Origin of the sequence: Atlanticothrix silvestris CENA357 (genome assembly GCF_016056295.1) — a bacterium.
Lineage (GTDB): Bacteria > Cyanobacteriota > Cyanobacteriia > Cyanobacteriales > Nostocaceae > Atlanticothrix > Atlanticothrix silvestris.
In genome coordinates, this window is record NZ_JAECZB010000096.1 from 145,456 (window position 1) to 195,055 (window position 49,600).

Below are 49,600 nucleotides of genomic sequence, written 5' to 3' on the forward strand. Positions count from 1 at the left end.
TTTAGGGCAATATGAAGAAGCGATCGCATCTTACGATAATGTTCTGAGAATTAAACCCGACTTATATGAAGCATGGTACAACCGGGGTGGGGCGTTGGGGGATTTAGGGCAATATGAAGAAGCGATCGCATCTTACGATAATGTTCTGAGAATTAAATCCGACTTATATGAAGCATGGTACAACCGGGGTGTGGCGTTGAAGAATTTAGCGCGATTTGAACAAGCGATCGCATCTTACGATAATGCTTTGAGAATTAAACCCGACTTGCATCAAGCTTGGATTAACCGGGGTATTGCAGTGGATAATGTAACTGGAGAGAGGACAGATTTCATTTTCACATCTACCTTACCTAATGCAGCAGCACCCAACCTTGCTTTAATATTGAACAATCCCGATTTAAACAAACGTGGCTACGAGGGAGAATTAGCAAGCTACGAGGAAGGGTTAAAGCATTGTCACCAAGACACCCACTCAGAAGGTTGGGGAGAATTACATAGGGCAATAGGAAATGCTCATTACTTCCAAGGGCGAGGAAATTATAACGCCCACTATTATTGGCGTAAAGCTGTTAACTGTTACAACGAAGCACTAAAAACTCTCACAGCAAGAGATTTTCCTGAGTTACATTTGGAAGTTTTGCAAGACTTAATTCGTGTCCAATTGGATTTGGGCGAAACACCTACAGCCACAGAACTCCAACGACTTGCTACAGATTTGTTGCGGCGCTTATTAAATGAACCAAATCGCTCCGATAAAAATAAAAAGCAACTAGCTTTAAAATTTGCCTGGATTCAGCAGTTAACTGTTGATTTGTCTGTGCAGTCTGGAGATTTGCTGCAAGCGATTGAATTAGCAGAACAAGGTAAAAATACTTGCTTGCGTTGGCTTTTAGATGGGTGGAGTGATGAGGTTTCTTCTGTCAGTTATTCAGAAATACAACAACTGCTAAATCCTTCAGCTGCTATTGTTTATTGGCATCTCAGTTCTTACGCCCTACACACTTTCATCATCAAACATAACGCGCGATCGCCATTTGTTTTAGGAAAAACCGAGTTTCTAACTCAGGCGCAACGCTTACGCGATTTTGAAGACTGGGTGAAAAATTGGAATGAAAAATATGCCGGCGATCGCAAGGGTAAAGATAAGCAAGGTGAAAAAGATAGAACATGGCGCGATAATTTACCAGAAATGCTTCGCAACCTGAGTACTATTCTCGATATTACCGCTATTGTTTCTGCGATCGCTGATGTTACACAGCTGATTCTGATTCCTCACCGCGACTTGCATCGCTTCCCTCTCCATGCACTATTTCCACCTCAATTCACCATCACTTATTTACCCAGTGCCAAAATTGGCTTGATCCCTGTTGAAAAAAGGGAGTATAAGCAGCAAAATTTACTGAGTGTAGAACATCCCAATAGTAAAGGTTATCCCTCATTGGAGTTCGCCCAAATCGAATCGGAAGCCATCAGCCAATTGTTCCCTAACTCTACCCGCCAGCATTCTGAACAAGCTACAAAAGCAGCAATAATAACTGCTTTACCCCAAGGTTACAGCGTTTTTCACTTTACAGGGCATGGTGCATATAATTTTCAAAATCCGGTGTTGTCTTACTTGGCGTTAGCGGGTGAGGAAAAGTTAACTCTTGCTGATATTCATAATTTAAATTTACAAAGCTACCAACTCGTAACTCTGGCGGCTTGCGAAACCGCAATTACAGGTAATCACACCATTACCGCAGAATACGTAGGGCTTGTCAGTGGCTTTATGGGTTGTGGTGTGGCTAATGTTGTCAGCACCCTGTGGACTGTAAAATCAGCCGCTAGCGCTTTGGTAATGATTCAGTTTTACCAATTGCTGCAACAAGGTAAACCAAAAACGGTAGCTTTGGCTGAGGCTACCCAATGGTTGCGAAATGTCACAAATGCAGAACTTGCAGAATGGTATGCAGTGCAAATTGCCAAACTGCCTGAGAATGAAGGACTAGTTCGCCGTTTTTTGTCGCGCTATTTAGACAACATTAAGAATACATCTGAACCTAACAATAAACCCTATAATCACCCTTACTTCTGGGCAGCTTATACTATTACTGGAAATTCATCATGAAACCAATAGAAGCCTCGGAACTAAAAGCTTTTATTTTAGCACTTTACCAACTTGACTCACCTTTACCAGATACTCTACAAGCACAGCTAAATACAATTAACCTACCTGGAGATATTAATAAACTATATGACATAGCCAAAAGTTATTTGCCCCTAGCAACTTCATATAAAAATGTTTGGCAATCTTTAAACGCAATTAGCAAAGAGCGTAGTAAAGGCCCTTTACCTGCTAAAATTAATCAAGCTGCCGAACAGCAAACTACAGAAATTAATAACATTCTTGTTGCTATTGATATACAACTAGATGACCAAAGCTTAAGTGAAATTGCTCAACCCATTTTTAAGGCCTCTGATTCTGTAGCTGTCGCTAAAGATAAATGGGCAATAATTATTCGCTCTCTACAAATGCCATGAATCAACAGTATCATCTTATCTATCCAACTGTTGATTTATTTGTCTATGACCTACAACAAAGTTTAGGACAAACAGATGAGCAAATTCATCAAAATCGTCATAACTTTTGGCGAAAAATTCAACCAGATTTAAATCAAGATTACGACAAATTTAAAGATGATGATTTACTAAAACAACTCGCTACCTTAGAAAATGCAGAAGCAGATTATGTCGAATTACTTGTACCAGATAAACTAGAATGCTTTCCACCAGATCTAGAAGGTTATTACCGCGCTCTACAATTGGGTGATACCTACGCGCTACAAGTGGATTGCTCTGTTAAAAATGATGATATCAGTAAACCTATTAGCCGATTTCAAGATATTAAAAAAAAGATAGATTCTCGTATCCATTACCAACAAGGAAAAATCGGTCAAACTTGGTTTGTTTGGGGACAGTTACCAGAAATTTATAATTTAGCAGAAATTAAAGCGATCGCCAAACAATGCTATCTGCAAATTAATCCTGATTATCAAGGCGAAATAAATTTGCAAAGTCAAGGCAATTTTTTAGGCGCAACTGCATTTGATGTATGGGAACAGCCGAAGAACTGGACAGATGAACGTAGTTTTCAAAATAGTTTTCATCTGTTAATATGTTTATTCCCAACACAGCGATCCCAAAAGGATATTACAGAAAGTATTGCTAATGTATATTTTGATTTAATCCGTTTGTTCTGTTATCGCCACAAAATTATTTGGGCTTACCACCAAAGCCGCAAATTAAAAAATCAACTCAAGACAGATTTTCACCAAGTCCAAAAAACAGTTATAAAAATCAGCGATTTGGGACAACAGATAAATCAAGGCAAACCAAATCTTGAAGAATTACAAAAAACCCTAACTAATACTCTCACAATTCTATCGTGCTATGCGATTGATTTAAGCTATCTCGATGCTCAAGGACGTACAATCAAAGTTAATCTGAATAATTACAAAAAGCGGCTAGAAAAGATTTACACAGAGAACAACACAAGCCAACTAAAATTTCTCCAACAATTCAGCGAATTTAGTGCTGAAAAATATCTCCAACAAATAGAAACAGATTACGCCAACCTTAGCCCAGGCTTAACCTTACTGCAAAATTTAATTAGTACCATTCAAGGTACAATTGATATATACCAAACCAAAAGCGATCGCAATCTAGAAAACTTCATTGGTAGCGCAGGTATCGGATTAGCAACCAGCCAAATAGCATCTTCAGTTTTGGTTGACCAATTTCCACCAAGTAACAAAACACCATTTTTTCTCACAACAGCCTTTGGTTGGAGCATTATTTCTGGAGTGCTTACCAGTATAATAGCCTGGATATTATTTACCAAAATTCGCCGTTCTTAACTCTACTTTTCTGCGTCCTCCGTGTCTCTGCGGTTCGATATTCATAACTATGTCTACCCAACGTACAATCCAAAGCATATACACCGATGGCGCTTGCACGGGTAATCCTGGCCCTGGAGGTTGGGGTGTTGTTGTTTACTTCAACGATGGCTCAATTCACGAAATGGGTGATGCATCCTCCCACACCACTAATAATAAAATGGAGATGCAAGCGGCGATCGCAGCTTTGCAATTCCTCCATGCATCTGCACAAACTCAACCCATAACTCTGCATACCGATAGTGAATACCTGATCAACTGCATCACTAAGTGGGTAAAAGGCTGGAAAAAAAAAGGCTGGAAAAAAGCTGATGGAAAACCTGTTCAGAATCAAGACCTTCTGGAAATTCTCGATGAACTTAATACCCATCAAGTAAATTGGCAACACGTCCGGGGACATTCTGGTAACATAGGTAACGAACGTTGTGATGTGATTGCTCGCTCCTTTGCCAGCGGTAAAATCCCGTCTCTACAACAACTATCACCTGCAAGTCTTTACAAATCTTTATCTTCTGACAGCGAATTAAATGTAGCAAAAATATCTGAATCTCACGCCAATTCTACAATAATTAACAAAACTATACAAGAAAACAGTACTTCTGCATCATATATAACCGTTATGGAACCATCTACCGCACATACTGCGGCTATAACTGAAGAACAAGCGCCTGAAATGAGGGTCGAACAACTCCGCAACTTGGTTGAAACTCTGCATATTGCTGACGAAATTGCTGAAAAAGGCTATTTAATAACTAGTTCTGAGCTAGCAGACTTGATGGATGTCCACGCCAGCGCTGTTACCAGTCGAGGAGACCAGTGGCGTTGGCGGAACTGGATTGTGTCACGAGTCAGGCGCGAAGGTAATCAAATTCTCTGGGAATTAGAACGGGGCGATCGCTTAGACGGTGAAAATGAAGAGTAACAGTTTACTCACAATTACAGCACATTGCATATAAATGAGGTACAAACTTTAAGGACAAAGCCATATACCAAGAGACTTTCAACCCTATTCCTCATTCCCTGTTGTATATTTTCGTCCCCGCCACTCCCTCGGTGTATGGAACGCAGATAAGAAAATTCGCAGCACTGCTATGGGATCAGCTAAAGGGGAAAGCCAAAATAACCAACCACCTTTAGCGCTTTTGCGATCATAAGAATGAGCGATCGCCAACAGCATAGCAAAGCGAATCATCAATAGGAATAGATTCAGCCCCAGTAAAAAAAGCAGGGGAAGCAGGGGAAGCAGGGGAAGAAGAGATAAACAACTGAGTATAATTAGAAGGGGCAGCCCTTGAACTGCTGAGAGTAGCCATAAATCTCCCCAAACTTGAGCAGATGGCGAAGCATCTTTAAGATCTAGACTGCGCCCCCATTCCTTCCAAGTTTCCATCGCTCCCTCATACATCCGCACCTTCAGTACTTTTGCACCATCTACAAAGCCCACCTTAAACCCCTGGGCTGCAATATACCGCGCTAAAGTAACATCATCGCAAAAAGAACTCTTGGCGCTGGCGTAACCGCCCACAGCAGCTAAAACAGAGCGACGGCATAAAAAACACTGCCCATTTGCCATTACTCGTTCTGGCTGTTCTGATTCAATACCAGCAGGGTCAAATCGGTAAAGCAAGGTCATCAACAACGCTGGTTGTAACCAGCATTCTCCTGGATACTTGAGAACGAATTGAGGTGATAGGGAAACCAAATCATACCCTTGCGTCTGGGCAGTTTTAACCAAACTTGCAACTAATCCTGGATGCGGTTGGGTATCAGCGTCCATTCCTAGAAACCACTGACTTGTCTCACAGGTATGTAAAAAGCCGCTATGCAGTGCCCAAGGACGACCTACCCAACCAGAAGGTAAGGGGTCATCTGTCATCAGCCGAAAGCGAGGATCTTTTTGCTGTGCAGCTTTTACTAAGTCGGGCGTGCTATCTTGAGAATTACTATCTACAACAATAATTTCCCGAACTTCATAACTTTGCTTGCTCAAACCAACTAATAGAGGACTAATGCGAAGAGCCTCGTTGAGCGTGGGTACAACAACACTCACACTACCCAAAAGCTCTGGTGTTGGCTGTTGGGGTTGAATAGGCGGATGCCGTCTTGGCCCTTTGATTAGGCGCGAGAGTAGAATTGCCGTTGCTGGTAATTGAATAAGTAGCAATAGAAGAGATATGGCGCTTTCTACTGTTGAAGCATTGTCCACGATAAAAATACTTTGCAATTGCTGGATATGAGAAAGCAGAGGAGTAGAGGAGACAACTGACAACTTGACTCCTATCTCCTACCCTTTATTTCAAAGCAACTTTAACGCTTGCTATTGATACTTCTTGTGCTGCTGGTTCGACATTAATTTGCCCAGAAGGAGTTGAACTTTTCAACCAAAACGCCACAGCCGGAGCTACACCTAGCAACAAGCCAAGTAATACGGGAATGGAAAATCCAGCCGCCAAACTCATAACTGTAGCAAAACCAAAGTTGCTTAAATAAACTGCTAAAGGTACATTGAGCTGCGATCGCTCTAACTTAATCGGGTTATTTTTCCACAATAATGCTGCCACAGTCATAAACACCGAACCGGTACCTAACCAGCCTACAAAGTTTTGGTAGGGCATTCCAAAGAAAGCACCCGGTTGTTTCCAATACCAGAAAGGCAAGGAGGTTTGGCTCATGGCAGGATCAAGGACAAAATCCCAAGAAGTGAGCAGTAAAGCACCAAAACCAATCGCAGCTATGTGACGCAACAAGGTAGGTTTTTTATCTACTTCTAAACCAGTACGCGCCAACAAATAAGAAACACATCCCACATAAAACCATGACAAGGGAATCGTAAATGGTACTAAACCGGCAATCTTATAGCCCAAGCCACTCAGATAGCTATAGTGACCAAAAGGAAACCCTGTACTGGTTCCTAGTAGTTCACTGGTTAAAGATATCATTACTGCGGGCAGCATAAACGCTAAAATGCGACCCAAACCCAATATCCGTAAGCCATACAAAAAGACAGCTGCTGTACCCAAAATCATATACGCTACACCACCGCCAGCCAGACTCCACTGCATAGCAGTCTGTCCAACCTGGGATAAATGCAAAATTACATCAGCATTAGGTACAACTAGTAGTATCCCTACCAATCCAAATACCATTGACACAATATGACCAGTCAGGCATACACGCTCAGCGATAACAATTTGTCTCATGATAATTCCTTAACAAGATGTGACACGTGGCTACTCGGCTGCTAATAGTTTACAAATGTTTACGAAAATTTTTAATAGTTTGTGCCGTAATTCTCTGCAAAGTGGGTTGACTTTCTTGGCAAGAGCATAACAGCCTATTGATTGAATCTAGAGAAAATAGGATGATAAGTTTATAGTCTAAGCCATTGCAGTCAAAATCTATTCACCTGAATTTGACTTTGTTGTAATTTGTGTTAAGCGTATTCTTTGCTGTAGGCATCGCGCTTGCATCCAAAGGTGGAAAAGCTTCCACTCTATACTGATATAGCTGAAGGCAAACAAGCATAACAACCTAAGCAACCACTCAAACAAAGCAGAGCCTTTGTTGTTGCTAAATCCTGTTAAGTAATGGATTGAACCGCTAATGGCGATACCAACTCATGTCAATCTTCAAAAGGCTTCCCTGGATTTCTCTAGCCCTAGTACTGCTTAGCTATAGTACTTTGGGTTGGGTATTATCTGAAGCACAAGCCCCTTTGTTTGTGTGGCTAGTGGTTGTGCTTGCTGTATTGCTTTTAGTAGGAAGCTTAACTGCTCCTTTGTCGTTGGTCACTCAATACTCTGTTCTTTTATTTCGCTCCAATATCAGATCTTTTGCCGTCGCCGTTTTCGCGGCATTCTTATTTTTTTTGATGCTGGCTTGGTTCCGCGTATTTCTAGATACTTTGCTGATCATTTCTGCGGCTATATTAGCGAGAATTGACTTTCAAGGAGCTAAGTTTAGCGAAGGGCAAGCCTTTTTGATAACTTCTATCACTTCATTGACGGGTGTTGGTTTAGGTGCAGTTATACAAACAATATTTGCACAACGAATATGGTGGTAGTTGAGGGTGGGAAATACCCACCTTCACACTCTAGCTAGCTACAGCCTCAACTGTGGCTGCAACTGGGTAAACACTAACTTTTTTGCGGGTTTTGCCTTTTCTCTCAAACGTGACTACGCCATCGACTAAGGCAAATAAAGTGTCATCACTACCAATACCGACATTGTTGCCTGGGTGAAATTTGGTGCCCCGCTGACGCACGAGGATGTTTCCCGCACGCACAACTTCACTACCAAAGCGTTTCACACCCAAACGTTGGGCATTAGAATCACGCCCGTTGCGTGTACTACCTGTTCCTTTCTTGTGAGCCATAATTGCCTCTTATGTTTATTTCTTCTATTATTCAGCACTATCTTCCACAGGGGAATCTTCAACGGCGGGAACTTCAGCACTTGCAGTTTCTTGGGCAGCCAGTACCGTACCGTTAAGGGTAATGGAATTAATCATAAGTCTGGTGATTTCCTGGCGATGCCCACGTTTTTTACGGGTTTTCTTTTTCGGCTTCATTTTGTATACCAGGACTTTGCGACCTCTAAGGTTTCGCAGTACTGTCCCTTCTACTGTCGCTCCTGATACTAGCGGCTGTCCAATGGTGACTTCGCCGTCGTGCTGTACTAGTAATACTGAGTCTATTGTAACTTTGTCATCTGCTTCGGCAGAGAGCAGTTCAATATCATAAAAGCGGCCTGGCTCGACTCGTACTTGTTTGCCGCCAGTTTCAATAATTGCGTAAGTCATGGAATTGTCCTTGAAGTTGCCGTACAGGTAGCTGGCTTTGATCTCAATATTTAAAGAGATGCGATTTATCTTGTTTTAAAAAATCGCTGTTGCTAGCTTTTGTGATTATGTCTACCTGATCCGAGCAGGAATTAGACAGACAATCTAAAATTGTATTTGATTATCTAGTCTTAAGTCAAGCTAAAAATTCAGGCATTACCTTCATAACTCATATTTAGCAACACTGATTTGCGAAATATTGATAATTGTTTGTGTGGTTAATGGTGACACAGAACAGCAATAATAAGTCTGAGTAATGGGTTTCTTTACTCAGATTTTTCCTTGTAAAAAGTCAAGGTGAGTTAAACATATTATCTGAATATGCACTAGTCTGCCAAGCTGATATTTTTCAGTACAACACTTTGTTTTGAGGCGGCGCGTGCTGTTACCGTTGCTCAGTTGGGCGTGAGTTACTATAAATACAATACAAATAACCTCAAATAAACGCTCTAAGGGCACAAATTGAGATATCATCCCTCAAAAGATAGAGTTTAGAGGCTAAACCCTGTTGTAAAATAGACATATAAGGATTTCGGGGGGCCATTTACTGGTCATAAACGCCTATAGAGACTATCTTTGGAAATCTCCAAGGTTTAAAGTCCAGCCAGCTGAAACAACTACAGCGGCTGTACCACCAGCGCATACCGGGCGATCGCATCACCACGCCTGAGTTTTCCCAGCGTCTGGCAGCAATTAGCACAGAACTCAATCAGCCTGTGTGCGCCTACCTCAACCGTCGCGGACAAGTGATTCGTGTGGGGGTAGGCACACCGCGTCAAACACAAATCCCGCCACTGGAACTGCCCCGTTATGGTGCAGAACGACTCAGCGGTATTCGTTGCATCGCTACCAATCTCAAGCCAGAACCGCCTAATGAGTCGGCGCTGACAGCTATGGCGTTGCAACGCTTAGATGCTCTAGTAGTCATGAATATTACTGGAACGGGATTTACACGCCGGGGAGGTGGCGCTGCTGGGTATGTCAAAGAAGCTTATTTAGCTCACCTGACACCCCAAGAGTCTCGTGCTTTGATGACTAGTCCTGCTGCCTTTAAATTAGGGGAAAATCAAATTCAAACTCCTAGCTGGAATATATCACCGCCTCTGAGTTTGGACATGCTGGCACAGCAAGACTTTCTCGACTTAGTAGAAGGACTAGAAGAGGAATTCCAGCGGGAATTCATCGCCCAGGAAGTAGATGCTGATCACGATCGCGTGTTAATTGTGGGAGTAATGACTAATGAGTTGACTCCCCAAAGATTCCAAGACACCCTACTAGAATTGGCAAGCTTGGTAGACACTGCTGGCGGAGATGTATTACAGACAGTACAACAAAAGCGATCGCGCATTCATCCTCAGACAGTAGTTGGCGAAGGTAAAGTACAAGAAGTTGCCCTAACTGCTCAAACCTTGGGAGTTAATCTCGTCGTCTTTGACCGCGACCTTTCACCTTCACAAGTCCGCAACTTAGAATCACAAATTGGTATCCGGGTAGTTGACCGCACCGAAGTGATTTTGGATATCTTTGCCCAACGCGCTCAATCTCGTGCTGGTAAATTACAAGTAGAACTAGCACAGTTAGAGTACATGCAGCCACGACTGACTGGTAGAGGTCGAACCATGTCCCGACTAGGTGGTGGTATTGGGACACGCGGCCCTGGTGAAACTAAACTAGAAACAGAACGCCGTGCCATTCAGCAACGGATTTCGCGATTGCAAAAAGAAGTCAACCAATTGCAGGCGCATCGTTCACGGTTACGCCAACGACGGCAACATCAAGAAGTTCCTTCAATTGCTTTAGTCGGTTACACTAATGCTGGTAAGTCCACATTGTTAAATGCTCTTACTAATGCTGAAGTTTATACAGCCGACCAGTTATTTGCCACTCTTGACCCAACGACAAGGCGGTTAGTGATTCCAGGTGTCGAAACTGGTGAACCGCAAGAGATTCTAATTACAGATACAGTAGGGTTCATACATGAACTACCTGCATCGTTGATGGATGCCTTCCGCGCCACTTTGGAGGAAGTCACCGAAGCTGATGCTCTACTACATTTAGTGGATTTGTCTCACCCTGCTTGGTTAAGTCATATTCGCTCAGTGAGGGAAATTTTAGCGCAAATGCCAGTTACCCCTGGGCCAGCGTTGGTTGCTTTTAACAAAATTGATGAAGCAGATAGCGAGACACTAGCTTTAGCTCGCGAGGAATTTCCCCTAGCGGTATTTATTTCTGCCAGCGAGCGTCTAGGATTAGAAACCCTACGTCAGCGCCTTACCCAGCTAATTCAATATGCGGTTGACTCTCCTTAAATACTGAGAATTACAAACCACGTCTCTTGTAGGCATGGTTTCATACCGCTTTCAATAAATGTTTAAATGAAGCTAACAATGCCGTAGTCAATTAAACTACGGCATTAATTATTGCAGATAAAAATATCTCTATAGCAGTCCGTTTTGATTTATGAAATTAGTTGTGTAAACAGACAATAACGAGGTTATTTATAACCTACATTTCGCACCCGGAACTAAGTAGAACGGCGTGAAAAATTCAATGTTTGTAGTGAGTTAGCGCGGTCTTCTCCCAAAGGGAGAGGCTAGCGCCAAGGGGGTTTCCACGCCACTTGCTTTATGCCGGCGGCACTTCCTTCAAGTCGGCATAGCCGCCCAACGGAGTGCCTTGGGAACCCGTCCACCGCAGTGGCTCCCCATGAGCGACTAACGAACCCGTAGGGTAAGGACTTTAGTCCTAAGAAACCTAGCCTTCAACTTGAGTGGCTTTTACTTTCTTATCTTTAACCCGAACTCAGGTTAATTAAGCGGACATGATATAAAACTTGATTTTTTATACCATTTACTTTGGAATCATGTGTCGTTAAGTTCTCACTTCTGACTTGTCTCAGTTAAAATCCAATACTACTCAGTCTTATCAGACGCGATAAATCGCGTCTCTATATAAGCTTTTTGGCTCAAGTGAACGGTATTGAGTTAAAACCAACCTTCTTGTTCTAACGTTTCAATCAACTGCAAGCCACGAGGATCACCTACACCTAATAATGAAGCTTTAGCATCTTCCCGTACTCCCAAATCTTGGTCTTCAGCGAAGGCTTGAATTAGAGCATCGATCGCTGTGGCATAAATGATATTGGAAGGTAGTTCCCGGCATAGCTGCCCAATTGTCCAAGCGCAGTTACTCCGCACTGCTGCGATTGGATCTTGGACTAAGGCTTCAATTAATGATGGCATTGCCCCTATCACAGCTTCATAGCCCACGTCTGCCATCTGTGCTAAGGCACTAGCAGACCATAAACGCACGGCAGAAATATCAGTTCTCAGAGCGTTTGCTAAGGGTGCTAGAGAACGGCGATCATGGCAATTCCCTAAAGCCCAAACAACACCTTTACGCACATAACCATTCCAGTCTTTGTTCAGTTGAGTAATCAAAGGTTCTACTGCCTCAGAACTGGGATTACGTCCGATGCCGTAGGCTGCACTCACTCGCACTAAAGGACAGGTATCGTTTAATAGGTGAATTAGATGGGGAATGGCGGGTGCATATTCAATATCGCAAAAAGCACGAGCTGCTAGCATTCTTTGTTGCGAGTGAGAACTTTCCAGGAGAGCTAGCATCACTTCTGGATCGGGTCTGGCCACAACTGATTCGGCAGTTAGTGGCTCCATTTTATCTAGGGGGCTTTCTAGCTCTTGCTCGACATTATCAAGCAAGCTCAAGTCGTCTTCGTCGTACATATTTCATTTAAATACCCAATTGGGATTTAGTATGTAACCCCCCACCTCAACAAGTCAAAGTCTGATAGGTATTAGTTAAATTATTGTACACTTTTTCAACCATTTGTTTGACTTTATATCCGCAGGAAAATTGCCATAACTAAAGTGCTACAGAATGCTACTGTTAGGCACTAGTTTATTGCTTATTGCTATTGAGTGATTTTACCATCCATAGAGATTGGGTTTGATAACCCAACTGATTGTAAAGATTTAAAGCGGCTTGGTTGGACTGAAATACTTGTAATCCAATTTGGCGATCGCCTCTTTGAGTTGCCCAATTTTCTATATATTGCATTAAAGCTGTACCAATACCCCGCCGCCGATGTTCTGGCTCGACATAGAGCAGAAAAATGTGAGCATGGCGATCGCCTTGCACTTGGTCTATGGCATTTCCTACCCAGAGGCAAGCTACAGAGGAATGGGGAGATGAGGAAGCAATTTTTTCCCCTGTCTCTCCTAAAAAATCTACCCACCATAAAGGCGTGTCACGAGAAAAATATTGTTCGACTGTTCGCGCTAGGTGGGCAAAATCTTGCTCTGGAAACAGATGCTGGTAAGTTCGCTGCATAAATTTTACCAGCAGCGATCGCTCTAATGTTGAACCACGACGAATGTAATACCCCGGTAGCAGTTGCTCAGACACTGTATTTACGAAGAAGGTTAAGGGGGAAGGGGAAAAGGGTAAGCCTTATCTACCTTGCGGTTACGCCAATGGCAGAGGAGGGGCAAAGAAAACCTTTTATCTTTTACCCTTTGACCTTTTCCCTTCTTTTTTATTTACTGGTTAGCTGGGCAGCAAATCAGCAGGAATTGATGGAATAACCACTCCCATTTCTTCAATGGGTGCGGGTGCTGCCATATCTGAGGGTAAAAAGATGCGGGCACTGACTGCCACTAAGGCAAATAAAAATACTAACACTACAAGCAAAGGGGCGATGTATTGACGAAATATAGCCATATTTGTATTGCACTGGCTAGGGTCTTGAATATAAGAACCTAGCTGAAGATTTGTGAAGTTTTCTTGACTTATTTTAGCTCCTTTTGGACACAAGTAATAGTGAGCTATTTGTTCGTAGTCAGGACTTTAGTCCTGATTTTATAAGCACTAAAGTACTTACTACAAACGCCTTCTCTAGCGTTAACGCTGATCGCGCTCTAAATCATCAAGTACTCTCTCGCAATACCAACTTTCTGCCATTCCTGGATGATTTTGTTTTGCTTGCTCAATTAAACGCTCAGCAGCCGCAACATCACCGTTTAACTTGGCAATTAGGTTGTTTTTGAGATGATTCTCAACTGTCGGTTCATTAATTTCGTTGACCTCGATAGGTCTTTCTACTGGCACTACCTGGGTCTGTTCTCTCTTCAACTGCCAGAATAAAACGTAATAAAGTGTCCCAAAAATTAAAATCAGACTGAGTGTTCCGAAAAGAATGGGCGGGCTAAATGTTAGAAATCCTAAAACTAATTGTGAGAGAACATAGCCAAGTAACAAACCGGTGATTAGGAGAATAAATGTACCGACAACAATAACTACTTGGTTCCCCATAAATCCTCTTCTTCTTCCTCAAGTCCTGGTCTAGATAACGCTCCTGGCTTAGGGTTCCAAGGAGCAAAGAATGGCAACAAAAGTAATCCTGGCACAGCGGCGATGATACTAATAACGAAAAATAAGGGCCAACCTGTGCTTTTTGCCAAAGAGCCAGCTGGGGCAACTAAAATATCACGACTAACAGCCATGAAACTTGAGAGCAAAGCATACTGGGTGGCAGAAAAGCGCTGATTACACATATTCATCAAGAAAGCAACAAAGGCTGCTGTTCCCAACCCAGCACAAAAGTTTTCAATATTGATTGTAAGTACTAGAACCTGATAATTTTTACCGACTTGGGCAAGTAGTAAATAAGCTAAGTTACTTAATGCTTGAAGTCCGCCAAACAACCATAGTGAGCGATTGAGGCCAATTTTACTTAAAACTGCTCCTCCTGCTAAAGCGCCAATAATGGTAGCAATTAGTCCCATACCGCCTTGAATTGCCCCAATATCAGTTTGGGTAAATCCTGTTTGTAGCAAAAAGGGTGTAGACATATTGTTGACAAAGGAATCGCCCAGTTTATAAAGGACGATAAACAGCAGCACTAAGAAACCTCGGATTACACCCTGACGCTGGAAAAATTCCCCAAAAGGCAATATCACGGCAGCGGCTAAAGATTCTGGGGGACGAATTTCTTTGGGTTCTGGTGCAAATAAAGTCCCCAGAATACCAATTGCCATCCCAACTGCCATCAACAAGTAAACCGATGACCAAGGTATTCTATCAGCCAGGATTAACGCCAAAGATCCGGTGAGTAACAGTGCTACCCGATAACCTAAAACAAAAACCGCTGCACCTGCTCCTAATTCTAATTCTTCTAAAACATCGGTACGGTAGGCATCAGCAGCAATATCTTGAGTCGCACTAAAAAAGGCGATCGCTACAGCGTTGATCGCTAACAATTGTAGTGCTTGTTTAGGTTGTTGAAAAGCCATGCAGGCGATCGCTATCAACAATCCAATCTGAATTGTAATTAACCAACCCCGTCGCCTACCCAAAAATGGTAGTGCAAACCTATCTAACAAAGGCGACCAGAGAAATTTTAACGAATAAGGTAAACCTACAAGACTAAATAACCCAATGGCAGTTAAATCCACTTTTTCCACGGTCATCCAAGCTTGCAAAGTCTTACTGGTGAGAAATAATGGCAACCCCGATGAAAACCCTAATAATAATAACGCTGCCATTTTACGGCTACCGAAAACTTGCAGCAGCGATCGCACTGGATTCATATTGTTAATTGTGAGCTTCTTTCGAGTAAATCTTAGTCATGGTAATTACTGTTTCGATAAAATACAATGATGAAATGAAAAAGCCTATCACATAATTAATACCTATAAAGGTTAAAATTATCGGGGTAATAGTCGTTATGTATTAATCCCTATCAAGAATTGAAACAACTTACCAATATTTCCTGGACTGACAGACACATCAGGAATGCCTAGGGTAAGCAGAGCAAGAGACTACCCTTTATCTTCCAAGTTATAAACTTGATGCCCTCTGATTTCGACTTTGTGGGTGGTGAGGCATTTTTCCCAACCTTCACGAGTACCTATATCACTTTTGAGCTTGAGCAGTCCTAATTGCTGTTCTTGTTGGGTGAGTTTAGCAAATTCTTCGTAGCGCGGGTAGTTGTTAGTGACAAAATTTTCTTTGCGATGCAGAATTGGCGGATTGGCTCGATTTTCGTAGTCTCGGTGAGTTATGTATAGAGTTTTTAAGTCAATAGTTATACTGGCTTTTAATGCTGGATGAGGCTCATGATCAAAATCTGGATAGAAAAGATAGGATATTTGCGGTTTATCTGTGTGATATTTAATTAACGTAGCTCCATCGACACGCCCAATGGTGCGGCTAGCACAGCCTTCGTAAATTCGCAGCAAGGGGTCGAGTGCGGCTAGTGCAGAAACATGAACGTAAAGAGCGCCGCGTGTGTGTTTGCCAATTTTGCTTTTTTCGCAAGCAGTTTGCACAATTTTAGGATTGCCTAAGCTAAAAAGCTTTTGGTCGGCTACTTGGCAAGCTTCCTCATAGTTACCAAAAAAAGCTTTGATATCATAGCGCATTTCCGGCGCTAGCTGATGAAATTTCGGACGTTGATCAAAGTGAGTTAAGGCAAGATAAACTTGAATATCTAAAGAACGACGGTAAGCGATCGCATCCCATTCTGCTTCATTAGTAGCTTGTAAAATTACGCTAAAAGCACGGCGGAAGTTACCAAATTCACTCAATAATTCCTGTTGATTTACCAATTCACCTTTTATCGGTAATCTGCCACGCTTGGTAAAAAAGTCCATTAGTGGTTGGAGTTGTTCTTGGTAATCTTCAAACCGCTTGCTAGGAATGCGGATTCGTGGAGTTGAAGTGCTAGAAAAAAAGCGGATAGCTTTAAAACTTTGCTTTTGGGCTTCATCACGAAAAACAAAGTAAACACCCAACGCCACTGGTACTGCATCTACATTTAAGACTTCATCAATGTAAGTTTTGAGTTCTGCTTGCTCGTAATATTTCTGAAATGTATTGCGGCGAGTTACTATGCCATCGCTGTAAGCCAATTGTGCCTTACTGGGAGCATTAATCAGTACTTGAGCTGCGACAATTAAAACTTGATGGGTAAGTTTCCAAGCTTGGATTAAACTTTGGCGGCGTTCTTCTTGGTCTTCAATAACATTGAGGACATAGCCCAAATTGACAACATCGGCGGCATTGATTGGGGTATCAGGATAGTAGTAAGGATCCCAGCCTGCACTGGTGTAGCCTAAGTTTGCTACTCGCTCGACATCGCCACCGTAACCGCAGCCGTAATCAAAGAAAGTGGTGTCTTGATTCAATATTGACCAATCTATTGCCAATCGCACGGGACGAGATATATCATTACGAGCGATCGCAGCTCTATGACGCTCGATTTCTAATGCTTCAGGCATGATACTAATTCGTAATTCGTAATGACGCTCGATGACTCGCTCTAAGCGAAGCTATGCCGAAGGCTTTACGCTGCGCTAACGTAATTCGTAATTAAGACACCAAGCACTTAATATTCTTTCAAGGTTTAATAGCTAGTTCAATCAAATCTTCAATTTTCTTGATATTTGGATCACCTGCTAAGTAACCAATACCACGATGCAAATGTAAGCGGAATTGGGTGGCCAGGGTTTCTTTGTCGGTGGGATAACCGTCATTATGACAGCGTTGCTTGAGGGCAAGGAGGAGAATATCAGACATTTCGCCACCAAAGACACGCCAAGTCATTTCGACGTTACTATCTTGGGGAATTGGAACGGGGGAGGGTGTGGTTGATTCTGCTAAGGAGCGACAAAACGCCCAACGACATAGAATATTCCATTGGTCGATTTTAGTGCTGCGCTTAAGTTTGGTAAGTTGGTCTTTGGCTGTTTGAGAAAGTTTAATTCTTTCAATAAGTGATTCCATTATCTTCCTAAAAATTGAAGTAGTTTTCGTTCATAAACCCAAACAGTAGCGAACCGCAGTTTCGACTTCAAGCATCTTGGAGTCAGAAATCTTGCCAGATGGATCAGCAGGAAAGCGATTTGGATCTAAAGAACGAATTTGAAAACATAAGAACACTGTTTCTATAAGCAATCCACTGTCGCTTGGCGAGACTCGGATATTAGTTGGATAATCACGCTTAATATTTGTTCCTTTCGTACCGACAATTACAGTCACAACCAAAGGTGATTGATTTATAGCATCTATAGATAAAACTAAAACTGGTCTTGTTCCTGCCTGTTTTCGACCCAGCACTGGATTAAGATTGACAAAATAAACTTGTCCTCTCTCAATGCTCACAGTTTTTCCAAACCATCCATTTCTGTAATACTAAATTCATTATTAATAGTGGTAATTTCTGTTTGTATATCTAAATCACTAGACATTGCAACTAGTTGTTCATTCATATATTTAACATCATTGAATTTATTTAATATTTGCTTTTTTTCTTGAACTTGTTTTTCGATACGTTTTAATAGCCATTCTAGTTCTTCTAAGGACAAAACACGTAAGTCATGCTCTATTTTTAATACATTGGGTGAGTTCATAATTGCTTATCTACTTTCCAAAGGTCGTGATATATATTTTAAATATCTTTTTTAGACGATATCTACTACCAAAAATATTTATTTTCTATCACTGTTGTTTGGCGGGTGGAGGAATCGTATTTGAGGAGATATTCACGGGCGATCGCTTCATTTTCTCGCAGTGTTTCCACTTCTTTTTTGCCAATCTCAGTATCCGTAGATAACAAAATCACTTGATGACTGGCAGATGGGAAGTAACGTTCAACTAAGTTGCTGCGGTGAGAGGAGTCTAGTCTACCTAGCGGGGTATCGATTGCTACTGGGAGGCGGTGTCCGGAGACTTTGGCTAAACCCCAGAGAAAGGCGATCGCAAGTAATTGTTTTTCGCCAGCAGATAAACGATGTTTAGGGACGGGTTTACCATTTAAATCGTAAAGCAAAAGGCTAAAAGTCTTAGTATCAATAGTGATGCGATGCACTAAGTCTGATTTGTGGAGGAGATAAAGGAAGCAATTTTTAACTTCTTCCTCTAATTTATTGAGTTTTCGCAGAGTTAATTTTTCCCGAAAAATCTTGAGTGTGTCTTGAACTTTCGCTGCTGAGGTAATAATATGTTCACTATTTTTATGTTTAATATTTTCTACTGTATATTCACTTAATTCTTTTTTCGACTTAGCAATAATAGTTTCTAATTCAGCTAAACGACGGCGGATTGTTTCGTAATTTGCTTTAGCTTCAACGACTTGATTTTGTGCCGCTTCTAGTGCTTGACGCAGCTTTGTATAATCTTCTGGTGCTGCTGCTGTTTGTACTTGCCTTTCTAGAGTATGAATTTCTTCTTCTTTATTTTTGAGAATAGCTAATTTATCTTTTGCAGAAAGTTTAGAATTTTGTAAGTGATATATAAGATTATCTAGTTGACTTAAAGTTTCATCATCAGCTAATAACCAATGTGCTTCCGTCTGGAGAGTTTTGGCATATAAATTATCTACATCTTGGATTAAAAATGATTGGATTTTTTCAACTTGTATCGAAGAAATTTCTACTTGATTTAACCAAGTGAGTAAACGCTGATCTCGTTCAATTAACAAATCTTTAGAAATTTGTACCTGTTGATAGCGAAATTCTTTTTCGCCCTGTGCTTGCACCTGAGTAAGCAAGTCAGGAATTAATGCTAGAGGTAAAACATCAGCTGCTAACTCACACATCGACTGACGTACTTGTTCAATTTCCGCAGTTTTTGTATTTTGCTGTAGTTCTAGTTGATTGCGTTCTGCTGCAATCTTCCCACCTTCAGAAATGAATTTATCAAAAGCTTCTTGCTGCTTTTGTTCTAACTCTTCTACCTGATTTTTGAGAATTTCTACTTTCTCTTCTGTGGTTTGATAATCTTCTTGTTGTTGGGTTAACCTAGTTTCAATTTCCTCTAAGTTGGCTAAATCCTTACTATTACCAACTTCTTTAAGTTTACGGTTAACTAAGATATCTAAATCAACTGCTAAACGATCTGCTAACTCTAGCCCTAAAAGTCCGCGAATTGCGTCTACTACAACTGGTGGTGGTGTTTCCTGTTCTGCAAGTTCTTTAACTTGTTCACCATCAAAGAGAAATAAGTTAGAAATACCTAATGGGAGTAGATTTTCAATATATTCATCCCAGATATTAACTAAAGCATCAGGCCATGTATCACTGTCACCTAAAATGCCTAATGTATCTTTACCGTCTTTAGGATTTTTTGTCCAACTACGGACAACACGGTATTTTATTGGTTTATCGTTTTCAATATGTTCAAAAAGTAATTCAATCCGGGTGTCTGCAACTGGATCAATTTTGTTGTTAACACATTGATTGAGAAAATCGCTATAACTTAAATTACCACGGGTAGAACATTGGGCGCGTGGGCCATAAAGGGCGAGACGAATGGCGTCCATAAGTGTAGTTTTTCCGCCGCCATTCATCCCACCTAATAAGATGATTGGATGTGAGTTTTCCTCATTAATTTTTGGGTTAAGATTGATTACCTGTTTCCCACTGTAGGGGCCAAAGTTTTGTAAAACGAGTTCAAGAAATATCATTTATCTGATTGTGAGTTTATTAAAATACTGGGCGAATGGAATGCATGGTTACGCAGGCAAAATTTATAAGATACCGGGCGAATAGAATTCGCGGCTACACAGGCGAAACCCACCTTCGTGGGTTTAAGAAATTCATAGTTTGTTGGTTTACTTGGGAGTTAGTTTCCAATTGGGAATAAGTGATTTTTGGTTATGGTGGATAGCTTGGTTTCTGATGTAATTGGCTATATTATCAATAGCATCATGACTAACTGTAAAAGCTCCATAGTTACCTTGCCATTTAAAAAACTCAACTGGCTTGATTTCGTGGGTGATGAAATGGGACAAACTTCCCTTAATTTGTTTAACCAATTCAGAGATACTGATGGTTGGCGGAAAACCCGTTAGCAGATGGACATGATCTTCAATACCACCAATCGCAATTACGGTACACTTTAACTGTTCAGATTCCCGAATAATTGCCCCGTAAACTTCCTTCTGAATATCAGGTGTAATTAGGGGCAATCTATCCCAGGTTGCCCAAACATAAGGCAAATACAATTGTGTAAAACTTGCTCTCATTTCTCTTTAACCCGCGCAGGCGGGTTTCGTCTGTGTAGCCGCGATTTCCAATCGCTTGGTATTATATTATTCTTAATTCTTATAAATCTTTCTTCTTAAATTTCATACTTGCCCAAGTTACCTGTTCATTACTTTCACTTTCACCTTCATCTACTTCATTGATTGCTGTAACATCGCCCAAAGTCATTTGCTTGACTTTTGCAATATCACCTTGACTAACTGCTTCGCTTAATTCGCGTTTCAAACGAGCATTTTTAATCGCATCTTCTGGAGAACGGGAACTCGTATTAAAACATTTTTCTAGGGTTTCGTATATTCCCACGCGACGAGTTTTTTTACGATACTGGCGTTCTGTATCTAACAATTTCGCCATGAGTTCCAAGTGCATTGCGTCACCTTCACAGATTTCTTCTAATACTATCCATTCATCACGACCTAGTAGACTATAGTCTGCACCAGGACGCGGGTCTTGAAATTCTTCGCCAGTCACTTCTTGATAAATCCGGGGTAAGCTATCATCAAATTCGTGTTTGTCTTCTAGCCAAATGCGGCGAATTTCGCTCATTTCTTCAAGAGTAATTAGGGTGATTTTACCCATATTTTTGGGTGCTGTACAACGAGTTTTAGTTTGCGCTTCTAGCACTTTTCTTAGCCAATGTTCGCGCCAATACTTAGTATAGGGGCCATGAATTGGTTCAACGGATATTTCACCATCTAAATTACGTTCAAAAAGTTGGACTTCTCCCCAGATGCGACGGAAGTCTCTTTTATCGCGGTCATCTCTAATATCTAATTCATTGCGAATATCTAATAGAGGCTGCATCCATTCTTTCTCTTCATCATTTTGAATCATTGCCTCCATTGATTTATCTTTATTAACAATTGTGCAAACCCAGCAACCAAACCGAGAATCACCACAGCTAGGAGTAGAGGTATCAACAACTAGAGGACATTCATTATCTGCTGTTGCGCCTCGATACATGATGAACAAATCTTTATTACTATATCCCCAAGGATTTTGCCACTGATTTAGGTAAATCCAAACTTCGTCAGTACGCCAGTCTTCGATAGGACTATAAATTAAAGAATTAGGTAAGCTTGCACTATGGTAAAGCAGAGATGTCGGTGAACCTGAATCAGAAATAAGACGATCTTTTAGACTACCTGCTTGATGTTTTTCCATTGAGATAGCACGCTTAATGCTTTCAGCTTTGCGCGTACCTAAAACAAGAATAACTTCCCCATTTACTCTAACCACATCACGGATAAAGTGATTAGAAGGATGAATTTTTAGACGGTCTGTACACCAACGGAATTTTCCTCGCGGTGTTGGATAACCTTTACCAATCAAGCTTACCCAGAATGTCTCTTTGATTTCTGGGTGTAATAAATGTGGCTCAATGGGCATTTTCTGTTCTTGAGCAGCAATCTTCATCCTTTCTAAGGATTTGCGTACCCAAACAGAGACTACAGGATTTTCTACTAATGTGTCAGTTGTAATAACATGAATAGTCTTTTTTCGCTTTTCAACTGGTAGTGCTGCGATCGCATTCCAGATAAGCTGTAAAGTGGCAGTACTATCTTTACCACCGGAATAGCCTACTACCCAAGGTATCTGATCTAAACAATACAATTCTTGAATTTCAGTGGTGAGAGCTTGGATGTAGTCCACTAACTCTGCTACAGTACGTGTTTGCTGAACTATCTTTTCTGGTTGTTGTGCTGTAGTCATTTCTCCTTCTCTCTGGAAACCTGGCGTAATATCGGGTAAATAGGGCGAATAGAATTCGCGTCTACACAGGCAAAACCCACCTCCGTGGGTGGAAAAAAAGTTTTTAAAAACTTTACTACTAATATCTAATTTTTTAGATAATTGAACTACATAATACTATTCTGTTTTTAAAATTTAACATGAAAGATAGTGCATCTGACCCAACTGCTGACATCGCTAGAGAATACCTGGAACGAGAAAATAAAGAAAAACAGGTACTAGCTTTACTCCTAGAGAAGTTTTTAGGGAGAAAAGATCAGATTCTCGTTCAAAAAACCGAGATGGGTGGTACTGAGGCTTATGTTAGCTCTGTTACACTGGAATGGTTCGCAGGTCGGGTTCACTTTGCCTCTGGCTTACCTTTGTTTCAGAAAAAGTACAATCCTGAAACTCATAATGTCGAGATTGACGCAGATAGTATTGATGAAATTCAGCAACGTCCCCTTGATTGGTCACGTCAAGCACCGCTAGTCCAGTATTTAGCGGCTAGAGACAACCATAAGTTTCCGCCGGTGCTGGTGGTGATAAATCAACCGTGGGTGGATAATCCCAAAGCTGCTGAGTGGGATAGTGAAGGACGCGCTATAAAGTCTACGACTGATTTTATACCTCTAGATAAAGACAGTAAGGTAGGTCTGCTAAATATTTCTGAGGATGATGTAACCATTTATGCACTAGATGGACAACATCGACTAATGGGAGTCCAGGGGTTGATGGAGTTAATCAAAACTCGTAAACTCCAGCGCTATAAAAAAGATAAAGGTGCTGATGACAGTTTTATTACAGTCAATGATTTGATAGAAAAGTACCAAGTAGACCTTGCTTACTTGCAAAATTTACCCAAAGAAAAAATTGGTATTGAGTTTATATGTGCGGTAGCGGCTGGGGAAACTCGCACCCAGGCGAAGCGGAGGGTAAGATCAATTTTTGTTCATGTCAACCTGATGGCTGCACCCTTGACTAAAGGTCAGCTAACACAGTTGAATGAAGATGATGGTTTTGCGATCGTTGCTAGAAAAATTGCAGTTACACATCCACTATTAGAACAACGACAAGAACGCAATCCCCGCGTCAATTGGAATAGTGCAACAGTAGCTTCCAATTCTACAGTTTTAACGACTTTGCAAGCTCTGCAAGATATGTCTGAGCGATATTTGGGTCAAAAGTTCCCCCACTGGAAGCCCTTGGAGAAAGGTTTAATTCCCATGCGTCCAGAGGATGAAGAACTTGAGCAGGGAATTGAGGAATTTAGAAAGCTATTTGATTATTTGGCGAATCTTCCAAGTTATAAGATTTTAGAACACGAAGATACACCAGCTTTGCGACGCTTCAGCTTTGAAAAAGATGGAGGTGAAGGAAATATGCTTTTCCGCCCGGTTGCTCAAGTTGCATTAGCGCAAGCTTTGGGAATTTTAGTGTTTAAAAAAGGTTTTTCCTTAGCAGATATTTTTAAGAAACTGCGGAAGTTTGACCAGCAAGGTGGTTTTAGTGGTATGGAATATCCCCAATCTCTCTGGTATGGGGTTTTGTATGACCCAAATAAAAAGCGTGTGCAGGTTTCTGGACGAGATTTAGCGGCGAAGTTATTGGTTTATATTCTGGGTGGAATTCAAGAACAGATGGAACGTGCTGAACTGCGTAAGGCTTTAGCGGATGCTAGGACTGTGGAAGATAAAACTATAGGTTTTGATGGCGAGTTTGTTGAACCGAAAGCGGTAGGACTTCCACCTATCCTGAACTAAGTAAGCCTACTGAAGATTAACACAACTCAGCAATTCTTCGGTTACAGTAGGCTCAAATTAAGTTCTACTGTGAAAAGTCAATATTTACTCGTTAATTTCACTCTCATCATCCATCTCATCTTCTATTTCATCAAACATTTCTTCATCATTATCTTCATTTCTTTCATTTGAAAAATTTGTGATCTCATCATCCTCTTTAGACGTACTGTCATCTTCTATAAATTCAACTATAGGCAACTCGACAAAAAACTGTTTTCTCCAACTAGCTATCATATCCATAGTCCAATTTACTTCACTATCTACATCTTCACGAGTACTTTTAATCAATTCACGTACTCCATCAGATGTATTAAGAAATATCATTCTGAGAAGGTCTATACATTTATCGCCTCCAGAACCAGTTGTAATCATAGTGAGTTTTTCATTAGGCTGTACAATTAAATTTTTCCAATGAGGTGCATTTCTATCCAAAAAACCTTTGTCATACATCTTACCTATACTTTTAGCAATAGCATCTAAAAGAGATGGAATCCGATATTCAGCCTTAACTCTTAAAATAAATCGTGAAATAGCAAAAAAAACAATACGTTGCCCAAGGACAGTGTATAGAATATTTGATTCTCTTAACTTTTTAAGTTGCTCTTTTTGAGTAGCTTGTAATTTAATTTCTTCTGGTTGAGGAGGAACGCTTATACCTAAGTGTTCGAGTTGATAAAGCCAATCCTGGAACGGTTGAAGTTCATAAAAAAACCATTTGAAAATATCTCTAGTTCCTATATGATGAATTTTAGGATGAGATTCGTAATAATTCTTCATTGCATTCTCTCTATCAATTGGAGAATTTAAAGTCTTTTTTAAAGCAGTCTTTTTATAATCTATTAAAATTTCTACAGCGCATTTACTGATTAAATCTATTGTTGTTAAATAAGGGTCAGCCTGTGTTAAATTTGTAGATTTGGATGACCATTTTACAATTTTATCTTCTAATACATTTTCTTCTAAAAGTTTTCTAGGAATGAGTGCAGAGAGTTTTGTATCATCCAATAAAAGTTGAGTTTGGCGATAATTCGTTTAGCAGTATTATTTATTACTGTAAATATATTACGAGTAGCTTTAATTGCTTCATCCCGTATTGAAACAGTTTCTTCAGAGTATCCAACTCGACCTAAATTTCCAAAAACTAAATAGACCACTGGAATATCAAAAGGCTCTTCACAGGTACAACCTTCTAATATCTCTTGGGGAGATAAAGACTGTTTGTCTATATGTACATTCCAGTACTTTTTTAAAGACAACAAACGATGTTGACCATCTATAACTATTCGAGAAACACCTTTATATAATTTTAAATTGACCCATTTCTCAAGAGGTTTACCTTTACTCATAACGTGCGAAAAGTCCCAAAATTCTGTCTGCTCATCTGAGTTAGGAAGAAGAACAATAACTAGAGAATTAAAAAATTTAATGCCATTTTTTGCTAAATATGCAAAGAGTTCTGTCTCTGCCCTTTTTTCATCTAATTTTCTTTGAACTCTTTCCGAAAAGCCCCATTTCCCCTGAAGTTCGCCAGCAAATCTAATATTCTCTGCTGCATCACTATGATCAAGAGTTGTAAGAAAGTAACGAACTTCACCAAAAGTACCTGTAATGGCTTTATATTCAATAGTTTCTGGTGATTGATCATCTAGTTCTTCCATAGTTAACTCCTCTGTGTATTAAATTTTGGCTGGCAAAGCTGAATTAGTAAACTTTCAAGTTCCCTAGCAATATCCTCGGAACAAGGAAAACATAGAAATAGAAATTCATCTTGAGGTCTTAAATTACCATATCTTGCAAAAAAACCATTATCGTTTTCTAAATGTTGTTTAAATCTTTTTTGTAAACTAGAAGCATAACCAATATAGTCTGGACATTGTAAAATACTGCAAGTTAAAAGAAGCTTTTTAAGATTACGCCTATCTTTTGGCATAGATACACTTCTGATGAAGCTATGCATATTATCTGATAAGGTAACTGGTTTTCCACATGTATCTATTGTGAATTTTTTTCTGGCATCGTCTTCAATAAATTTGGTTGTGAATACAGTTTGACTAATCCGTTCATTAATAGCAGTAGCTAAATTATTTTCTGCAAAATCAAATGCATGGTAAAAAGCATATATTCCCGTTCTATCTGGAATATCATAGATTGCAGAAATAGTTGCTGTAGCTACTATAAAATTTTGAAAAAAATCATCATGTATTGTTTCTTGTATTGCCATATAAACTAAATATCTTTATCACATTTTTTAAACAAATTTACTTAAATCAAACTCAAATTCGCCAAAGCTTTCTGGAAAATCATTATGCTTTAAAATCAACAATAGTCTTTCTGAATAGTCTACTGCACCACGAAATTCATTTTGTAATAACTCTAGTCCTCCATTGGCGTACTCCTCGAAAATTTGAATACGTTGGGTATCATAATGTTCATCATTAGATGAAATAATATTAATATCTTTATTTGTAGTTATTGCCAATAACTTGATCAGCATATCATATCCTTTTGATAAAAAATGCTCTTGTGGGATGGGATCAGGGTCTCTTTTAGATATCTCCCCTAAAGCAATTCGCTTTTTATGCTTTGCACCTAAAGCTGCTGCAAACACAATCACATCAGCATAAGTTTGAAAAGGGCCAGTTGTGTCTTTTGATGCGACTAGAGATTTCACTAACTCAGCTTTATCTTTAGCAACCCTGATTCTATTTGCAGCCATGATATTAATATTTACTATGTTGTCATATTAACTGAAAAGCAAAAGCGATGCCTACGGCGGGCTACGCCTACGCACTATTTTATACCAATTAACAGTAGCGATCGCCCATTCTTCTCCGTGTCCTCTGCGCCTCTGTGGTTCGTTTCTAAACAAATAAAATAATTTATACTTTCCTCTTTTGCGTAATTGCGATGACGAAGGCTGGTTCTATTGAGTATTGATGGATCAAATATCACTCCTTTAAGCAGGAGACCCTATGTCATTACAATCTGGATTAGATGCCTTTCACCAAGGACGTTATCAAGAAGCAGTTGAGTTGCTAGAACAGTTCTGCCGAAATTGTGGTCAACACAATTCTTCAGATTATCTTTCTGCACAGATGTGGCTGATGAAAGCTTATCAAGGTACAGGCGAAATCGAAAAAGCCACGAGCCTGTGTCAGAAGTTAATGATGAATGAAAACCCACAAATTCGCAACTGGGCAGAACAAGCTAGCCAATCCTTACCCAAAAACGTAGCAACCCAGTCTAGCACCACCCAAAAAGCCGGACGTGCTGCTACAACTGGTGTCAAACTAGCAATGGGGGGTGTAGGTGGCTCTCTAGTGTTAGCCTCTGGTGTCACCATGACCTTGTTGTTTGGCATGGTATTGGCTTTAGGCTTGAGCTTAGTATTTATTTTAGGTAGCAACGATCCACTCCAAGGACTGGCGATCGCAATTGGTATTACACTAATTTTCAATATCGTTGCCTTTTTCCTATCTCCATTTTTGATGGATTTAACCCAACACTGGCTTTACCAGACTCGTTGGGTAGAATTAGCAGAAGTTGAAGACCTCAGTCCAGAAACAGCTAAAGTTATTCGCCAAATTTGCCAGCAGAAAAATCTTAAAACTCCCCTTTTGGGAATCATTAACGACCAAAACCCAACGGCTTTTACTTATGGATCATTCTTCATCTAGATTGTTAAAAAATCCCTCATGTCCAGACCAATTATGTATTATTGCTCTTTGGCAAGTTGGGTTTTTGCCTGTTGCCAGAGAGTTTCTAACTCATCCAAACTGTAATCAGAAAGGGGGCGATCGCTAACCGCTTCCATTTTTTCTAACCGCTGCACAAATCGTTGATTTGTACCTTGCAAAGCCGTACTAGGGTCAAGATTATACCAACGGGCTAATTGAATCACCGCAAACAGTAAATCACCTAATTCTGCTTGTTGTCTTGCAGGTGTTTCCTCAGCCAAAGCCTGTTGAAACTCCCCCAATTCTTCATGAAATTTTTCCCAGACTCCATCAATATTTTCCCATTCAAACCCAACCGCCGCAGCCTTTTGGGAAATCTTCATTGCTGCTGTGAGTGGGGGAAGGGTACGCCCATATCGACTGAGTTTAGCACTCAGTTTTTGATTATTTGGGGATGGTTCACCTTTTTCCGCAGCTTTAATTTGTTCCCAATTTTGTCGCACTTCATCTACACTCTGTACTGACACATCACCAAATACATGGGGATGACGGCGAATCAACTTTTGGGAAATACCTTGTGCTACCTCTACTAAAGCAAATTGTCCAGATTCACTAGCGATTTGGGCTTGCAATACTACTTGTAATAATAAATCTCCTAATTCTTCGGCGATCGCTTCTTTATCTCCATTTTTAATTGCATCTACCACTTCATAAGCTTCTTCGATCACATAAGGTGTCAGCGTTTCGGGAGTTTGAGCCAAATCCCAAGGACAACCACCATCAGGCGATCGCAATTTCGCCACCACCTCAATCAACTCTTGTAACGCCGCCAAACTTTCATCCATAAAAAACTCCGCGTACCTCTGCGTTTCAAAAATTATTTCTTTGGCTTAGACCGACGAATACCACTCCTCACTATTTTACGCTTCTTAAGTTTACGACTAGGAAACAACCCCCTAAACCCTTGCTTTTGAAAGCGTTTGTATGCCGAACCGCCCCAATCGCTGAGAGAATGGCTCATCGCACCGAGTTCTAAACCCAAAAAGAGAGCGATATATTCAGTATCGTAATTTACGAGCGATCGCCCGACAGTTCCACCCAAATCCTGCCAAGTAAAACTCAGATTCCACAGCTTTTCGGCAATTACCAACACTAAAATTGTCAAAATAGCTAGCAAACACCCCAGATAAAGTATCCGCAGAATCGTGCCAATAATTGGCCCGTGAGATAAAAAAGAACGATGACGGAGACTTTTTTGATAAGGTAGCCAAATCCAACGCAAGAAACCCCAGCGCTGAAATTGCACAGAGTAAATATCCAAATCAGGGCCAAACATCAGCCCTCCAAATAAAAACCCGCCTGCAACTAACAAAGTCACATTGCTGCTACGAGTCTGCCAGAACGTCACACCCGCTATCAATGGTAGAGCATACAAAGTAATGCGATCGTGCGTCCGACCAGAGGGCATTCTAAATTCTTCCTCTCTGAGTAACTTAATACTGAGCCAGTATAAGAGAAAAAAGATTTTCCCAAAACTACTAGCGCAATGCAAAATGTTCTGCTATATTAGTTAAGGATTAGTTAAACGGGCGGTTAGCTCAGTTGGTAGAGCGCCTGCCTTACAAGCAGGATGTCATCAGTTCGAGTCTGGTACTGCCCATACTTAAAAAGCCACCTTACGGCGGCTACTTAATTTAAATCCCCTGAAATTACCCGCAATCACGGATTAATTTCAGGGGATTTTATCTATGAAATTAACGTTTGAGATCATCAAGGTAGAGGAATGGCTTACAATGATTTCAGCCTTGCAAAAGTTAAAAACAATTTTGGTTTGACTTTAGACGAAAGCTATAATTTGTTTGGTGATCTACTACCAGTATTGCCATCTACAACCTTAAGAACTCTTCTTAGTGATTACATACCGTTAGCAACATCTATTTCAACTGAAAAAGCTAGATCGGAGTTTTTAATTGCACCAATTTTAGCGGAGGTAAGACGATTGTTGAATAACGAAGTTTCCCTCTTTTGTGGTAATGAATTTAATGTTGACGCACAAAGAGGCTTACAGGGTTTTTGTGATTATATTATTAGTGGTTCTAAAGAGCAATTATATATTAATGCTCCGGTAGCTATAATATTTGAAGCTAAAAAAGAAGATATTATTGGTGGTCTTGGTCAATGTGTGGCAGCTATGGTTGCAGCACAGTTATTTAATCAAAATAAAGGTAATGAGGTTGAGCGTATTTATGGTTCTGTTACTACTGGCACTACCTGGAAGTTTTTATTTTTAGAAGGTTCGATTGTTTATATTGATGAAATTGAATACTATATCAAAGAAGTTGATAAAATTATAGGCATTTTACTACAACCTTTCGAGACTGTTCTAGCTGCTGTTTAATTATCAAGATAGAATTATTTTTAAATAGCATGGTATCAAACCTTAATACCTTTTGTTAGTCATTGTACAATCCATAAGTTTGCCATTGCGGCAAACTTATGGATTTAGCTTTTCAAAGCGTATAGGTAAAACTAAAACTGATCAGTTTTGCCATTTCCCTCATAACTAAGTAAGTGAGAATCGTTAACCCAAATTGATTGTTGAGGTACAGGAATAGAAATTCCAGCTTCATCCAAGGTAATTTTCAAGCGCCGACGGTACTCTCGTGCGACATCCCATTGTTTAAGCGGTTGTGTTTTTATCCACACACGAATCATCAAACCGCGATCGCCAAAATTATCTATCCCCAAAACTTGCGGAGTTTCCAAAATTTGATGTTGCCATTGCGGATCTTGATCCATCTCCAAAGCGACATTTTTAATCAACTGCAAAGCATGGTCAATATCAGTTTGATAGGAAATGGGTATTGTTAAATCGGCTCGTGACCAGCGACTAGAAAGATTAGCCACAACTTTAATTTCACTATTGGGAATCGTGATTAAGCGTCCTTCGGCATCCCGCAACTGGGTCATCCGCAGATTAAGATTTTCTACTAAGCCTCCCACATCTCCAACAGCAATCACATCACCTAAAGCGTACTGGTCTTCTATGATCACGAGAAAGCCGTTAATCGCGTCTTTAATCAAGTTTTGTGAAGCCAAAGACACTGCAACACCAATTAAACCTGCACCTGCTAGCAAGGGAACGATATCTATACCCAAAGATACCAATGCTAGTAAAATGCCAACTCCTAACCAGACACCTGTAGTAATACTTTTAGTCACACCAGAAAATGTCGAGACTCGCAGCTGCATTCGTTCAGAAGTTTCTGAGTTTAATAAAGCACCACTGCTAATTAAAGTTGAGGTGAAACGGTCAATCAAGGCATAAGTGAAACGAATCGCCACATAAGTTCCTAAAACTACCACACCCAACCTTAAAGGTATTTGGGCAACTGTGAGAATTCCTACCTGAAACGGTCGTGTATAGGGAAATAGACCCAAAATAAACACAATTCCACTTCCCCAAATCCCAGTTTGAGTTAATTGAAATAACCTTTTTTTGACTTCTTGGAGGTGTTTATCTTTTTGTTGATTTAGTTGAGTTGTTATCTGTTGAGCTTTTCGTGAAATCGGGAGGATAGCAGGTTTTGAATGATCTCTTAAATGACGCTGCCAGTAATATACTCCGCCGCTGATCACAATCATTGCCAGCACAATACCACCAGCAATTTGACCTTGGTTGATTAAAGATTGAGTTTGTCGCTCCTCTTTGGCCAATTGCAAAGATTCCTTCAACTGTTCGGTGATTTGACTTGCCGATACAGATGGCTCTTCCCTTCGCAACCTGGCATCTTCGGTAGTGACGGTCATTAAGTAGCGGCCATTAACATAGATAACTGGTAATCCGTTTAATGAGGGGGTCTGTATGTCGATTTCGTCTGTAGATGAGCGCAAGTAATCTTGGCGGATTTGATTCAAATTTTGTTGAATATTTCGTGAACGTTCGGGAAAATTGCTTCTTGTTCCTGCTATTTGAAATAATTGATAACCATCCAAATAAATCCACCCCGAAACAATCCTGTCATCCGCTTCGCTATTGACATTGTTGGGAGATTGTAGAAGAGGTAGCATAGGAACCTGGGCTGTAGCTTTTGGCATAGGTGCAACAGCCATAGCTATTGTACCTGCGATCGCTACTATCACACCCCTACCTAAACTTTGTTTGGACTGCACCCGCCTTACAGATGGATGGGAGGCTTGATTATATACCTCCAAAAGTGGGACTCGCTTGGCGATCGCCAAAAATTGAAAGCGCACTCAGATACCTCCTTGAGCAAAATTTACAAATATTGACTATTTCTATAGTCACCTCCACATTTAACTAGTAATTTGGGTAATTGTACCTATCTAAGGTTAAGTTTTTATCTCCACATCACAAAATCTTCCTAATTTTCGGAAATATTACCTTTTAAGATAGATGGCAAATTACTTATTTGTTTTGGTAAGACTTAGAAGAGTCTTTGATAATCTCTTATCAAAGATAAATGAAAAAGAAAAAAACTAAAAACGAAGTTGACATTACGCTGATCAAACGTCAAGCTAGTCCACAGAACCATTGACATCGGTTTTTGGTAATTACAGCCAAAAATCGCAAGTCGTGGCATAAACTAGTAAAGTACGTAATTAATTACGTAGCTTTTTTTACATTTTTGAGGTAATATTTAATGACCGCAACTTCTCCCCGATTAAAGCACGAGGTTAAAGACCTCGCCCTGGCTAGCTTGGGAAGACAGCGCATTGAATGGGCTGGACGCGAAATGCCAGTCTTGAAGCAAATCCGCGATCGCTTTGCCCAAGAAAAACCCTTTGCTGGGATTCGCCTTGTGGCTTGTTGTCACGTTACAACAGAAACAGCACATCTAGCTATTGCTCTCAAAGCTGGTGGTGCAGACGCTGTTTTGATTGCTAGTAATCCCCTATCAACTCAAGATGACGTAGCTGCTAGCCTCGTCGTCGATCATGAAATTCCCGTTTTTGCTCAAAAAGGCGAAGACAACGAAACTTATAATCGCCACGTTCAAATTGCCTTAGATCATCGCCCCAACATTATTATTGATGATGGTAGCGACGTGGTAGCCACTTTAATTCAAGAACGCCAAGATCAAATTGCCGATTTGATTGGCACTACAGAAGAAACAACAACAGGAATTGTGCGCCTGCGTGCCATGTTCAAAGATGGCGTTCTCACCTTCCCCGCCATGAACGTCAATGACGCAGACACCAAGCACTTCTTTGATAATCGCTATGGTACAGGGCAATCAACCCTAGATGGCATTATCCGGGCTACAAATGTTCTGCTGGCTGGTAAAAACATTGTCGTTGCTGGTTATGGCTGGTGTGGTAAAGGTACTGCACTCCGGGCCCGTGGTCTTGGCGCTAATGTGATTGTTACCGAAATCGACCCCATCAAGGCAATTGAAGCTGTGATGGATGGTTTCCGCGTTTTACCAATGGCAGAAGCTGCTCCTCAAGGTGATTTGTTCATTACAGTTACTGGTAACAAGCACGTCATTCGCGCCGAACATTTCGATGTGATGAAAGACGGTGCGATCGTTTGTAACTCTGGTCACTTTGATATTGAAATTGACCTGAAATCTTTGAAGGCTAAGGCTAAAGAAGTCAAGCAAGTACGCCCTTTTACCGAAGAGTATCGCTTGCCAAGCGGCAAATCAGTGATAGTTCTAGGTGAAGGACGCTTGATTAACCTCGCCGCTGCGGAAGGACATCCCAGTGCAGTTATGGATATGAGCTTTGCCAATCAGGCTTTAGCTTGTGAATATCTGGTGAAGAATAAAGGTAAGTTAGAACCTGGTTTGCATTCAATTCCCACCGATGTCGATCAAGAAATTGCTCGACTGAAGTTGCAAGCAATTGGAATTAACATCGATACCCTGACACCAGAGCAAATTGAGTATACCAATTCTTGGACTAGCGGAACTTGAGCGAACCCCAGAATTTTCCTGCTGACGCAACAGTAGAACTGAAGCGATAACTCAATCTTTAAATTTTTGTGGGATAGGCAAATTGTCTATCCCACTTTTATTTCAGCAATTTTTAGGATTAAACACTGTCCCTACAGGTTGAACCTCCCTAGCCCAACCAATATGTGCTAAAGATAACGAGACATCATTATATTTCACCCCAATCAATGACCATTGAAGCTCAAGTGTTCCTACCCAGAAACGTGCGCGGTTAATTACGTCTCTTAACATTGGATAGTCACTTTCCATCAGCTGTACAATATTTTCTCCATAATTGCCCAGTTGGGTGGCGATATCACAAGCCGGGTCTCCTAAGCCAGCAACGCCAAAATCGATAATGCCACTAATGCTTTGTGATTCTGGGTTAAAGAGGATATGATACACAGGCAAATCGCCGTGAATCAGTACAGGCGTATAACTCAGATCAAGTTCACCTGATACCACAGGTCTAAACAATTCATGTATCCAAGTTTGCTGGTGTCGCCAAAGGTGAGGAAAGAGAGTTTCTTGAACATCATCGTACAACTGCAACCAATCTTCACGCGATCGCACTGCATCAGAGAAAGATACCCCAGCTTGGGCTAAAACTTCCGTTGGAATGCTGTGCAGTTGTCGGTGAAATGTAGCAAGTTGAGAAATAATACGGGTTTGTGCGGTTTTGCTCAACTTTAACAGAGTGTTACGGGAAAGCGGTTCACCTTTGAGATATCGATAAGTAACAAAGGCTTCTTCCAAATGTTCAAAACGGGGAATCGGTAAATCAATATAGCGTTGTACCACTTCCAATACTTTGGCTTCATGAGAAAGTACTTGTTTTCCCCAATCTTCTTTGGCGAAGCGACAGACAAGCTGATGGTTAACCACAACTACATCATTGACCATGCCATCTTGATTCAAATCCAGATGGTCAAAGGAAATATTCGGATAAATGGCACGAATTTTATCCAGATAAGAGGAAGGAATATTATTCACAGCAGATTTTACGATGACAACAAACAATCAAAATTACTCGGAGATTTCGTCCGACAGAAGCGATGTAACTGATTCGTGTGTTTGTCCTACCAACGCAACACTGTTGCTTAACTCCCTTAGAATATCCTTAAAAATAAATCTAACATCATCCGAAGCCAATTATCTGTAATATTCAGGAGAACTTCACCTGCTTTGGGTAAAGTGAAAGTTCTCCTGCACGAATTGGTATGAAATGCTTTAGAGCATACGCTGCAAGCGAGTCAGGCGCTCTGAGTAGTTTTTGATTACCATTAAGGCAAACATCGGTGTTTCTTGAACCGCAAAGAGAAACCTTTTTTCATCAAGAGAAGCAAGTTGACAATCAGTCTTGGCGATCGCTGTATATGTTCTATTTTCTACGCCTACAAGTACTCCTGTACCAAAAACTTCGCCTGTCTCAATTGTTTCTACAACTTTACCATTGACTAATATATCTACTTCTCCTTGAACAATCCCAAACATAAAATCGCCGGGCTGTCCTTCTTCAAAAATAACTTCACCTGCTGCAAATGTTTGAGGATTTGGTTGTTTTTGAAAGATACTAACTGTAATTACGGGGCTTAACATGAGAATAGACCTAAAATTCCTTATTTTTAAATAAATCTTTGGGATAGGCTATGCAAGAGCCCAGAAAAGTATACTACTTTCTGTTGATTAACTATTACCTCCAGATAAGTTCCGGGTTAGTATCCAAAAAATAAGTTTTTGGCAATTTGGCAGACATACAGTCCTTGACACGGGTATATTTTTTATTGTGCAAGGGGTGTAGCAGAAGTGGTTCCGGCTGTGATGGTCGGAACCACTTCTGCTATTTGTACTTTTATCTACTGACGCTACTTCTGACATTGGGTGAGTCTGTATTCTTCACTGCTTGAGTCCTCCAGGTGCAGCAAGTGTGCAATTAACCGAGAATGTCGCTTTATTCGATACTTCTTGATAAGTTTTGCCATCACTACCTTTCCATTGAATCTGCATTACACCCCATCCATTATTCTTTGAGCCTGGCTTCCCCTTGTGGGTGGGGAGGTAAGCATCGCCATGAAATAATTAAAATCTTAAACCCACACCACCTTGTACAGAGACAGCCGTACCACCACTATCACGGTAGGCATCAAAAGCAATGATGGCGTTACCAAAAAGAACAGTATTACTATTTGGAACGACGTAATCAATTCCTGGTTGCAAAGCAAAACTAATTTTGTCTCCAACAGGAGAAGAGTTACCACCACCGGCCAAAACTAACCCAGCTCCTAAGTAGGCATCAGTTTGCCAGTTGATCGGCACATCGTAGGAAACCGTTGGTACAACTGCTGTATTGTTACCAATTAATGCTTGGGCACGAAAAGAAATTGGTGCTTCTAAAAGTTTGTAGCGGAGGGCTAGAACTCCTCCTAATTGGATACCGTCAGTAATACCAACAGTTGGCCCGATACCAACATAGCTGCCGTAGGCAACTTGAGCTTGTGCTGGTTGAACGCTGACAGTCATACTCAAGACAGCGCCACTTCCTAGAAGTGAGACTAAATACTTAATATATTTCATTACCCGACTCCTCACACCATGTTGAATTTTAAATGTACCTTTGAATACTTATGTTATCTCTGTTGATGGTCATCCGTGATGAGTAATGACAACACAAATTATTAATGACTTATACTAAACTTTTTGCAAAAGTCCAAAGTTATGAATAATTAACCGCCAGAAGGTAGGTTTGGAGTAAATGAATTAATTATTGAGTATTGTAAATTGTTGGCCTTGAGGCGAAGTTGCGTAACCTAAGAACGCTTTAACTCCAGGACTAGCAGGATTCTTATAAACATAAAACAGCTGCCGTTGGTAGGGATAACCACTTGCATCTGGAGTCAAACCATCGATCGCCAATGATCTCACTGTTTGCTGATTAGCAACTTGTGCAAAGGTAGCGTAACCTACGCCATCAGTTCCCAAAGCTTGGAGTAAAGGAGTTGTGGCATCTCGTTGTAATGTTGTGATATTGGGTGTCGTCCCAAAATTAGCTCCCTTCAGCACTACTTCTTGAAATGTTTGATGTGTGCCACTGATTGCTGGTCGATTAATGACTCGGATAGTTTTATTATTACCACCCACTGCTGACCAGTTATTAATTTTACCCTGAAATATATCTGCGACTTGGGCGCTGGTTAATCTTTGATTAAAAGGATTTGCTTTGCCAACAACAACAGCGATCGCATCTGTTGTCACAGGAATTGCCACTAATCCTTGACTCTGTTCTTGTGTAGTCAAAGGTCGAGATATGGCTGCAATATCTGCTTGACCTGCAATAAGATCTGCAATACCTTTGTCAGAACCACTGGCAGTAGTCACAACATTAGTACCTGGAAACTGTCTTTCAAAAGCTCTTTTAAGATTTTGGTTGATTGTCACCATACTGGTAGAACCCTCTATCCTCACGGTAGTACCGCCAGATACTGAACTTGGAGATGGGAAAGTGGAATTACTACCAGAAGTTGTGTTAATTGAAGAAGAAATAGTATCCGTGGGTGCTGGTTGCCGTTTGAAGAAGTACCAGTAACCACCACCCAGTAAAACTAGAAATAAAAGGATAAAAACAATTGGAGGCGGAGCGCTTCTCTTACTCATACTTTTTACTCTGGTAGTTGGTTAATAGTTGACTCATTTAACATCTGCAAACGCCGAGAAACTTCATCATCTACGGTCATTTGTTCTATCTCAGCCTGGAGTTTTTCAGTTGTGTTTTCAGACATTTCAGCTAAAGCGTCTGTCTGTAAATTTCGACGTTCAACTGCATTTTTAGCTTTTTCAAAGTCACTTTTAGCCGAACCAATGTTAAATTCATTATTGACTTTGGCAATCATCGCTAATGCTTCGTTCACTTCTGATATATCTTTCATATTTTGCATATCAGCTTTATAGGTTTCTAGCTTCATGCGCTCCCGGTTTAGCTTATCTTTAGAGGCATTTACAGATGTTTCAGCCTGCTTGACCATCTCCTCTAACTTGGGCAAAATTTGTTCTGTTTGAATTGCTTTGGTCATTGCCATCCGCGCTGCTTCTTGATTACCATTACGCTGGGCAATGTTTGCTTGTTGCTCTAAGGTTCGTAATTCTTTGACTTTCACTTCGTATTTGTTTTTAGCTATTTTGTAAGAACCTTCTTGCATAGCCACAGCTTGAGCCAGTTTTTGCACCGATTCTTGCATTGATTGCAGTGATTCTTCAGCGACAGCGACAGCCACTTTGCCACCAGATTCTACAGGCATTCCCCATAGCCAATTCCAAGTACCGACTATGGTTCGTCCTGCTCTTTCACCCATTAACCAGTACACAGCTTTTTTCATATAAAACACCTATTGGACTCAAATTTTTTCTTGATATTCCCAATTTAATTAAATTCCCATTAATTCCATCGCATCTTCAAGGTAAAGCTTTTACGAAGAAGGGGAAGGTGGAGTAAGGGTCAGGGGTTTGTTTCTTTATCGCCCCTGCTTCCCCTGCTCCAATTCCTCTTACTGCCTACGGACAATTGGGATGAATGCCTCCTTGAGTACAAATGTAAGCTATTTGTTTCGCATCTAAGTTTTTGGCTTTAGAAAAATCAACCCCTTTGACTACAGCAGATACTGAGCCTAAATCTGGTGTTTGGACAAATTGATCTGCTGGATCTTGTCTAGCAGGTGTCAGAATTGTGTTTTGAAAATCTGCTCCTGCGACATTCGCCCCTCGTAAATCTACAAGGCTCAAATCAGCATTTCGCAAATTGGCATTTTCCATTTTGGCAGAACGCAAAGTAGCACCAGTTAAACGAGTGGCGCTGAGGTTAGCATTGCTGAGATTGGCGCGTTCCAAATCGGCTCCAGATAAATCTGATCCTTGCCAATCAGTTTTTGTTAAGTTAGCTGACGATAATTGGGTTCCTATGGCAATGACGCGACCTAAACGCGCACCATATAGATTAGCTTCGTTTAATTTTGCGTCACCTAAATCTGCCCCAGTCAAGCTGGCATTTTCTAAAACTGCGTTCTGTAAATCTGCACTCACTAATTGAGTGCTGCTGAGGTTAGCACCAACTAAACGTGCATTCGATAAATTAGCTCTGTTGAGGGTAGCGCGACTTAAATCGCTACCGGTCATGATGACACGACTCAGGTTAGCATCGGTAAAATTCACCTGCTTCATTTGAGTTTGACTCAAATCAGCGATCGCATCGTCGTAAGTATCCAAACGTTCATCTTCACCAACTCCCCGGAAGCGACTACCTTTAAAACTGGCTTGATTAAGATTTGCAGATTTGAAATTTACTCCTGACAAATCAACGTTTTCTAAAACCAAGTTAAAAAAGGAACTTCCCAAAGCGCCATTTTGACTCAATTGGCTGCGGCTGAGATCGATGCTCTCCGTTTTACCACTGTAAACAGTGAGAATTTTGTTGATTGTTTGCTGGTTAATTTGTAAACGCTTCTGGCGTAATTCTTTCTCTTGGGGATTATTACCTACAGATGCTAACTCGCCAGCCAGAAACTGATTTTTGTTTTTCAATTCTGGGATGGTTTTAGTCCCAATACTTGTCAAAGCTTGTTGAATTGTATCTACAAGGATGGGGTTGGTTTCGTTAACTAGAAGATCCGTTAGAAATTGGATAGACTGCGGATCATTGAGACCACCCATCGCCAAAATTACACTCTGGCGTTCTTCATTAGTAGCGCCAGAGTTGGGACTCAGTTGTTTTACTAGTGCTAAAAATTTTTGACTGTTAATTTGTTTGCTTTCACGCTGGGTTTGCTGAGTTTGAATATAGACTTGAGTAGCGATTAAAGTTGCTAGGACAGCAGTCATACTAGTTAGTGCTACCCCAAACAAAGTGAGGCTAGGATTTTGCCGCATTCGCCGCCATAAGCTGCGAAGACTGGGAGCTTCTGTGGCGATCGCCATCACTGGGGCAGCTACTTGCTCATTTCCCTCTTCTTGATGATCAACTTCATTTGCTCTTACAGGTAAACTTTGTCCTTTGCTAGCTACTGATGAAGTTGGCAAGGGGCGATTGCTATCTATGGCGTAAGTACCAGCTAGCCAATCGTGTAATGCGCGTCGTCCTTGGCGTGAAGGCAAGGCCATCCCTTCACCAAGCACCATCAATACAGCCAAAAATGTGAATAATCCTAAGTTCGGAAAGGCAAAGCTGTAACGCCAAAGAATATAGGCGACAGACATAGGTACAGTCCATCGACCAATTCCTTCGCGTATTACAACAGCGGCTAAACCCGGTGCTATACCTTGCTCGTTAACAATCCGCACACCAAATCGACGCTTGGGAATAGTACTACCAGTTTTAGCCAGTAAATATAATTGCCACCATGAAAGCGTCAAGGGTGCTAATAAAGCTATTATCCACAAATAATTAGTCGGCCCTGCTACGTTACGGATGCCATAGCTAGCAGGTAGAGCCAGGGGACGAGCGATCGCTCTTTCGGTGACTACTAGCAAAGGGTTCAGGGGTACGCGGCTCACATCACTTCTAGAATTGATGTAAGCACCAATTCCGAAGGGAACCAACCCACTGACAATCACTAGTGTGATTTCAGTTGTCCAAGCAGCAAAACGCCTGGTTACTAACGGCAGTGAATTGGTTGTTTGTGATGTTTTTGACAAACTAGATTTATTACTACTTCTCCTCACACTTGGAGTCGCCATCGTATAATTTCCTTTGACTTTATTTTTGTTTGCGCCGCTTTCGGCGCAGTTAACATAGACTATTGCTTATTGCGAAAGCTGCCAGCCACAAAAAATTTGTATCCAAGATACACTAACCCTGCTAAGACTGCCAGACTAATTGCAGATGCCACTAGTTTTAGCACTGCTTGAACTATTGCCAAGCCCAATAGCACTGCCACACCCAAAAATATAACCTGGCTCATTTTAGACAAGTTGTTAAACCAAAGTTGCGATCGCTTAAAATGCGATTTAAAGTCGAAGAAACTAGACTCAGATGTCTTTTTTGGTTCTTGTGATTGCACAACGTCAACAGGCGAGGAATTAATCTCTGCTTCTAGCTTTTGGAGACGGCGTTGCAAGTCTTCTTCAGGTTGAGGATTCATTAATTTTTTCTACCTCAGTTTAGGATGCTTATTCAATAACAGACTAACCAAATCTGATGTTTGGCGGCTGTGTCTGTGATTTTAGCTAATGTCTGGGTCAGAAAACCTTGATCTGGAGGGAAAAATCATTAGATTAGAAATTACTCACTAGGAATTAGGGAAATAATTTTGACTCTCTACAATTCATCCCTAAGCTTTGATTTTCTGTTTTCCAAAAAAGCATCTCTTCATTTATTTTTCATATTTTAGCTATATAGTAATTAATTTAAGCGATAAAAATTTATACTCTGCACTCAGGAACATAGGCGAATTGCCCTCGTCTACTAAACCAGACTATTTATATTAATATCGCTCTTAAAATAGTCGGGAGCATTAATTAAAATGAAGACGTGTAGACGATTTACAATTGTTCCCGCAGCTTTAGTGATCAGCTTGGCACTTACTAAGCCTATTTGGGCTGAAGTACCCTCAGTCCAAATTAATCCCAAATTACAGTCAGATCCGTTAGTTTTAAATGGTAAATCTGGGGGTTCAATTCAAAGTGATTGCGGCAACATTCCTGATGCACCAAGTCAAATTATCCAGGTTAAAGAATCACTGCCTTACTTGCGGTTAACAGTAGATAGTCCTGGACAGCCAACGCTGTTAATCGATGGCCCTGGGGGTCGTTTTTGTGTCTTAGCAGATCGTTATTCAGAAACCAAGCCAGAGTTGTCTGGTTACTGGCAGGCAGGACAATACTCGCTCTATATAGGCGAATTGTCAAAACGACAGTATAACTACACTCTTTCAATTTCGCAACAAAAAAAACCGATGAATTAGTAGGTATTTGGTATCAAGCTATTCCTAGTACGGGATGGCGTAAATATAAATCACTTATAAAAAATGTCTCAAGCCCTTACGAATTACAAATTACGTTACGCCTACTCTTACAGAGAAGCAAGCTACGCTTTTAGAGGATGTTTGAAAAGTTTTGGGCGAATATAATTCGATACTACACAAACAAAGTCCCTTCGGGTTCGGGAGTTCGCAATCAACGGGAACCGCCAAGACTGCGACTCCCTCACCGCCTGGGCGGACTAATGCAAAAACAAGGGTTTGAAACCTACGCAGGTGGCCTTCCCGGAGGTAAGCCGCTACGCGTCCTGTCCGTGTAGCCAAGCCACTGCGCCCTTGCGGTTCCCCGACTTGTTCGCGCAGCGTCTCCCCTTGGGAGAAGCAAGTGGCGCGCGACTTCTAGTCGCCAGGGCGAGTAATAAATTAGACTTTTCAAACAACCTCTTAGCGTCTCGTAGAGAGCGTCATTACGAATTACGCGCAGCGATACTAGATGTAGTACATTATTTCTTTTTGTTGATGCATTACTCGCCGTTCACAAAGGTCTTGTAAGGTATATTTTTGTAAAACAGCATTAGCTGCCTGACAAGCTTCTTGCCAAATTTCTTGAATTACTTGAGTTTCTACTGTCTTGGTATTAGTGTCACAAGTAGGCGCGATGTCTGGCGACAAGCCGCTTTGCGTCAACGCATCTAACCCTTCCATGCAACTTAAAGCATCAAGCAGCGTAATTGTCCGGGGGTCTCGTGCCAAAACGTAACCACCTTTAGCACCGCGTATGCTCTTAATCAGACCTCTACGCCTTAAAGTTGCCAGTAATTGTTCTAAGTAGCGGCTGGGTATATCTTGCAACTCTGCTATTTGTCTAATTTGCAGAGATTCGCCACTGGCGTAACAACTTGCCAATTCCAACAGCGCTAGAAGTGCGTATTCAGATTTGTTAGAGAGTTCCACTGGCGTATTGTTTTAATCTCCTACGTAAAAGCTATAAAGTTACTGATGAGACTTCCCTCAACTTGTGTTGAGCGAAACTCAATACTTAACTTTTTGCTGACAGATTATTTTTACTTTAGAGACTTTCGACTATCATGGCAATTATTTTTATTTTTTCCTTGGATAACCAAAAGTGATTAGTGAATGTGGTCTGTGGTAATAGCGATCGCCTATACTGCTAATGACGAACTGTGATTCGTTCTTGCCAGTTGTTCTCTGGAAGTCGCATCCATTGGAAGCCTACGAAGTTTAATAATAAACCAATCAGGAACAAAAGCACCATTAAGCTGATTTGATACCAAATAACTTGTGGTAAAAGCAAATCTAAAATCAGATGTATTAAGTTCATAACGCTATAAAACACTGTCAAACCAAAATGAATCGTTCTATATTGTCTAGAATCGGTGAAAGTTGTGGCAATTATTGCTAGCATTGGCAATACAAAAAAGCCTAACATCAACCACATGATTCCAGAAATATCACTAATTGATGAAGCTTGTTGCGATTCAGTAATATTTAAACCGTGGAAAAGTGGCATTAAACCCAATTGTGTATGAAACAGTATTCCCAGTAAAAATACTGTCCACATAGAAATTATTTTTTCTCGATAATTAATTGTCATATTCTCTGGCTAGCTCCTTTTGCCATCGAATGATTTACAAATTAAATGCCTATTAGCTCATAGCTTATAACAAATTTAGTAGAGTAACTACTGATGCGCTTGCACCTCCTTAGTTTCTTCTATTTCCTTAGATAAAAATCTATCAATAGACCTCTTGCACAAATATTTAAACACTGAAATGTAGAACTTGATTTAGCGTTCTCCTTTGCGTCTTTGCGCGCCAGTTGCTACAAGTCGGGGAACCCACCCAACGCACTGGCTTGCCTTTGCGCGAGCTTTTAAAGATATTTGCAGCAATACCAAAGTATTTATGCAAGATGTTTAATAACGCCGAGAATGCCTCGTCCTTGTTCTGTTTGAGCTACAATTATTTGTACTGGATTTGCTGGGCGTAATAAATTATACAGACCTCAGTAAACTGCAATTTTATTTATTGAGTCAAGGGTCAATACTTCTCGCTTAAGTATTTTTAATTCGGATCGGGTTTTGGGAAAAGGTTAAAGGGGAAGGGGGAAGGGTTAAAGGTTTTTTCTTTCCCTTTCCCCCCTTCCCCTTTTCCCTTTCCCCGAGAAGCATTGAGTCAAGGGTAACTGTTTTCATAATAAAAAAAGAAGTTGAAGATTTTGTGATGGTAACTAAAGCTAGATAGCTTAAAAGAGTCTGCTTTCAATAGATGTTATTTCTTCTCTGCTCTTTAATCAAAAGTTAGCAATAATAAATTGTATATTTCTAGATTTTTTAATGGCATATCTATGAAGTACAGAAAAATTTACTGATTTTATCTACTATTTTTCTAAATTTAGAATATGCCAATATCATTTACAGTAGTCTATTAAAGCTTGTAGTGAGTGGCTTGAGCCGCTAAATAAATCATTTTGCATATATCTGTCCGTAGAAGGTCTATCTAAAGGCTGAAATGACAAATAACTTAGTTAAGGATCAATATTTTTATTCTTCACAATTTCCTCATTCCTTTTTGATAAGTTTAAAATAGAGTCAAAAGTTAATTGATTTTTTATAATTTCTGGATCAAAACCTAAGGGGGTAAACGATGGATACTACTATTAAATATGACATTGAAGTTATCAAAGAAGAAGCACGCCAACTTGTCAAAAAGGGACTTGTTAATCGCCAGCAGCCAATTTACGTTCTCTGCAAGTACATTCGCGATCGCGACTGGGCTTGTTTTGAGATAGAGTTAGAAAAAAATGAATTTTTGCTTAGAGATCGGGTGATAGACCTATTGGGTTGTGAAAACTGGGAAGAAGATTGAAACGCCAATTAAAAGTTACTCCCAGTCGACAGCGTACCAAATTAATTACAAATTCAAAAACAAAAACAAAATAGAAAATCCTTGACTAAATATAGAGATTTAGGTCAAAAAGAGAAATAAGTAAAGCAATAGCAATTTGATAACCAAACAGATGCAAATAAACCATCAGTGAAAAAGTCGATGACCGAACACTGTTAAGTTCAAAAAGTTGGAATAATAGCGAGTAAGTAAGCGATATCTTGAAATCGCTCCAAAGAACGCAAATCACCGAGATCGTCCCAATTTTGAGATGCTCTAACAGGAACTTTTTTATACCAACTGGTACTACATATCTCCTACGTGTGATGTCTATTACCTGAGATAGATAAATTGGTATTTTGTTAGCTTTCGAGTTCTTGAGGGAACTATGAAATAGAAGACTTTCTACATTTAAAGTCCTACTGGGAATGGAAAACTCTCCTACTGTACAACCTATACAACCAACTTCAAAGCCGCAACAACCTCAGTCAGAAATGAAACTTACCCAGTATCTGGATGAGAAACAAAAAGCCTTATCTGGAGTAATTGCCCGAATTCGTAATTCTCTAGACATAGACACCATCTTCAAAATTACAGTCACTGAAGCACGTCAGCTTTTAAAAACCGACCGAGTAGGCGTGTTTCGTTTTTATCCTGAGTTGGGATGGGAAGGGGAATTTATTTCTGAGGATGTAGGAGCAGAATGGAATTCTGCACTAGCAGCTAAGCTGCGGGATCACTGCTTTGCTACGGAGTTTGCTGGACTATATCAGCAAGGTCGCATTAAAGTAATGGCTGATATCTATCAAGCCGATGCTAGTGATTGCCATGTCCAGATTCTAGAAAAATTCCAAGTCCGTGCTAATATAGCTGCTCCCCTAATGAAAGGTAAAGATTTATGGGGATTGTTGTGTATTCATCAATGTGATGCTCCTAGAGAATGGGAAACATCAGAAATTGAGTTTGTCCAACTCATCGCTGAACATTTGGCCGTTGCTTTGCAGCAAGCAGATTATCTAGAACAGGTAAAATTACAATCGGCACAACTAGCACAAGCAAAAGCCAAAGAAAAAGCCGCAGAATGGCAGAAAACCATAGCCATAACCATCGAAAAAATCCGTCAATCTTTAGACATAGAGAGCATTTTCCGCACAAGTACCGCAGAACTGAGGCTGCTGCTAAATGCCGATCGCGTAGCTATTTATCGCTTCAATCCAGATTGGAGCGGTGAATTTGTGTTTGAATCAGTGGCAGAGGGTTGGTCTTCTTTAATGTATGAACAATTACAGCAACCCGAATTGTGTGAAAACGTTAGCGAATGTAGCGTCAAAGATTTAGTTATACCCCCAGCAGCTGATACCTATTTACAAGATACAGGGGGTGGTCACTTTGGTAGATGTGAAATATATCGTGTTTGTAATGATATTTATAATGCAGGTTTTAGCAACTGCTACATTAAAGTCTTAGAAAACTACCAAGCCAAAGCATACATAATCATTGCCATTTATCATGGTCAAAAGCTCTGGGGCTTACTGGCGGTTTACCAAAACGCTGAAACCCGTGATTGGCAAGAAGATGAAATTTACTTGCTGACTCAAGTTAGCATTCAACTAGGCGTAGCCTTACAGCAAGCGGAATTTTTACAACAAACACAAGACCAAGCCGCAGAGATTAGCAAAGCCGCAGAACGGCAAAGGGCGTTGGTGAACACTGTAGATAAAATTCGTCAATCTCTTGACATTGATACTATTTTTAACACCACGACTCAAGAAGTCCGGCGGTTATTGGAAGTAGAACGAGTGGCAATTTACCGTTTCTATCCTGACTGGAGTGGCGAATTTGTAGCTGATTCTATTGTTGATGGCTGGACACCAGTAGTTAAGCCCCAACCTGTAACAGAACGCCTTTTTTTGCAAGGAACGCAAGCAGGTAAGTATGCGCGTAACGAAGTATTTGTACCAATCTCTCAAGGTGAAAAACTTTGGGGATTATTAGTAGCTTATCAAAACTCCCAGCCTCGTTATTGGCAAGACGAGGAAATTAATTTGCTAGCACAAGTGGGGGTACAGCTGGGGGTTGCATTACAGCAAGCTGAATCCTTGAAACAGATGCAGGTGCAAGCTGAACAACTAGCTAAAGCTGCTGAACGAGAACGCAAAGCCACACAAAGAGAGAAAACTTTAGCTGCAACGGTAGAAAAAATTCGTCAGTCTCTTGATTTGAAAACCATCTTTGCTACCAGTACAAAAGAAGTCCAGCGATTATTGGAAGTTGACCGAGTAACTATTTATCGATTTCGGTCTGATTGGAGTGGTGAATTTGTAGCTGAATCATTAGCCCAAAGTTGGGTATTAGTAGAGGATATTATACCTGCGATCGCTGATGATTATTTGCAAAAAACCCAAGGGGGAGATTTTGCTAATGGTCAAACTCTAGTCGTTAAGGATATTTACAAGACCAATTCTTCTGTGAGTTATTTTGCCCTGCTTGAGCCAATGGTCGCTAGGGCATATATGATTGTGCCGATTTTTCAGGGTGAAAAACTTTGGGGATTACTAGCAGCGTATCAGAATAGTGAACCTCGTGATTGGCAAGAAGATGAGATAGATTTGCTAGTACAGATTGGTACTCAATTAGGTGTAGGACTCCAGCAAGCGGAATTACTAGCACAGACTCAGCGTCAAAAAGAAGAACTAACACAGACTCTTAAAGAATTACAGCAAGCCCAAAGCCAGTTGATTCAAAGTGAAAAAATGGCTGGCTTAGGGCAGTTAGTTGCTGGAATAGCACATGAAATTAACAACCCAATTAGTTTCATTTACGGTAACATCACTTATGTTACTGAACACAGTGAAAACTTATTTAAATTACTGCGTCTTTACCAAAAATATTATCCCCAGCCAAAAGCAGAAATTCAAAAGCAAGCAACAGAATTAGATTTAGAGTTTATTGCTGATGATTTACCTAAAATTCTCACTTCAATGATGATGGGTGCAGAACGCATCAGTGAGCTAGTGTTATCTTTACGTACTTTTTCGCGACTTGACGAAGTAGGAATGAAGCCGGTTGACCTTCATGAAGGTATTGATAGTACGCTGTTAATTTTACAACATCGACTACAACCACAAGCTAATTCTTCTGCTATTGAGGTAGTAAAAGAATATGGTGAATTGCCTTTAGTCGTATGCTATGCAGCTCAAATAAATCAGGTATTTATGAATATTCTCAACAATGCTATTGATGCAATAGAGCATTCAATAACTGCTAAAGAAATTATAGACAAGCCTAAAATTTGTATTTGTACAGAAGTCATAGAAGGAAATACCGTTTTAATTTGTATTGCTGATAATGGTTGTGGTATTCCTGAAAATCTGCGATCGCGTATTTTTGAACCTTTTTTTACCACCAAACAACCTGGACAAGGTACTGGTTTAGGGCTATCTATTAGCTATCAAATTATTGTAGAAAAACATGGTGGTAAAATTAAGTGTGTTTCTGAACCTGGCAATGGCTGTGAGTTCTGGATCGAAATTCCCATGAAATAATTTCTATGTGTTTATTGCCTCCCTCTAACATTGTGCATTTTGAGGAGAGTTATAGCCCAGAGGATTACTCAGAGGCGATCGCCGCGTTAATATATTTATAAATTAGTGCAGTACATCCTGAGTTGGGCTAGGTTCTTGCCGCCACTGCTTGAGGATTAGTGCTGACCAGATGATAAATCCTAATATTGCCAAACCTGTCAACCCATCAGTCCAAATTAAAAGATGCATTTTCGCTGAAAACTGTGACAAGCTTCCATAAATATAATGTCCTGGGCTGGCTAGACCTGTTAATGAGTAGACCAGCAGACAGCCATAAGAGAGCCAAAACTTTCGATATTTATACAACCAATAGGCAGCAATTCCTACACCTGTCAAAATGAGCCATGATTGATAAATTGAAGGGGCAGTAATCCAGTTTGGCTGGGGGTATCGCTCGATAAATAAATAATTATCAGTAAAGTGAATACCAGTAGAAATGATGCTGGCAATTAGCAAAATTTTTAATAATTTCTGACCCTTGACCTCAAGATTCATAATTCAGGTTTCCTCAAATTGAATATTCCTATCTGCACACCAGTGATATACATTGCTATAAGTAAATCGAAGCTGACACAAGCGATCGCATACCAAGCAGGAGTAAATACTGAACCTTGATTAACTAAATGTAGCCCGATGTCCCAAAGTGGATGAGCCATCCAACCTAACATCAGCCACCAGTTTGAATAACGCAGCCCCAATAAAGCAAGTAGGCCATAAATTCCCACACCAGCAACTTCAATCACTATCCATCCCAATGTATCACCCGTTGCCATTGGTTTTACCAGCTGATGAAACAATTGGCTCATCACCTTTGCACCTAATCTTTGTCGAGCTTGGGTAATTGCTGATTTACAAGGGACTCGCCAATATTTGCCAACTTTTACCCATGCCACAGAAAGACCATCTACTAAGTTTTTGAGTACATCCCGCATCGAATCTCTCGACCACAGGCTCATTGCTATTACCAGACTGACCATTAACTGCGCTGGTAGCGATCGCGTGCGTTCCTCTTCGGTTTTGGTATTAGCGATCGCCTGTTCAATTGCCGTTGCTGGAATAGCCATTTCGATTGCTTTCAGCAACTCAGTATTTTGTATATCAGGAGACACCAATGAAAAATCCCTCAGATGCACGGC

Annotated in this window: 46 protein-coding genes, 1 tRNA gene and 2 pseudogenes; 14 read left to right on the plus strand and 35 right to left on the minus strand. The window is 40.6% G+C overall.

Translation table 11 applies throughout. The annotated features are described in order from the left end of the window. The 4 genes from I8751_RS25230 to rnhA all read left to right on the plus strand — a co-directional run. Nucleotides 1-2,107 (plus strand): CHAT domain-containing protein (locus tag I8751_RS25230; protein ID WP_214441827.1); only part of this gene is annotated, 2,107 nt, incomplete at its 5' end. Beyond that, complete coding sequence (locus tag I8751_RS25235) at nt 2,104-2,520, plus strand: hypothetical protein (protein ID WP_214441828.1); 417 nt, start codon at nt 2,104-2,106, stop codon at nt 2,518-2,520. The genes I8751_RS25230 and I8751_RS25235, both read left to right, overlap by 4 nt. Next, nucleotides 2,484-3,896, plus strand: coding sequence for a hypothetical protein (locus tag I8751_RS25240; RefSeq protein ID WP_214441829.1), 1,413 nt, complete (start codon nt 2,484-2,486; stop codon nt 3,894-3,896). Before I8751_RS25235 ends, I8751_RS25240 begins: the two co-directional genes overlap by 37 nt. Before the next feature lie 49 nt (nt 3,897-3,945). Then, a complete protein-coding gene (rnhA, locus tag I8751_RS25245) occupies nt 3,946-4,857 on the plus strand; it encodes a ribonuclease HI (RefSeq protein ID WP_214441830.1) in 912 nt (303 codons plus the stop codon). 84 nt (nt 4,858-4,941) lie between these two features. Here the strand turns inward: rnhA and cruG are convergent, their stop codons facing one another. Both cruG and cruF read right to left on the minus strand, forming a co-directional pair. Further along, on the minus strand, nt 4,942-6,141 hold the full coding sequence (cruG, locus tag I8751_RS25250) for a 2'-O-glycosyltransferase CruG (protein ID WP_214441877.1): 1,200 nt from the start codon (nt 6,139-6,141) through the stop codon (nt 4,942-4,944). 85 nt (nt 6,142-6,226) lie between these two features. Next, a complete protein-coding gene (gene cruF, locus I8751_RS25255) occupies nt 6,227-7,135 on the minus strand; it encodes a gamma-carotene 1'-hydroxylase CruF (RefSeq protein WP_214441831.1) in 909 nt (302 codons plus the stop codon). Between the two features lie 419 nt (nt 7,136-7,554). Between cruF and I8751_RS25260 the strand changes: the two genes are divergently transcribed. Beyond that, complete coding sequence (locus tag I8751_RS25260) at nt 7,555-7,998, plus strand: hypothetical protein (RefSeq protein ID WP_214441832.1); 444 nt, start codon at nt 7,555-7,557, stop codon at nt 7,996-7,998. Between the two features lie 30 nt (nt 7,999-8,028). Here I8751_RS25260 and rpmA read toward each other — a convergent pair whose 3' ends face one another. Together rpmA and rplU are read right to left on the minus strand one after the other, a co-directional pair. After that, nucleotides 8,029-8,310 (minus strand): 50S ribosomal protein L27, encoded by a 282-nt coding sequence (gene rpmA / locus I8751_RS25265; RefSeq protein WP_214441833.1) that lies wholly within the window; start codon nt 8,308-8,310, stop codon nt 8,029-8,031. 27 nt (nt 8,311-8,337) lie between these two features. Next, nucleotides 8,338-8,736 (minus strand): 50S ribosomal protein L21, encoded by a 399-nt coding sequence (gene rplU, locus I8751_RS25270; protein WP_214441834.1) that lies wholly within the window; start codon nt 8,734-8,736, stop codon nt 8,338-8,340. Nucleotides 8,737-9,338: 602 nt separating this feature from the next. Between rplU and hflX the strand changes: the two genes are divergently transcribed. After that, entirely contained in the window at nt 9,339-11,084 is a 1,746-nt protein-coding gene (gene hflX, locus I8751_RS25275; RefSeq protein WP_214441878.1) for a GTPase HflX, read from the plus strand. A gap of 675 nt (nt 11,085-11,759) precedes the next feature. On the opposite strand, the gene I8751_RS25280 is transcribed toward hflX, so the two are convergent. The 12 genes from I8751_RS25280 to dndC all read right to left on the minus strand — a co-directional run bounded on the left by I8751_RS25280 (nt 11,760) and on the right by dndC (nt 22,556). Next, a complete protein-coding gene (locus I8751_RS25280; protein WP_214441835.1) occupies nt 11,760-12,521 on the minus strand; it encodes a HEAT repeat domain-containing protein in 762 nt (253 codons plus the stop codon). A 175-nt stretch (nt 12,522-12,696) separates the two neighbouring features. After that, a complete protein-coding gene (locus I8751_RS25285; RefSeq protein ID WP_225894413.1) occupies nt 12,697-13,128 on the minus strand; it encodes a GNAT family N-acetyltransferase in 432 nt (143 codons plus the stop codon). Between the two features lie 216 nt (nt 13,129-13,344). Beyond that, on the minus strand, nt 13,345-13,518 hold the full coding sequence (locus tag I8751_RS25290) for a hypothetical protein (protein WP_214441837.1): 174 nt from the start codon (nt 13,516-13,518) through the stop codon (nt 13,345-13,347). Nucleotides 13,519-13,698: 180 nt separating this feature from the next. Then, nucleotides 13,699-14,109, minus strand: a complete 411-nt coding sequence (locus tag I8751_RS25295; RefSeq protein ID WP_214441838.1) for an ABC transporter permease — start codon at nt 14,107-14,109, stop codon at nt 13,699-13,701. Continuing rightward, the gene (locus tag I8751_RS25300; protein WP_214441839.1) at nt 14,094-15,386 is read right to left on the minus strand and encodes an AmpG family muropeptide MFS transporter; all 1,293 of its coding nucleotides are present in this window, start codon (nt 15,384-15,386) and stop codon (nt 14,094-14,096) included. The genes I8751_RS25295 and I8751_RS25300 overlap by 16 nt, the downstream gene beginning before the upstream one ends. Before the next feature lie 231 nt (nt 15,387-15,617). Beyond that, nucleotides 15,618-17,078 carry a DNA phosphorothioation-associated putative methyltransferase gene (locus I8751_RS25305; protein WP_214441840.1) on the minus strand — a complete coding sequence of 487 codons (1,461 nt, stop codon included), beginning with the start codon at nt 17,076-17,078 and terminating at the stop codon, nt 15,618-15,620. A gap of 118 nt (nt 17,079-17,196) precedes the next feature. Continuing rightward, nucleotides 17,197-17,583, minus strand: coding sequence for a DNA sulfur modification protein DndE (gene dndE / locus I8751_RS25310; protein ID WP_214441841.1), 387 nt, complete (start codon nt 17,581-17,583; stop codon nt 17,197-17,199). A 30-nt stretch (nt 17,584-17,613) separates the two neighbouring features. Next, entirely contained in the window at nt 17,614-17,961 is a 348-nt protein-coding gene (locus tag I8751_RS25315) for a type II toxin-antitoxin system PemK/MazF family toxin (protein ID WP_214441842.1), read from the minus strand. Next, nucleotides 17,958-18,209, minus strand: a complete 252-nt coding sequence (locus I8751_RS25320) for a hypothetical protein (protein WP_214441843.1) — start codon at nt 18,207-18,209, stop codon at nt 17,958-17,960. Before I8751_RS25320 ends, I8751_RS25315 begins: the two co-directional genes overlap by 4 nt. Nucleotides 18,210-18,274: 65 nt before the next feature. Continuing rightward, the gene (gene dndD / locus I8751_RS25325) at nt 18,275-20,263 is read right to left on the minus strand and encodes a DNA sulfur modification protein DndD (protein ID WP_214441844.1); all 1,989 of its coding nucleotides are present in this window, start codon (nt 20,261-20,263) and stop codon (nt 18,275-18,277) included. A 147-nt stretch (nt 20,264-20,410) separates the two neighbouring features. Further along, nucleotides 20,411-20,824 (minus strand): IS200/IS605 family transposase, encoded by a 414-nt coding sequence (gene tnpA, locus I8751_RS25330; protein WP_214441845.1) that lies wholly within the window; start codon nt 20,822-20,824, stop codon nt 20,411-20,413. Nucleotides 20,825-20,903: 79 nt separating this feature from the next. Then, a complete protein-coding gene (gene dndC, locus I8751_RS25335; protein ID WP_214441846.1) occupies nt 20,904-22,556 on the minus strand; it encodes a DNA phosphorothioation system sulfurtransferase DndC in 1,653 nt (550 codons plus the stop codon). A 179-nt stretch (nt 22,557-22,735) separates the two neighbouring features. Here dndC and I8751_RS25340 point away from each other — a divergent pair, with 179 nt between their 5' ends. Next, the gene (locus tag I8751_RS25340) at nt 22,736-24,337 is read left to right on the plus strand and encodes a DGQHR domain-containing protein (protein ID WP_214441847.1); all 1,602 of its coding nucleotides are present in this window, start codon (nt 22,736-22,738) and stop codon (nt 24,335-24,337) included. 84 nt (nt 24,338-24,421) lie between these two features. Here I8751_RS25340 and I8751_RS30130 read toward each other — a convergent pair whose 3' ends face one another. From I8751_RS30130 to I8751_RS25360, 4 genes are read right to left on the minus strand one after another with little or no spacing between them, the layout of a single operon-like run. Beyond that, on the minus strand, nt 24,422-25,381 hold the full coding sequence (locus I8751_RS30130; protein ID WP_214441848.1) for a DNA sulfur modification protein DndB: 960 nt from the start codon (nt 25,379-25,381) through the stop codon (nt 24,422-24,424). Next, nucleotides 25,336-26,034, minus strand: coding sequence for a DNA sulfur modification protein DndB (locus I8751_RS30135; RefSeq protein WP_214441849.1), 699 nt, complete (start codon nt 26,032-26,034; stop codon nt 25,336-25,338). Before I8751_RS30135 ends, I8751_RS30130 begins: the two co-directional genes overlap by 46 nt. Nucleotides 26,035-26,036: 2 nt before the next feature. Continuing rightward, nucleotides 26,037-26,597, minus strand: a complete 561-nt coding sequence (locus tag I8751_RS25355; RefSeq protein ID WP_225894401.1) for a GIY-YIG nuclease family protein — start codon at nt 26,595-26,597, stop codon at nt 26,037-26,039. Between the two features lie 27 nt (nt 26,598-26,624). Continuing rightward, a complete protein-coding gene (locus tag I8751_RS25360; RefSeq protein WP_214441850.1) occupies nt 26,625-27,092 on the minus strand; it encodes a DNA phosphorothioation-associated protein 4 in 468 nt (155 codons plus the stop codon). Between the two features lie 256 nt (nt 27,093-27,348). On the opposite strand from I8751_RS25360, the gene I8751_RS25365 reads away from it, so the two are divergent. Continuing rightward, a complete protein-coding gene (locus I8751_RS25365; RefSeq protein ID WP_225894402.1) occupies nt 27,349-28,053 on the plus strand; it encodes a tetratricopeptide repeat protein in 705 nt (234 codons plus the stop codon). 38 nt (nt 28,054-28,091) lie between these two features. Here I8751_RS25365 and mazG read toward each other — a convergent pair whose 3' ends face one another. Further along, nucleotides 28,092-28,898, minus strand: a complete 807-nt coding sequence (gene mazG / locus I8751_RS25370; protein WP_214441851.1) for a nucleoside triphosphate pyrophosphohydrolase — start codon at nt 28,896-28,898, stop codon at nt 28,092-28,094. A 32-nt stretch (nt 28,899-28,930) separates the two neighbouring features. Continuing rightward, nucleotides 28,931-29,521, minus strand: a complete 591-nt coding sequence (locus tag I8751_RS25375; RefSeq protein WP_214441852.1) for a metal-binding protein — start codon at nt 29,519-29,521, stop codon at nt 28,931-28,933. 119 nt (nt 29,522-29,640) lie between these two features. Here I8751_RS25375 and I8751_RS25380 point away from each other — a divergent pair. Next, nucleotides 29,641-29,713, plus strand: a tRNA-Val gene (locus I8751_RS25380). A 123-nt stretch (nt 29,714-29,836) separates the two neighbouring features. Continuing rightward, on the plus strand, nt 29,837-30,451 hold the full coding sequence (locus I8751_RS25385; protein WP_214441853.1) for a hypothetical protein: 615 nt from the start codon (nt 29,837-29,839) through the stop codon (nt 30,449-30,451). Between the two features lie 131 nt (nt 30,452-30,582). Here I8751_RS25385 and I8751_RS25390 read toward each other — a convergent pair whose 3' ends face one another. Then, complete coding sequence (locus I8751_RS25390; RefSeq protein ID WP_214441880.1) at nt 30,583-32,166, minus strand: mechanosensitive ion channel family protein; 1,584 nt, start codon at nt 32,164-32,166, stop codon at nt 30,583-30,585. Nucleotides 32,167-32,717: 551 nt separating this feature from the next. Here I8751_RS25390 and ahcY point away from each other — a divergent pair. Next, nucleotides 32,718-33,995 (plus strand): adenosylhomocysteinase, encoded by a 1,278-nt coding sequence (gene ahcY / locus I8751_RS25395; RefSeq protein ID WP_214441854.1) that lies wholly within the window; start codon nt 32,718-32,720, stop codon nt 33,993-33,995. 102 nt (nt 33,996-34,097) lie between these two features. Here ahcY and I8751_RS25400 read toward each other — a convergent pair whose 3' ends face one another. The 7 genes from I8751_RS25400 to I8751_RS25430 form a co-directional block, all read right to left on the minus strand. After that, a complete protein-coding gene (locus I8751_RS25400; protein WP_225894403.1) occupies nt 34,098-35,033 on the minus strand; it encodes a phosphotransferase family protein in 936 nt (311 codons plus the stop codon). 210 nt (nt 35,034-35,243) lie between these two features. Then, nucleotides 35,244-35,612 (minus strand): cyclic nucleotide-binding domain-containing protein, encoded by a 369-nt coding sequence (locus I8751_RS25405; protein WP_214441855.1) that lies wholly within the window; start codon nt 35,610-35,612, stop codon nt 35,244-35,246. A gap of 480 nt (nt 35,613-36,092) precedes the next feature. After that, nucleotides 36,093-36,587 carry a hypothetical protein gene (locus I8751_RS25410; RefSeq protein ID WP_214441856.1) on the minus strand — a complete coding sequence of 165 codons (495 nt, stop codon included), beginning with the start codon at nt 36,585-36,587 and terminating at the stop codon, nt 36,093-36,095. Nucleotides 36,588-36,770: 183 nt separating this feature from the next. Beyond that, nucleotides 36,771-37,664, minus strand: coding sequence for a phosphate ABC transporter substrate-binding protein (locus tag I8751_RS25415; protein WP_214441857.1), 894 nt, complete (start codon nt 37,662-37,664; stop codon nt 36,771-36,773). 5 nt (nt 37,665-37,669) lie between these two features. Continuing rightward, nucleotides 37,670-38,383, minus strand: coding sequence for a PspA/IM30 family protein (locus tag I8751_RS25420; RefSeq protein ID WP_214441858.1), 714 nt, complete (start codon nt 38,381-38,383; stop codon nt 37,670-37,672). Between the two features lie 175 nt (nt 38,384-38,558). Next, on the minus strand, nt 38,559-40,733 hold the full coding sequence (locus tag I8751_RS25425) for a pentapeptide repeat-containing protein (protein WP_214441859.1): 2,175 nt from the start codon (nt 40,731-40,733) through the stop codon (nt 38,559-38,561). Nucleotides 40,734-40,792: 59 nt separating this feature from the next. Further along, nucleotides 40,793-41,137, minus strand: a complete 345-nt coding sequence (locus I8751_RS25430) for a hypothetical protein (RefSeq protein WP_214441860.1) — start codon at nt 41,135-41,137, stop codon at nt 40,793-40,795. A 381-nt stretch (nt 41,138-41,518) separates the two neighbouring features. On the opposite strand from I8751_RS25430, the gene I8751_RS25435 reads away from it, so the two are divergent. Next, nucleotides 41,519-41,959, plus strand: coding sequence for a hypothetical protein (locus I8751_RS25435; protein WP_214441861.1), 441 nt, complete (start codon nt 41,519-41,521; stop codon nt 41,957-41,959). 504 nt (nt 41,960-42,463) lie between these two features. On the opposite strand, the gene I8751_RS25440 is transcribed toward I8751_RS25435, so the two are convergent. The 3 genes and pseudogenes from I8751_RS25440 to I8751_RS30520 form a co-directional block, all read right to left on the minus strand. After that, a complete protein-coding gene (locus I8751_RS25440) occupies nt 42,464-42,928 on the minus strand; it encodes an RrF2 family transcriptional regulator (RefSeq protein WP_214441862.1) in 465 nt (154 codons plus the stop codon). Nucleotides 42,929-43,145: 217 nt separating this feature from the next. Next, nucleotides 43,146-43,589, minus strand: a complete 444-nt coding sequence (locus I8751_RS25445) for a hypothetical protein (RefSeq protein WP_214441863.1) — start codon at nt 43,587-43,589, stop codon at nt 43,146-43,148. Nucleotides 43,590-43,912: 323 nt separating this feature from the next. Beyond that, nucleotides 43,913-44,010, minus strand: a pseudogene (locus I8751_RS30520) (adenosine-specific kinase); the annotation flags it as partial. A 630-nt stretch (nt 44,011-44,640) separates the two neighbouring features. On the opposite strand from I8751_RS30520, the gene I8751_RS25455 reads away from it, so the two are divergent. Both I8751_RS25455 and I8751_RS25460 read left to right on the plus strand, forming a co-directional pair. Continuing rightward, nucleotides 44,641-44,862, plus strand: coding sequence for a DUF4327 family protein (locus tag I8751_RS25455; RefSeq protein ID WP_214441864.1), 222 nt, complete (start codon nt 44,641-44,643; stop codon nt 44,860-44,862). A gap of 446 nt (nt 44,863-45,308) precedes the next feature. Then, nucleotides 45,309-48,425 carry a GAF domain-containing sensor histidine kinase gene (locus I8751_RS25460; protein ID WP_214441865.1) on the plus strand — a complete coding sequence of 1,039 codons (3,117 nt, stop codon included), beginning with the start codon at nt 45,309-45,311 and terminating at the stop codon, nt 48,423-48,425. Nucleotides 48,426-48,527: 102 nt separating this feature from the next. On the opposite strand, the gene I8751_RS25465 is transcribed toward I8751_RS25460, so the two are convergent. Further along, nucleotides 48,528-48,959 carry a hypothetical protein gene (locus tag I8751_RS25465; RefSeq protein WP_214441866.1) on the minus strand — a complete coding sequence of 144 codons (432 nt, stop codon included), beginning with the start codon at nt 48,957-48,959 and terminating at the stop codon, nt 48,528-48,530. Between the two features lie 215 nt (nt 48,960-49,174). Next, nucleotides 49,175-49,507 (minus strand): annotated as a pseudogene (locus tag I8751_RS25470) (transposase domain-containing protein); the annotation flags it as partial. Nucleotides 49,508-49,600 lie beyond the last annotated feature (93 nt).

What these genes read in the sequence shown, in the direction of transcription:
- I8751_RS25235 (WP_214441828.1), top strand. Translation starts at nt 2,104, where the DNA reads ATGAAACCAATAGAAGCCTCGGAACTAAAAGCTTTTATTTTAGCACTT.
- I8751_RS25240 (WP_214441829.1), top strand. Translation starts at nt 2,484, where the DNA reads ATGGGCAATAATTATTCGCTCTCTACAAATGCCATGAATCAACAGTAT.
- rnhA (WP_214441830.1), top strand. Translation starts at nt 3,946, where the DNA reads ATGTCTACCCAACGTACAATCCAAAGCATATACACCGATGGCGCTTGC.
- cruF (WP_214441831.1), bottom strand. Translation starts at nt 7,135, where the DNA reads ATGAGACAAATTGTTATCGCTGAGCGTGTATGCCTGACTGGTCATATT.
- I8751_RS25260 (WP_214441832.1), top strand. Translation starts at nt 7,555, where the DNA reads ATGTCAATCTTCAAAAGGCTTCCCTGGATTTCTCTAGCCCTAGTACTG.
- rpmA (WP_214441833.1), bottom strand. Translation starts at nt 8,310, where the DNA reads ATGGCTCACAAGAAAGGAACAGGTAGTACACGCAACGGGCGTGATTCT.
- rplU (WP_214441834.1), bottom strand. Translation starts at nt 8,736, where the DNA reads ATGACTTACGCAATTATTGAAACTGGCGGCAAACAAGTACGAGTCGAG.
- I8751_RS25280 (WP_214441835.1), bottom strand. Translation starts at nt 12,521, where the DNA reads ATGTACGACGAAGACGACTTGAGCTTGCTTGATAATGTCGAGCAAGAG.
- I8751_RS25285 (WP_225894413.1), bottom strand. Translation starts at nt 13,128, where the DNA reads ATGCAGCGAACTTACCAGCATCTGTTTCCAGAGCAAGATTTTGCCCAC.
- I8751_RS25290 (WP_214441837.1), bottom strand. Translation starts at nt 13,518, where the DNA reads ATGGCTATATTTCGTCAATACATCGCCCCTTTGCTTGTAGTGTTAGTA.
- I8751_RS25295 (WP_214441838.1), bottom strand. Translation starts at nt 14,109, where the DNA reads ATGGGGAACCAAGTAGTTATTGTTGTCGGTACATTTATTCTCCTAATC.
- I8751_RS25300 (WP_214441839.1), bottom strand. Translation starts at nt 15,386, where the DNA reads ATGAATCCAGTGCGATCGCTGCTGCAAGTTTTCGGTAGCCGTAAAATG.
- I8751_RS25305 (WP_214441840.1), bottom strand. Translation starts at nt 17,078, where the DNA reads ATGCCTGAAGCATTAGAAATCGAGCGTCATAGAGCTGCGATCGCTCGT.
- dndE (WP_214441841.1), bottom strand. Translation starts at nt 17,583, where the DNA reads ATGGAATCACTTATTGAAAGAATTAAACTTTCTCAAACAGCCAAAGAC.
- I8751_RS25320 (WP_214441843.1), bottom strand. Translation starts at nt 18,209, where the DNA reads ATGAACTCACCCAATGTATTAAAAATAGAGCATGACTTACGTGTTTTG.
- dndD (WP_214441844.1), bottom strand. Translation starts at nt 20,263, where the DNA reads ATGATATTTCTTGAACTCGTTTTACAAAACTTTGGCCCCTACAGTGGG.
- tnpA (WP_214441845.1), bottom strand. Translation starts at nt 20,824, where the DNA reads ATGAGAGCAAGTTTTACACAATTGTATTTGCCTTATGTTTGGGCAACC.
- dndC (WP_214441846.1), bottom strand. Translation starts at nt 22,556, where the DNA reads ATGACTACAGCACAACAACCAGAAAAGATAGTTCAGCAAACACGTACT.
- I8751_RS25340 (WP_214441847.1), top strand. Translation starts at nt 22,736, where the DNA reads ATGAAAGATAGTGCATCTGACCCAACTGCTGACATCGCTAGAGAATAC.
- I8751_RS30135 (WP_214441849.1), bottom strand. Translation starts at nt 26,034, where the DNA reads ATGGAAGAACTAGATGATCAATCACCAGAAACTATTGAATATAAAGCC.
- I8751_RS25355 (WP_225894401.1), bottom strand. Translation starts at nt 26,597, where the DNA reads ATGGCAATACAAGAAACAATACATGATGATTTTTTTCAAAATTTTATA.
- I8751_RS25360 (WP_214441850.1), bottom strand. Translation starts at nt 27,092, where the DNA reads ATGGCTGCAAATAGAATCAGGGTTGCTAAAGATAAAGCTGAGTTAGTG.
- I8751_RS25365 (WP_225894402.1), top strand. Translation starts at nt 27,349, where the DNA reads ATGTCATTACAATCTGGATTAGATGCCTTTCACCAAGGACGTTATCAA.
- mazG (WP_214441851.1), bottom strand. Translation starts at nt 28,898, where the DNA reads ATGGATGAAAGTTTGGCGGCGTTACAAGAGTTGATTGAGGTGGTGGCG.
- I8751_RS25375 (WP_214441852.1), bottom strand. Translation starts at nt 29,521, where the DNA reads ATGCCCTCTGGTCGGACGCACGATCGCATTACTTTGTATGCTCTACCA.
- I8751_RS25385 (WP_214441853.1), top strand. Translation starts at nt 29,837, where the DNA reads ATGGCTTACAATGATTTCAGCCTTGCAAAAGTTAAAAACAATTTTGGT.
- I8751_RS25390 (WP_214441880.1), bottom strand. Translation starts at nt 32,166, where the DNA reads ATGGCTGTTGCACCTATGCCAAAAGCTACAGCCCAGGTTCCTATGCTA.
- ahcY (WP_214441854.1), top strand. Translation starts at nt 32,718, where the DNA reads ATGACCGCAACTTCTCCCCGATTAAAGCACGAGGTTAAAGACCTCGCC.
- I8751_RS25405 (WP_214441855.1), bottom strand. Translation starts at nt 35,612, where the DNA reads ATGTTAAGCCCCGTAATTACAGTTAGTATCTTTCAAAAACAACCAAAT.
- I8751_RS25410 (WP_214441856.1), bottom strand. Translation starts at nt 36,587, where the DNA reads ATGAAATATATTAAGTATTTAGTCTCACTTCTAGGAAGTGGCGCTGTC.
- I8751_RS25415 (WP_214441857.1), bottom strand. Translation starts at nt 37,664, where the DNA reads ATGAGTAAGAGAAGCGCTCCGCCTCCAATTGTTTTTATCCTTTTATTT.
- I8751_RS25420 (WP_214441858.1), bottom strand. Translation starts at nt 38,383, where the DNA reads ATGAAAAAAGCTGTGTACTGGTTAATGGGTGAAAGAGCAGGACGAACC.
- I8751_RS25425 (WP_214441859.1), bottom strand. Translation starts at nt 40,733, where the DNA reads ATGGCGACTCCAAGTGTGAGGAGAAGTAGTAATAAATCTAGTTTGTCA.
- I8751_RS25430 (WP_214441860.1), bottom strand. Translation starts at nt 41,137, where the DNA reads ATGAATCCTCAACCTGAAGAAGACTTGCAACGCCGTCTCCAAAAGCTA.
- I8751_RS25435 (WP_214441861.1), top strand. Translation starts at nt 41,519, where the DNA reads ATGAAGACGTGTAGACGATTTACAATTGTTCCCGCAGCTTTAGTGATC.
- I8751_RS25445 (WP_214441863.1), bottom strand. Translation starts at nt 43,589, where the DNA reads ATGACAATTAATTATCGAGAAAAAATAATTTCTATGTGGACAGTATTT.
- I8751_RS25455 (WP_214441864.1), top strand. Translation starts at nt 44,641, where the DNA reads ATGGATACTACTATTAAATATGACATTGAAGTTATCAAAGAAGAAGCA.
- I8751_RS25460 (WP_214441865.1), top strand. Translation starts at nt 45,309, where the DNA reads ATGGAAAACTCTCCTACTGTACAACCTATACAACCAACTTCAAAGCCG.
- I8751_RS25465 (WP_214441866.1), bottom strand. Translation starts at nt 48,959, where the DNA reads ATGAATCTTGAGGTCAAGGGTCAGAAATTATTAAAAATTTTGCTAATT.